The sequence below is a fragment of the Nocardia citri genome, from assembly GCF_054065835.1.
In genome coordinates, this window is the sequence record NZ_JBSUQM010000031.1 from 1 (window position 1) to 56,655 (window position 56,655).

The window sequence follows — 56,655 nt, forward strand, 5'->3', positions numbered from 1 at the left end:
GGCCCACGTCGGCTGGGGTTCGGGCAAACATGCCACCGAGGTGCACGAAGGCGCCCTGGCAAAGCAGTAGGCGGTGGCCGGACATTCGTCCGTCCAAGCGCGCATTGCGTGCACCCTCCAGTCGGGTGAGCAACCATGTCGTCCGCCAGGGCGGTACCCGGCTATGCAGTAGCGTCACCGCGACGAGTGTGCACCCACTGATCATCAGTGGGTGCACACTCATTTGTGGGAGAAGCACCAACCGCAGCGCTGCGACATCGGGGTCCAGCACAGCTGCGGCAAACAACTAACTTGGAGCACCTCAGTTGGCCGACACCACCGTCCTCGTCACCGTCACCGGACCCGACCGACCCGGTGTGACCTCCGTGCTACTCGCGGCCATGTCGCGGCATCAAGTGAGTCTGCTGGATGTGGAGCAGGTCGTCATCCGCGGCCGATTGACCCTCGGCGTGCTGGTCACCTGTCCGAGCGATCCGGAGTCGCTGCAGGAAGAGCTCGAAGAGGCGATGAATACCGTCGGCATGCATGTCGACGTCGAGGTCGGCGCGCAGATCGGCAGACAGCCGATATCCACCCACGCGGTGGTCATCCTGGGCGCGCCGGTGACAGCGCGCGCATTCAGTTCGGTATCCCGTCAGCTCGCCGCGCTCGGCGCCAATATCGACACCATCCGCGGTATCGCCGACTATCCGGTGACCGGTATGGAGCTGCTGGTCACCGCGACCGACACCGGACCCGACTCCGATGCCCGGTTGCGCACCGCGCTGGCCGAGGTCGCGGTCGCCGAACGGGTTGACGTCGCGGTGGAGCGGGCCGGACTGGCCCGCCGCGCGAAGCGTCTCATCGTCTTCGACGTCGATTCGACCCTGATCCAAGGCGAGGTCATCGAGATGCTCGCCGCACACGCGGGGGTGGAGGATCAGGTCCGCGAGGTCACCGAGGCGGCCATGCGCGGTGAAATAGATTTCGCCGAATCGCTGCGTCAGCGGGTCGCGACCCTCGAGGGTCTGGATGCAGCGGTGATCGCGGAGGTCGCCGACCGGATCGAGCTGACCCCGGGCGCGCGCACCACCATCCGGACCTTGCGCCGCATCGGATTCCGCTGCGGTGTGGTGTCGGGCGGCTTCCGTCAGGTGATCGAACCGCTCGCGCACGAACTGGAATTGGACTTCGTCGAGGCCAATACGCTCGAGGTCGTCGACGGCAAGCTGACCGGGCGGGTCGTCGGGGAAATCGTCGACCGGGCTTTCAAGGCCACCGCGCTCCGCAAATTCGCGGCGGAGGCGGAGGTGCCGATGGAGCAGACCGTGGCCGTCGGCGACGGCGCCAACGATATCGACATGCTCAATGCGGCCGGGCTCGGCGTCGCCTTCAATGCCAAGCCCGCTCTGCGCGAGGTCGCCGATGCGGCCCTCTCACACCCCTACCTGGACGCTGTCCTGTTCATCCTCGGCGTGACCCGCGACGAGGTGGAGGCCGCCGATGCCCGCGACGGCGGAATCCGCCGCGTCCCGCTCCTCGGCAGCTGACGTCGGCAGGGTCGGTAGGCTCGCTGGGGGTGTCGCGCGTGCGCGGCGGTTTTCGTTGACGAGCGAGGTGGCGTGATGTCGAGTATCCCGGAGTCCGAATTGGCAACGGGCGTCGAGGGATTCCGCATTCGCCATGCGGAGCTGGCGCGCGGCTACGGCGGTCTGGGCGACCCCGAGGATCCCGCCTTGGTGCAGGCCATGCAGATGGTGCTGCATATTCCGAAGCTCGACCCGCCCCGGCGCAGTGCGTTGCTGGAGGCCGCGGCGGTCGCCACGGTGGCGCTGTGCCTGGATGCGCGGGTCGGACCCGAGGGCGAGTGGCAGCAGCGATTCCTGGCCTGGAAACGGTCGCGGATCCGCAAGGTGGCGCGGCGGGCGCGCGGCGCGCAATGGCTCGCCGCCAACGAGGTCGAGGGGGTGAGCGTCGAGGTGGACGGTGCGCTGGCGCGGGCATTCGTGCCGGGGCCGGTCGGGGAGGTCGATCCGCGGATCAGGCGACTGCAGATCAACGGCACCGACCTCGAACACGACGATCCCGGACCCGCGGATCCCGACCTTCCGGTGCTGTGGGTGAATGCGAAACTCGGCATGACGCTCGGCAAGGCCGCGGCCCAAGTCGGTCATGCCAGTATGTTGCTCGCCGGTGCGCTCACCGTGGACGAGGCGCTGCGGTGGTCGCAGCGCGAGTTCCGATGCGCGGTGCGTGAATCCGGACCGCAGCGGTGGGCGGCGCTGTGCGAGCGGGTATCGCGCGGATCCGCCGTCGCGGTGCGCGACGCCGGTTTCACCGAGGTCGCGCCTGGATCGATCACCGTGATCGCGGAACCCGGACAATCCGAATGGCCATGTCGTGGCCACCGGCATGGGCCGGTCGTACGAACACAGCGCATTTGAGCCAAGATGGAGCCCGTGCCGCAACCGGATCCCGATCTGCTCATTGATTTCACCGACGTGACCATCCGACGCTCGGGTCACACCCTCGTCGGCCCGGTCACCTGGCAGGTCGAGCTCGACGAACGCTGGGTGGTCCTCGGACCCAACGGCGCGGGCAAGACCTCGCTGCTCCGCATGGCCGCCGCCGAAGTACATCCGACCTCGGGCATCGCCCATCTGCTCGGTGAAGTGATCGGCAGAACCGACGTCAGCGAGCTACGACCGCGCATCGGCTGGTCCTCGGCCGCGGTGGCCAGCCGAATTCCGCGCGATGAGAAGGTCAGCGATCTGGTGGTCTCCGCCGGTTACGCGGTCCTCGGTCGCTGGCGTGAGCGTTACGACGATGTCGATACCGATCGCGCCATCGATATGCTCGAAAGCCTCGGCGCCGAACATCTTTCCGATCGCACCTACGGGACGCTGTCCGAGGGTGAGCGCAAACGGGTGCTGATCGCCCGCGCGATGATGACCGATCCGGAGCTGCTGTTGCTCGACGAGCCCGCCGCCGGTCTGGATCTGGGTGGCCGTGAGGAGCTGGTGGAACGTCTCGGCGATCTGGCCTCCGATCCCGATTCGCCTGCCATGGTGCTGGTGACCCATCATGTCGAGGAGATTCCGCCGGGCTTCACCCATGGTCTGCTGCTGAACGAGGGTGCGGTCGTCGCACAGGGTTTGCTGTCGGATGTGTTGACCGCCGAGAACCTGAGCGAGGCCTTCCGGCAGTCGATCGCGCTGGATCGTGTCGATGGGCGGTACTTCGCACGTCGGGCACGGCGCCTGGGGCGGCACCGTTCGCGCTGACATCGGCCCAGAGATCTGGATTACACCGTAAACCCAGTGCGCGCTAGGGTGCAGGAGTGAGCGAGCGTCAGCGAGTGAGCCATCGACACAGTGTGCGATCGCGCACGACGGAGCCGAGCGTCAGCGAGGCGCGGTCGTGAGTGAGACGAACGACGCACCGCAGCAGATTCCGTCGCCCAAGGATGCGTCGACGGTGATGCTCGTACGTGACGGTGTCGCGGGGCCGGAGGTATTCCTGCAGCGCCGGGTCGGGGCGATGGCCTTCGCCGCCGGTATGACCGTTTTCCCGGGCGGCGGTGTCGATCCGTCCGACGGGATCGCCGATATCGAATGGGCTGGACCCGAACCCGCCTGGTGGGCTGCCGAATTCGGCACCACCGAGCCGAGGGCCAAGGCGCTGGTCGCCGCCGCCGTGCGCGAAACCTTCGAGGAATGCGGTGTGCTGCTGGCTGGGCCGACCGCCGAAACCGTCGTCGCCGATAGCACCGGCTACCACGATGCTCGAGGTCGGCTGGAACGGCGTGAGGTATCGCTGGCGACCTTTCTCGCTGAGGAGAAGCTGGTGCTGCGCGCGGATCTGCTGCGGCCGTGGGCGAATTGGATCACCCCGGTGATCGAACGGCGGCGTTACGACACCCGATTCTTCGTCGCGGTGCTGCCACCGGGACAGCTCGCCGATGGCGCCACCTCCGAGGCCGCCGAGGTGCAATGGTGCACCGCGGCGGAGGAACTCGAGCGCTGGCGCGCGGGTACCGATGTGCTGCTGCCGCCGACCTGGGCGCAGCTGGATGCCATTGCCGGATACGCCTCAACCGCGGAGATTCTGGCCGTCGACAAGGTGATCGAACCGATCATGCCGGTGCTCACCGGTGACAACGGACGCCAGGTGCTCGTGTTCCCGGACAGCCAGCGGTACTTCGCCGGACTGCCGGATACCAGCAGGCTCAGGGGATCCGCGCGTCCGTGAGGCAGTAGGTTTGCCGGCATGGCCGAATTCGTGACCCTGGAGTTGCCCGAGGATCCCACCGTCCGTGGCGTTGCCGTCCTCCGGATCGACCGCCCGCCACTGAACCTGCTGAACGCGCAGCTGGTGCGCGAGGTGGCCGAGGCCGCGGCGATTGTTGCCGCAGAACCCGGGGTCGCGGCACTGGTCGTCTACGGTGACGAGCGGGTCTTCTGCGCGGGCGACGACCTCGCCGAATTCGCCGGGTTAGGCCCGGATCAGGCCGCCGCCATGGCCGCCGATCTGCAGGTCGCACTCGGCTGCCTGGCCGAGATGCCCCAGCCCACCGTCGCCGCGATCAGCGGCTACTGCCTCGGCGGCGGCCTGGAACTAGCCCTCGCCGCCGATCGGCGCATTATCGGCGACAACGTCGAACTCGGCCTGCCGCAAATCAAAGCGGGGCTCATCCCGCTCGCGGGCATTCGTCGCCTGTCACTGTTGATCGGTCCCGGCCCCGCCAAGGATCTCGTCTACACCGGCCGTTTCGTCGAGGCCGATGAGGCCCGCACCGTCGGCCTGGTCGACGAGGTCGTCGCCCCCGACGATGTCTATACCGCCGCCATGCGCTGGGCCCAACAGTTCGCCGACGGCCCCACCCGCGCCCTCGCCGCCGCCAAATCCGTCTTCGAAGCAGGCCCCCACGGCCTAGACCGTGCCCGCACCGAATGGACCACCCTTTTCACCACCGAAGACCGTCACATCGGCACGGAGTCCTATCTGGCCGATGGTCCGGGCTCGGCCTCTTTCGTCGGGCGCTGACCTGGCGGACCGACTCGATCGCGCCCGGCTGGGGTATTGGATACGGCATGAGCACCGCGTTCGTGGAGTCGCATCGATTTATCCAGCTGACGGTTCGGGCTCGCCGCCGCGTCGATTACCGGGCGGTAGAACAAGTCATGCGACGCCGCGCCCGGCCCGGCGCGGCTCGGGGTGTGCCAGCGCGGATCGGAACCATAAACAGCAACGCGTTCTTGGATGGCGGGTGGCGTGACTTCTGCGGCGTTCGATGATGGTGTGTTCGGCTCGAGCCCAGCTTGCCGGCCGCATCCAGTCAGCACGGCGATGCGCGGGGAGATCATCGGGTAGGTCCAGAACCAGAACGAGTCTCGGGAAATAGGGAGGTGGGGCGAAATCAGTTCCTACGCACCGGACCACTGCACAGGTGCGGTGGAGGGTTGGCTAGGCTTGCCCACCATGACGGTCCATCCCGATGACCCGGCGCCGAACCCGCATGCCACCGAGGCAGAGGTCGAAGCAGCGCTGAACGATACGAAGCTCGCTCAGGTGCTCTATCACGACTGGGAAGCCGAGACCTACGACGACAAATGGTCGATTTCCTATGACGAGCGCTGCATCGACTACGCCCGTGGCCGGTTCGATGCCGCGGTCGGCTCCGCGCCGCTGCCGTACGAGCGTGCGCTGGAACTGGGCTGTGGCACCGGCTTCTTCCTACTGAACCTCATGCAGGCTGGGGTCGCGAAGTCCGGTTCGGTCACCGACCTGTCGCCGGGCATGGTGAAGGTCGCACTGCGCAATGCCGAGAATCTCGGACTCGATGTCGACGGCCGCGTCGCCGACGCCGAGACCATTCCCTACGAGGATGACACCTTCGACCTCGTCGTCGGCCACGCGGTGCTGCACCACATCCCGGATGTGGAATTGGCGCTGAAGGAGTGCCTGCGCGTGCTGAAGCCGGGCGGGCGTTTCGTCTTCGCCGGTGAACCGACCACCGTCGGCAACTTCTACGCCCGTTGGCTCGGCCGCATCACCTGGAAGGCCACCACCACCGTGACCAAGCTGCCCGCACTGTCGGGTTGGCGGCGTCCGCAGGCCGAACTGGACGAGTCCTCGCGCGCCGCAGCGCTGGAGGCGGTCGTCGACCTGCACACCTTCGATCCGAGCGACCTCGAGGCCATGGCCCGGCGCGCCGGTGCCGCCGAGGTCGAGGCGAGTACCGAGGAGTTCGCGGCGGCACTGTGGGGCTGGCCGGTGCGCACCTTCGAGGCGGCCGTGCCGGACGAGAAGTTGACCATGGGCTACCGGATGGCCATGTACCGCGCGTGGCTGCGGCTGAGCTGGTTGGACGAGAACGTCATGCGACGGGTGGTGCCGCGCCAGTTCTTTTATAACGCCATGATCACCGGCGTGAAGCCGGGCGCTGCCGCCAGGTAGTGGGCTACCGCTTCGGCCGCGAGGATGTCGTCTTCCTCGGCAGCGCGGCGGGTAGTGCTGCGCTGGCCGAGGTGGACCGGCTGGAATTGACTCCCGCGACGCATCTGCGCGATGCGGAGCGGGTGCGTCGCGAATTCGGCGAGCGTTCCGGCGCACTCGTGGAAACGGTGCGCCTGCGCCGCCGCGCCGCGGCCAAACTCGTCGACACCGAGCACTGGCTGTTCACCGATGACGCACTTCAACAGGCGACACCGACGCTGGTGGCCCGTCACCGCGCCGCGCGCCTGTCCGGACGCGCCGTGCACGATGTGACCTGCTCGATCGGCGCCGAACTCGCCGAGCTGGCCCGCACCTGCCCGTCGGTACTCGGCAGCGACCTCGACGACGTGCGTCTGTCCATGGCCGCGCACAACCTCGGCGCGACCCGAAATGTCCTGCTGGCCAAGGCCGATGCTCTCGTCCCCTGTAGCACCGGCACAGTTGTCATCGCCGATCCGGCTCGCCGCGCGGACGGTCGCCGCACCCACGACCCGGCGAAACTGCAACCCCCGCTGCCGGATCTGCTCGCCGCCTACCCCGGCCGCGACCTGGCCGTAAAGTGCGCTCCCGGACTGGATTTCGACCGCCTGAACTGGCCCGGCGAAATCGAGGTCGTCTCCCTCGACGGCGCGGTCCGCGAGGCCTGCCTCTGGTCGCCGGGCCTGTCCGCCACCGGCGTCACCCGGCGCGCAACGGTTCTCACCGCTCGCGGCGAATCCGTCACTTATACCGACGCCGCCCCCGAGCAGATCCCGGAACAGCCCCCCGGCGAGTGGATTATCGACCCTGACGGCGCCATCGTCCGCGCCGGTCTCGTGCGCCACTATGCCGCCGAACACGGCCTCTGGCAACTGGATCCGCAGATCGCCTACCTGACCGGCAACACCGTCCCCCCTGGCGTCCGCGCCTTCCGTATCCTCGACCGCCTCGAATTCCGCGAAAAGACCCTCCGCCAAGAACTGACCCGCCGCGACTGCGGCCCCCTGGAAATCCTTATCCGCGGCCTGGATATAGACCCCGACACCCTCCGCAAACGCCTGAAACCCCGCGGCACCCACCCCTACACTCTTATCCTCACCCGGCTATCCCGGACCGCCGCCGTCTTCCTCTGCACCACCCCACCCACCCCCTGAACTCGAGCATGCGATAGCGCGCACCCCTGCCGATATCTCCTGCCACAGATACATGGTCATCAAGAACCCAGGATTGCGCTGCGGCCCAGCCGCTCCTGATGCCGTGGCTCGACGCCTGCTGCGCCCTGCCCAAGACCTCGCGCTGCTCCCGATCTGCCGCCGACGCGGCCAACTATCTACTCGGGTTTGAATGTGAAGACTTCGCCGATGCGGGTGGCGAGAACTACTTCGCCCTCCGGGCCGACGGAAGTGCCGGTGGTGGTGCCCTTCGCGTCCGGGAGGACATCGGAGTCGACGGTTGCCCCGGTCTTGGTGTCGAAGGTGATCAGGTTGATGCCGTCGCCGATGGCGGCGGCGGTGTAGCCGGTATCGCCCGCGGTCTGGACCGGAGTGCCACGCAGGGTGAGATCCTTACGCTCCCAAACGATTTTGGCGGCATCGCCGTTATCGCGCAGGGCGAGTAGGTGGCCGTCGTCACCGGCCGGGATGATCAGTCCGTCGCTGCCGACCGAAATACCACCGCGCGGCGCCCAATCCAGCGGTTGCACCCATTTGGTCCGGCCGTCGGCGGCGTCGACCGCGATGAGTCGCTTGGAGTTGTCGCCGACGTAGACGGTGCGGCCGTCGGCGGACAGCGTCGGACTGGTCGCGCTGCCGTCGGTGAGCAGCTCCGCGCTCCATTCCTGCTGAATTCTATGGTCGGCGTAGCGCAAGGCGACCAGGGCGGCGATCGACTTGCCCGGCTTCCACAGCGTGACGAAGAAACGCCCGCTGGACACCTCGATCGGCGAGATGTTGGCGACCGGGCACTGCGGTCCGCCGATCGTGCAGTCGTCGAGACCTTGACCGGACGCGGGTCGGGTGAGATCCGGGTACTCGAGGAAATCGGGGTCGCCCAGCAGTTGAGTGGTGCTGACAACGCGCTCACCGGTCTGGCGGCTCAGCACATCCATCTGACCGGATTGGGTGACGGTCAGGATGTTCCCGTCGCCGGTGAACTGCGCCGAAACCGGTACGCCGGCAACGGGAGTCCGCCAGCGCGGCTGCCCGATGGAGTTGAACGCGCTGACCCCGCTGTCGTCCCCGACGTAGACATTGGTGCCGCTGTCGACCACCGATGGCGCGGAGATCGCATTCGGTCCCAGCGGGTTGCAGAAGCGCTTGCGGCCGGTCGGCATCTGCAGCGAGAGGATGGCGCAGTTGTTCGGGGCCGAGGTGGTGAGGAACATTTGCCCGTCCGGGCCGATCGTCAAGGGTTCCTCGATCGGCCCACCGACCGGTCGCGACCAACTCAGTGAGAGTTTGCGTGAGCCGGTGACCGTGCTGAAGCCACTGTTTCGGCCGTCGTGGTGCGCGGTGGTCCAGCCCTTGCCGGATCCGACGGTGATGTCGTCGACGTCGGTACCGCAACCCGTCAATACCAGTGCGCCGATCGCCGCCACCGCGCCCAGTCGGAACAGGGGCAGCCCGCGCGCCGGATTGGCCAGTACGCCGCCGCTTCGCACCTGCTGCACTCCTGTCGTCGTTGCCCGTTCGGGACGTGACCGAAAGCGTGTCGACCCCGGTACGCGCACCACCCAAGTCGGGTTGCCCGCGTGGAGGTTCGCCGCCGCCGTCGGCGGCGCAGCAGTCACTGTACGGGAGGGTTGTTCGACGTTGTACGGGTCCCGGCGGTGTTTTCCAACGGGATAAGCTCTAGCCGTCGCGACCAGGACGGTCGCCATCGAAGGACCACGACAGGAGATGACTTCGTGACGAGCATGTGGGGCGCACCGTTGCGCTCGCGGTGGCGCGGCTCGCGCCGCCGGGATCCGCAGCAGGCGCGATTTCTGACGCTGGCGTCGCTGCGCTGGGTCCTCGCGAACAAGGCGTACACGCCTTGGTACCTGGTGCGGTACTACCGGCTGTTCAAATTCAAGGTGGCCAATCCGCATATCGTGCTCCGCGGCATGGTCTTCCTCGGCAAGCGCGTCGAGATCCACGCGACCCCGGAACTGGGCCGGATGGAGATCGGCCGCTGGGTGCATATCGGCGACGGAAATGCCATTCGCTGCCACGAGGGGTCGCTGCGCATCGGCGACAAGGTCGTCTTCGGCAAGGACAATGTGGTCAACACCTACCTCGATATCGAGATCGGTGAGTCCACGCTGGTCGCGGACTGGTGCTACATCTGCGACTTCGATCACCGGATGGACGACATCACTATGCCGATCAAGGATCAGGGCATCGTCAAGAGCCCGGTCCGCATCGGTCCGGACACCTGGATCGCCGCCAAGGTGACCGTGCTACGCGAAACTCGCATCGGCCGCGGCTGCGTCCTCGGTGCGCACGCGGTGGTCAAGGGTGAGATCCCGGACTACAGCATCGCCGTCGGCGCGCCCGCCAAGGTCGTCAAGAATCGCAAGGCGACCTGGGAGGCCGGCGCCGAGGAGCGCGCCGAATACATTGCCGCGCTGGAAGATATCGAGCGCAAGAAGAACGGCGCCACCCAGTCGGTGTGAGCGCTGTCGAGCCCTGGGATCCGGAATGGACTCGGGGCTCGTGCTCTTTCGGACGTCGAGCGTCGGTGCGAGTGGGTACGGTCACGGCATGAACAGGTACGCGGCGCTGTTGCGCGGGATCATGCCGACGAACCCCAATATGAAGGGGGAGAAGCTGCGCGCGGTGTTCGACGGGCTCGGATTCGAGAAGGTCGCCACGGTATTGGCCAGTGGCAATGTGGTCTTCCGTACCGCGGTCACCGATATCGCGAAGTTGGAAGCCCGCATCCAGGACGCGCTGAACAGCGAACTCGGCATTCCGGGCGGCACCATCGTGCGCACCTACGACGAACTGCGCGATCTGCTCGACACCGATCCGTTTCCGGGTCTCACCCATGGTCGCGGCACCTACCTCACCGCGACCTTCCTCAAACAGGCTCCGCCGAACGTCGCGAAAGAGCTGCGCAAGCACACCGAACCCGGGGTACAGATCGTCGGCTACGACACCGCCGCCCGCGTGGTCCTCGCGGTCATCGATAACACCGAACCGCGTACGCCGAACTTCATGGCCTGGATGGAGAAGACCTACAGCAAGGAGATCACCACCCGCACCTGGCTCACCATCCAGAAGATCGTCAAGAAGATGGAGAGTTAGGCGCTACTTCGGATCGCGCTCGGGGAGGGGGCGTTCCACGATGGTGGGCCGGCCGAGCGGGTTGCGGACACGGCGTTTGGCCGCGGAGTAGACGAGGGCGGTTTCGGCGGCCACGACATCCCAGGCGAAGTCGGCGGTGAGGCGTTCACGCGCGGCGTAGGCGCGGTCCTGGGCGGCGGCCGGATCGTCGAGGGTGGCGCGCACGGCTTCGACGATGCCATCCACATCGGCCGGTTCGAACGATGCGCCGGTGACGCCGTCGATGACGGCCTCGCCGAGACCACCCGCGGTAGAGGTGATCAGCGGGGTACCCGCGGCGGCGGCTTCGAGCGCGACGATGCCGAAGGGTTCGTAGCGGCTCGGCAGCACGATGGCGTCGGCGCCGTGCAGCCAGCCGAGCAGTACCTCGTGATCGAGCTGACCGGCGAAGGTCACCGCCCGCGCGACCCGATGCACGCGGGCGCGCTCCCGCAGCCATTCGAACTGGGTGCCGATTCCGGCGATGGTCAGCGTGGTGCCAGGGTGGGCGCGGCGAATGCGCGGCAGCGCGGCGATCGCGTCCTGCACGCCCTTCTCGTATTCCAGCCGACCCACATAGAGCAGGCGCGGCGGACCGGTGCGCGGGGCGCGGGGCCGAAAGGTCCAAGCGCCCACATCGATTCCGTTGCGGATTACCGTCATCGGTATCCGCTCGGGCCCGTAGAGCCGTTCCACCTCGTCCTGCATGGAGGTCGAGCAGGTGATCAAGGCATCGGATTCATTGGTCAGCCACCACTCGACCGAATGCACCTGCTTGTTGACCCGACCCGAGACCCAGCCGCTGTGCCGCCCGGCCTCGGTGGCGTGGATGGTCGATACCAGGGGCACGTCGTAGTACTCGGCCAGCGCGATCGACGGATGCGCGACCAGCCAATCGTGGGCGTGCACGACATCCGGGACCCAGCCGTCGCCGATGCCGGGCTTGCCGAGCGCGACACCGGCGCGGACCATCGCGTGGCCCATGGCCAGCGTCCAGGCGAGCATGTCCTCGCCGAAGTCGAAGCACGGCGGATCCTCCGCGACCGCGACCACCAGCACGCCCTCGGCGATGAACGAGTGGGTGGGGTGGGTCGTGGAATCGGTGCCGGAGGGCCGGCGGGCGAGCACGACCACTTCGTGACCGGCCGCGGCCAATTCGACCGCCAAGTGATGCACATGACGGCCCAACCCACCTACCACCACCGGTGGGTACTCCCACGACACCATCAAGATCTTCATGAATGTCCTTATCAGGCGGAGTCTCGGTCCGCGATCGCCAGCCGCCGGGCGTCCACACTCGGGAAGAGCCCGTCGGCCGCCCCCCATCCTGTCGCCAACTGGTGTGCTTTGGCGACTTGCCCCGCGCCCACCGCGCCCGCGATTTCCCGCACGGCGTGGGCGTGTCGGTGCGCGCGGTCGCGTGCGTAGCCGGCCGCGGAGTCCTTGCTGACCATGAATGCCCAGTCGCTGGAGACGGTGAGGATAGCCTCCCGCAGCAGCTGATCGGCAACCGGGTCGCGCAGCGCGAGGTCGCCGCCCTCGGCCCGCATTTTGTCGACGGTGTCGAGGGTGAGCCGGACAATCTCGTCGTTCAGTTCTACCAGGTCGTTGACCTGGTCACCGGCCCACACTCGCCAATCCTTACCCGAACCCCAGGACGAATCGGCCAGCGGCACCGGTTCCCCGACGAATCCGCGCGCCCTGGCGTCGGCGAGGGTGCCGACCGTGACGCCCACCTCGGGCAATGCCCGCAACACCTGGGCGAGCCACTGCGGACCCTCGTGCCACCAGTGCCCGAACAATTCGGTATCGAATGCCGCGACGACCAGCGCCGGACGTCCGATACGCGCCGATTCGTCGATCAGCCGCTGCCGCACGGTATGCACGAAATCGTCGACATCGCGGACCACCGCCGCGGCCGCCAGCTCCGGGTCGTACGGGGCCTTATCCGGTCCGGCGACCGTTTTGCCGGTGACGCGGGCGGACTTGAGACCCGTCGCGTGGTCGTAGTGATGGAAGTCCCGGTATGTGCTCTGGCCTGGATAGCCGGACTTGGGCGACCAAACCCGGTAGCTCACTTGCAGATCCCGCCCGAAGGCCACCACATCCGACTCCCGGACCGGGTGGCCCAGGGTGGTATCGCCACGCAGCGCGGGCCCGTCGACCATGAAATGCGTCACACCCGAAGCCGCGTATCCGGTCTCCATACCGGGGGTGTAACCGCATTCGGGCGCCCAGATGCCGGTTGGGGTGTGGCCCCACCGCTGGCGGGCGTCGACGAGGCCCTCGCTGAGTTGGAAGGCGCGCAGTCGTGGGTGCAGCAGCGGCTGGAACGGGTGCGCGAGCGGGCCGCCGAGTAGTTCGATGGCCTCGGCATCGATGAGCTGCCGCCACACCGCGGCCGCGCCATGACGCCAGTTCTGTTCGAATTCCGCCAATGCCGCGGCGGCCAGTCGATGCTCATACCTGCCGAGCGCGATATTGCCCGCCATCGCGGCCTGGTCGGCGCGCAGCTGCCAGTTGCCGAGCCAATGATGCATGCCCGCAAGGCAATGCGGATCGTCCAGCTGGGCGGCGAGCACCGGTGTGATGCCGAGGCTGAGCAGATGTGAACGGCCCTCCGCGGCAAGGGTTCTCAATACATCGACGACCGGAAGGTAAGAGGCGGACCAGGATTGGTAGAGCCATTCCTCGCCGACCGGCCAGCGGCCGTGGTGGGCCAGCCAGGGCAGATGGGAATGCAGGACCAGGGTGAACTGGCCGGGAACCGCTTGTTTGCTCAAGGCTTCACCGCGATGGCGACCAGATCGAGGCTCGCATCGATGTCCTCGGTGCGCAGTGCGAAATCGTCGATGGCGACCGCGGCGACATCGGCGGTCAGTTCGGCGGGCCACGGTTCCCCGGCCAGCGCGCGTTCGATCTGCGCATCGATGAACGAACCACCGTGCTTGGCGTCCAACGCTTTCAGTGTCGGGCCGTGGTGCACACCGGTCATCAGCGTGACCCGGAAACCGGCGTCGACCAGCAGTCCGGTGAGTTCGTCGGCATTGAGTTCGCGGGTGTGGAACGGGTTGAGCGGAGTATCGCGGCCGGGGGAGAAGGTAATCCGGTTGGGCGTGCTGATCAACAGCTCGCCACCCGGACGCAGCACCCGCAGGCATTCTCGGATGAACTGGCTCTGGTCCCAAAGGTGTTCGATCACTTGGAAATTCACCACGACATCGACCGAATCGTCCGCCAGCGGCAGCGCGGCGAGGTTGCCCTGGATGATCTCCACGCGCGGGTAACGGGTGCGCACATGCTCGACCGCGTTGGCGTCGTAGTCCAAACCGATCACTTCGATGGCCACATCGGCGATCATGTTCGCGCCGTAACCCTCGCCGGATCCGGCCTCCAGCACCGTCTTTCCCGCGCAACGTTCGAGCAGGCGTGCGTAGACGATCTCGTGCCGACGGAACCAGTAGTTCTCCTCGGTGATGCCGGGTACGGTCCGCTCGCCGGTCAGCGGCAACGGCTGCACCGCCGACTCGGGAGTAATGCCCGGGGTCGGGCCCACTGCGGCAGGGATCACAGCCTCGCTCATCGCTCCGACGTTACTGGTACGGCGGCCGCACATTATCGCCAGGACCACCGTTGTGAGAGAGAAGCAACTAAGTTACCCGTGGGTAACTTAACGTAGGGTAGTGTCACGCCCTGAGCTACAAACAAGGACGTACGGCCGAGTTCGTGCGACCACCACACACGTGTAACCAGAACAGGAGGTCGACGAATACCGATGCCGAACATCGTCGTACTCATCAAGCAGGTTCCCGACACTTGGTCCGAGCGCAAGCTGACCGACGGTGATTTCACCCTCGATCGCGAGGCCGCCGACGCCGTCCTCGACGAGATCAACGAGCGTGCCGTCGAAGAAGCGCTGCTGATCAAGGAGGCCCAGGGCGGTGAGGTCACCGTGCTGGCCGCCGGTCCGGACCGGGCCACCGAGGCCATCCGCAAGGCGCTGTCCATGGGTGCCGACAAGGCCATCCACATCAACGATCCCGCGATCCACGGCTCCGACGCCGTGCAGACCGCCTGGGTGTTGGCCAGTGCGCTGGGCCAGGTCGAGGGTGTCGAGCTGGTCATCGCGGGCAATGAGGCCACCGACGGTCGTTCCGGTGCCGTCCCCGCGATCATCGCCGAATACCTCGGCCTGCCGCAGCTGACACACCTGCGCAAGCTGACCGTCGACGGCAACAAGATCACCGGCGAGCGGGAGACCGACGAGGGCGTGTTCAAGCTGGAGGCCACCCTCCCGGCCATCGTCAGCGTCACCGAGAAGATCAACGAGCCGCGCTTCCCGTCCTTCAAGGGCATCATGGCCGCGAAGAAGAAGGAAGTGCAGACCTTCACACTGGCCGACCTGGGTGTCGACCCGTCGACCGTCGGTGTCGCCAACGCGGGCAGCGCCGTCACCGCGGCCACCCCGAAGCCCCCGCGCACGGCGGGCGAGAAGATCGCGGACGAGGGCGACGGCGGCACCAAGATCGCCGCGTACCTGGTCGGTCAGAAGATCATCTGATCCCGCCCGAGACTGCGCCCGCGGTGTGAGCTCAGCGCCCGGAGGAGGTAGCCATGGGGGTCGGTCTGCCGACGAAGTCGGCGGGGTGGGTGCACACAGCGTGACCACGCAGGGCGTAGCGAACACCGCAATTAGACAGGGAGAGAACACAAATGGCAGAAGTACTTGTGCTCGTCGAGCACGCCGACGGTGCGGTCAAGAAGGTCAGCACCGAACTGCTCACCGCCGCGAGCGTGCTGGGTGAGCCCACGGCCGTCGTGATCGGTTCGGCCGGGACCGGCGAGAAGCTGGCCGGCGCGCTGGCCGCCGCGGGTGCCGCGAAGATCTACATCGCCGAATCCGACGACGTGGAGAACTTCCTGGTTACGCCGAAGGTCGATGTGCTCGCCGGTCTGGTCGAGTCGGTTTCCCCGGCCGCCGTGATCGTCGCCGCTACCGCCGAGGGCAAGGAGGTGTCGGGCCGCCTCGCCGCGCGCATCGGCTCCGGCCTGCTCGTCGATGTCATCGACATCAAGTCCGACGGTTTGGTCGTGCACTCCATCTTCGGTGGCGCATTCACTGTCGACGCCAAGGCCACCGGCGACGTGCCGGTGATCTCGGTGCGTCCGGGTGCCGTCGAGGCGACCGCCGCGGCCGGTGCGGGCGAGAAGGTGACCGTCGAGGTGCCCGCGCAGGAAGAGGGCGTCGTGAAGGTGATCTCCCGCGCACCGGTCGCCGGTGGCGACCGTCCGGAGCTCACCGAGGCGAGCATCGTCGTCTCCGGTGGCCGCGGTGTCGGTTCCGCCGATAACTTCGCGGTCGTCGAGGCGCTGGCCGACTCGCTCGGTGCCGCCGTCGGCGCCTCGCGTGCCGCGGTCGACTCGGGCTACTACCCGGGCCAGTTCCAGGTCGGTCAGACCGGTAAGACGGTCTCCCCGCAGCTGTACATCGCCCTCGGCATCTCCGGCGCCATCCAGCACCGTGCCGGTATGCAGACCTCGAAGACCATCGTCGCGGTCAACAAGGACGAAGAGGCCCCGATCTTCGAGATCGCGGACTACGGCATCGTCGGGGACCTGTTCAACGTCGCCCCGCAGCTGACCGAAGCGGTCAAGGCGCACAAGGGCTGAGCGCTCGCGTACTGACGCCGACTCGTGGCCCGGCCGGAAACGGCGGGGCCACGAGCATTTCCGGGCCTATCATTGCGGCATGTCTCTGCCCCGTATCGAGCGTCCTGACCTGCCTGAGCATATGACTTGGGCGGAACTGGAGCGACTCCCAGCGGAGATCGCGGAACAGATCGAGCTCTGGGAGGGCCGTGTGGTGTGGGTGCGTCGCGGTCCCGGTGAACATCAGATATTCATGCGCCGATTGACCCATGAGCTCGAACGGTGCGCACGCAACGATATGGCGGTAGACGCTGAACGCTGCTGGGTGGCCAACCTCGAAACCAATGTCTTTCTCGGGAGCAGCGGGAAGTCCGACTTCCTGACCCCCGATTTCTTGGTGCACCGCTGTCTTGGCGGCGCTTACCGGGACGTCCGCGCGGCCGACACCGTGCTGGTAGGCGAAGTGCTGTCACCGTCCAATATCCCGTCCGATATCGAGGCGAAGAAGAGTCGGTATGCGAAGGCCGGGATTCCGTGGTATTGGGAAGTGACGCTGAAAGCGGATGTCAGTGCCATCGCATTCATCCGTGCATACGGCTTGGAGATCGGGTACGCGCAGCTACCCGACGGGATCGGCCCGCTGCACCCAGCCGCGTATCGGATTGTCGGTGAATGGGTGAACGACGGCGAGGAGCGAGTATCGTTCACGCATCCGTTCCGGATCGATATCCCGTGGACCGCGCTCGTCTACTGACGGGGAAGGTCTTTGTTCCGGTCGATCAGGTCGGTCAAACGTGGTCCGAATGATGTTGTGCAGCAATACCTACTCCCGTCTGGGGAAGCGGCAGGGGACCGGGCTCATACGGCCGTCGCGCGGTGGTCGGTGCACGCGGTTTCGCTCGCGACCACGCCTGGCACCGAGATCCGCTCGATGGCAGCAGATCTCAGCGGCGATGTAAGCCGGACAACAGTGTGGTGAGGATCGCGGAGCGGCGCGCATCGCTGCGCAGGACCGCGGAGACCGGAATTCGTAGTCGATGCTCGGCGAGACGCAGAACCACCAGGCCCTCGGTGGGGCTGTCGGCGTAGAGCACGGTCCAGGCGTCCGGGCGATTGATCAGTTCCATGGTTGCGGTGTGATCCGGTGGAATCGGCGGGCCGAAGGTGGGGCCCGCGGCCAGATCGGCGAAGGCCGCCCGAATCACATTGTGCAGCAAGACCTGTTCCTGCTCGGGTGGGAGCAGCAGCGGATACTGGCTCAGCTCCGCCAGCGTCACCTGCGCGCGCGTGGCCAGCGGATGGGCGGCGGAGGTGGCGATGACGAGGTCCTCGATCCACAGTTGCTCGACTGCGAGACCGGGCTCTTCGACACTGCCGCGGATGAGTGCGAGATCGCAGTCGCCGTCGGCCACCGCGGTGATCCGCTGCCGGAACGGTTTGATGACGAATTCGATCTCGGCATCCGGATGTGCGGCGCGCGCGCCGGCGATCGCGGAGAGGGACCGGGTCGCGAAGGACATGTTGGCGGCAAGCCGGATGCGGTGACCGGAGGTGCGCACGGTGGCGCGGATGGCCGACTCCAGGCTGAGCATCTGTTTAGCCAGGGGAAGTAGCCGCATGGTCGCGTCGGTGGGTACAACGGCCCTGGTAGAGCGCTCGAACAAGAGCACGCCTAGGTCACGCTCCAGCCGGGCGATCTGATGGCTGATCGCCGATTGGGAGATGTAACAGCGGGCCGCAGCCCGGCTGAAACTCAGCTCTTCGCACACCGCGACGAAGTAGGTGAGCTGGCGAAGCTCCACGCGATCTCCAATTCATGAGCGATCTAGATAAGAGTCATATCTATTATGCGCCTGAACACCTGAAATATCTGCAGTTCGAATGACGGTTGGTAATGAGAGAAGGAGGCTGTCATGGAACATGCAGATGTTGTCATCGTTGGATCGGGATTCGGGGGGCTTGCCGCCGCTAAGCAGTTGGCCAAATCAGGCATTAATTACGTTCTCATCTCGAGTACTCCGGAGCATCTCTTCCAGCCGTTGCTGTACCAGGTCGCGACGGGTGTGCTGGCCTCGCACGAGATCGCGCCGCCGATCGCCTCGGTGTTGCGCAGGCATCGAGAGGCCGACGTCCGGCTCGGCAAGGTCGTCGCCATCGACGCCGATAACGCGGTGCTCACCTACGAGCACGACGGCGCGCACACCCAGATCCGCTACGGCTCGCTGATCGCCGCCACCGGCGCCTCGCAGTCGTATTTCGGCCGGGACGATTTCGCCGATAAGACGTTCTCGCTCAAGACCATCGACGATGCGAAGCTGCTGCGCGCACAGATCGAGCGCGTCTTCACCGAGGCCAAGGACGCGGATGCGCACACCCGCCAGCGATTGCTGAGCTTCGTGGTGGTCGGCGCGGGCGCGACCGGTGTCGAGGTTGCCGGTCAACTGAAGGAACTCGCGAAACGGTATTATCACCAAGAGGTTTCGGTAACCCTGGTCGAGGGCGCGGGCGAGGTACTGCCGCCCTTCGGTGGCGGACTGTCGGAATATGCGAAGGCATCGCTGACCAATAGCGGCGTCGAGGTGCTGCTGGGCACGTTCGTAACCGATATCGACTTCGGCAAGGTGACCGTCAAGGACAAGCAGGGTATCGAGCGCCGGATCGCGGCCGAGACGGTGGTCTGGTCGGCGGGTGTGCAGGCGGGCGGGTTCGCGCAGATCCTGGCCGAGGCCACCGGCTGCGAAACCGACCGGGCCGGAAGGCTTTTGATCAATCCGGATCTGACCGTCGGCGGACACGCCGATATCTACGCCATCGGTGATATGACCTCGCTCAACGGCTATCCGGGTCAGTCGCCGGTCGCGATGCAGGAGGGCAGGCACGCCGCCGACATCATTCGCCGCAAGAAGCTCCCCGGCACTGCCTTCACCTACTGGGACAAGGGCAGCATGGCGGTGATCAGCCGGTTCAGCGCGGTGGTGAAACTCAACGAGCACGTCACCTTCCGCGGCATCATCGCCTGGACCGTGTGGCTCGCGGTGCACCTGCTGTACCTGGTCGGGTTCCGCAATAGGTTCGCCGCCGTCGCCTCGTGGCTCATCGCCTTTATCGGCACGGGTCGTCCCGGTTTCGACGAGGTGGACGCGGTACGGGATCCGGTGCGGATGTCGGAGCGCGACGCCGCCTGAGCTATTCCGGAAAGGTTGCGGCGCAGGCAAAAAACGGCGGTAGCGGTGCGGGAGACGGAACGCGACACGACAGCTCGGTGAACGCTCGGTGTGATAATCATCTCGTTCACCGAACCGGCATCGACGCGACACTTCGAGGTTGCTCCGGCGCAGTTTCGGACTGGCTTCATCACGGATATGACTATTTCGTCCGTGTTGACAGCCCCGGCTCGACCAACGGACTCCGGGGTGGAACGGTCTCGGTATTCGCTGGTCGTCTCGTCCGATTCGGCGCACCGGCTGGCCGCGCAGCGCCTGCGCTACGGCGTGTTCGCCAGTGAGCCCGGCTTCCGCATTCCCGACAACGGAACGGGTCTGGACGCGGACCACTTCGACGAGCACTGCGATCATCTGCTGGTCCGCGACGACCGGACCGAGGAATTCGTCGGCTGCTACCGAATGCTGCCGCCGGACCGAGTGACCGCCGCCGGCGGCTACTACACGGCCACCGAATTCGATCTGACCCAACTGGATCCGGCGGGCAACCGGATCGTGGAAATGGGTCGTGCGTGTGTGGTGCCCGACCACCGCAACGGCTCGGTGCTGACCCTCATGTGGGCGGGCATTCTGCACTACATCCAGCTCACCGGATACGAGTGGGTGATGGGCTGCGCCTCGGTGCCCATGCAGGACACCCCCGCCGATCCGGCCGGTGTCAATGTGCGCGGCGTGCGGGACATGCTGCTCGGCAGGCACGGATCCGATCCCGAGCGGCGGGTGCACCCGCACCGCCCCGTGGTGGTCGACGGGCTGACCCTGGACGAACTGACCCCGCCCGCACGACCGAAGCTGCCCCCGCTGCTGCGCGGGTACCTGCGCCTCGGCGCGGAGATCTGCGGTGAACCCGCGCACGATCCGGATTTCGCGGTCGCCGATTTCGTCGTGCTGCTCGGTCTGGACACGATCAACACCCGTTACCTCAACCGATTACAAGACGCCGCCAATGCGCTCGACGGGGGACGGTGAGTCCGATGGTGTTCGACGCACCGCCCGCCCAGCGCACCGCGCACTCCTGGATGCCGTCGAGCCCCTGTGGGTCCGGCTGTATCGATCCGGTCGATGAGATCGGCACCGCGCGGGTGATCGGCCGACTATTCGCGGTGGCCGGATTGTTGATCAGTTTTCCCGTCGTCAATCTCGTGACACCGCGCGCACGCCGCGAGCAGCTGCAGCGGCGGTATGCGCGAACGATTCTGGGCTGTCTCGGGATTCGGTTACGCATTGTCGACAACCGAGCCGATGCGGGGGCCCCGGCCGATGCGCGCTTCGGCGATTCGGGTACCGGGCTGCTGATCGTGGCCGGACATATCGGCTGGACCGATGTGGTCGTCATGGCGGCGGTGCAGCCGCTGGGCTTCGTGGCCCGCGCCGATATGGTCGATTGGCCACTGCTCGGCGGGCTGGCCAAATTGCTGCGGGTCATTCCGATCGAGCGCGAACGGCTGCGCGAATTGCCCGGTGTGGTGGCACGTCTCGGCGAACGGCTGGCGGCAGGTGACCGGGTCGCGGTCTTCCCCGAGGGGACCACCTGGTGTGGCCGCGCCTACGGCACCATGCGGCCCGCCCTCTTCCAGGCGGCGGTGGACACCGGAACCTCGGTGCAGCCGGTACGCGTGCGGTACCTGGACGTACATGGCACCCAGACGACCGTTCCCGGATTCGTCGGTGACGACGGCTTCGGCACCTCGGCGAAGCGCATCCTGCGCTCGCGCGGCATGGTGGCCGAGGTGGCGCTCGAGCCGGTGGAGCACCCCGGGCTCGATCGCCGCGATCTGGCCCGCCGCTGCGAGCAGGCGGTGCGCGGCACCGATCTGCCGCGCCACGGCGTTATCGAGACATCGGATTGGATCGAGGCGACCGCCACCCGGGTAAAGGATCCGGAATCGGCCGAACCGCAGCCGCAACGGCCGTCGCGGCGGCTGCGACCGTTCCGCCGCCGCCGCTCCGGCCACCAGGTTGCCGAGAGCGCGGTGTCGACCGACTGATCGAAGGGCGCACTCTCGCGGGGCCCGCAGTTCAACGCTATGGTGCGAATTCCCGGTGGGGAATGTTCTCCTCTGCACCAGAATTCGCTGACTGAACAGCGCGGATATCCGCCGATTGTGATCGGCGGCGCAACGTGGCGCGGGAGCCGGGGTGCGGCACGGCTCGCGAACGAGTCGAGCCGTAGCTGTGGGATTGCTGGCCGGGGTCTAGGCGGGTCGGGTACCTTGACCCCAGGCGAGTGCGTGCACAGCGATGCCCGGAATGGGCGGCTTCGTTGCGTGATCGAACTCGGCGGGCGATCGGCGGCACGGCACCTTCGCAGAGGGGAGCGGCGCTATGGATCTCGATACGATCACCGATGTCGTTCGGCGACCTTCCGGCCGACCGGGTACGGCTTGGCGTGACGGCGATGCGTGGCCGGCCGCAGGTACGTGGTTGTTTTCGACCGAACAGCCGGATCTGGGTCGTCTGATCGAGCGCACCGCACTCGCCTGGGACAGCCCGGTGCCGAGCGCCGCGGGTCTGGCGATCGGCGCGACGTGCGCCATCCGCGAGCCGCCGGTTTCGGCGCGACCCGAGCGGTGAGGCACTGCGATGGGAACCGCCGACGATGCGGCGACGGTCATCATCGGCCAGCAGGTGCGCCCTGGTTTCGAGCAGGCCTTCAAGTCGTGGCAGGAAGACCTGAACGCCGCGGCATCGGGCTACCCCGGATTCCTCGGCGCCGAGATCGCCGCCCCCACGGCAGTGCAGCCCGAATGGGTTGTCGTGTACCGCTTCGACTCCGTCGGTCATCTACAGGACTGGATAAACAGCGCTACCCGTCAGGAGTTCCTGGACAGCGGGCAGCGATACTTCGACGGTCCGGCCACCCAGCAGGTCATCAGCGGTGGCACGCGTCCGGTAGATCCCCTCGTGACGGTCGTGGTCACCCATCGGGTGGCTGCGGACAGCGTCGCGGATTTCCTTGCGTGGCAAGCGGATCTGAGCCGGGAGGAGGCGAAATTCGACGGCTTCCGCGGCACCGAGCTCTTCCGCCCCATCGAGGGTGTTCAGGACGAGTGGACGGCGCTCTACCGCTTCGATACCGCGGCGAACCTCGCCACCTGGCTCACCTCGAAGCGGCGCGGAGAGCTGCTGGCCGAGGGCGAGAAGTTCGGCGACTTCGAGTTGCGCACCATCGATAACTCATTCGGCAGCTGGTTCGCCTTCGACGAGAACGGCAACGAGACTTCGGCACCGTCGAATACCAAGACCGCCGTCGCGGTGTGGGTGGGCCTCTACCCGACCGTTGTACTGCTCACTCTTGCCCTGTCCCCCTTGAAGATGCCGCTGTGGCTCGGATTGCTGATCGGCAACCTGCTGTCCAGTTTCGTGATGAGCTTCGTCACGATGCCGCACTACGTGCACCGGTTGCTGCGGCGGTGGCTGCGCCCGCCCCCCGATACCCCGGCGACGAAGACGAACCTCCAGGGCATCGCGATCGTCGCTGCCGTGATGCTGGCCTGGGTCGTCATCTTCTACGTGGCCACGACCAAGCTCTGGACGTTGCCTTGACCACCGGCCACCGAGCGATGCGGGTCCCGATGGCGCGGGAATCGTGTTCAACAGCGTCGGTGTCAGGGTTGTGGTCGGTCACCGCCACGATATATCGCGCGTGGTGACCATTCGGCTCGCCGGTGCGATCTGAGGGGAGCAGCTGAGGGCCGGATTTCCCCTCCGAGTCCGGCCCTCAGCTCATGGTGCGGTCGGCCCGCGATGGTCTCTGTGGTGGTTGGTTTCCGTCATGACCGCGGCAGACATGCGTTCCGGTCTGGACACAGCAGCGCCAGGGTGATGGTTTTCTTCAGGCGCACATTGCTGGTGTCAGCGTCGTAGACCCTCGCCGACTCGTCATACGGCTTGCGCTGTTCGCGAAATTCATAACGCCGCGGTGGGGCGTACCGGCGCACGTGCGCCGAAGCACCACAGTCCTTTGACCTCGGTTTCCCGAACCGTGTTGCGCACTGGTGCGGTATTCGATGCTCATTTGTCGCCTCACCTACTGGTCGTATTGCTCGGCTCGGCAAAACAGACAGGTACAGATGTACAGCGGTTCCGTGCGAGCTTCTTACGTCCAGCTAGGAAAATGAGCCGCCCAGCTTGATAACAAGCTGATCACGGCGGTGCTGCGCGTCGCAAACCGTGTGTGCGGCCGGTCACGGGCGTGGCGATCCGGACGGCCCGCGTGTTTGAGTAAGACGCATGGAATCGTTCAGCGCCCCGCTGCCCGTGGAGGCGTTGCCGTATCCACCGGGTCGACTGCCGATCATCGGTGACGTGGCCAGTGTGGACCGTCACCGCCCGACGCAGCACGAGTTGAAGCTCGCCCAGGGCGGGCTGGGGCCGATCTTCCAGCGCAAACTGCTCGGCACTCAGCTCATCATCGTCGCCGGGGGCCGGTTGGCGACGCAGTGCAACGATGAAACCGCCTGGGGGCGTGTTCTTCTGGGGCCGCTGGCCAAGTTGCGACCGCTCGCTGCGCACGGGATGTTCACCGCCAGTTCGAAAGATCCGCTGTGGGGGCAGGCTCGGCGCATCCTCACACCGGGGTTCGCCCAAGCCGCGATGCGCACCTATCACGAGGCCATGGCCTCGGTTGCCGACGACCTGGTGGCCGAGTGGACTGCGGCCGGTTGCGCTAGCGTGGCCGTTCATTCGGCGATGACCCGCGCCACCCTGGAGGTGATCGCTCGCGCTGGATTCGGCCGAGACCTGCGCTTGTTCGATCCCCAGGGGCAGTGTAGTGATTCACATCGGTTCGTCCGAGTGCTGGGACGCACGCTGCAGTGGGCGTCCGAATCCACTAACGACGTTCCGGTCATCGGTGACGTACGCGGGGCGCTGCAGGCTCCGCGCGTGCGCCGCGACATCGCCTCCCTGCGGCAATACGTGGATCAGCTGATCGCCGATCGGCAACGCGAAAAAAACAGCGATGCAACGGATCTACTCGGGTTGATGTTGACCGCGGCAGATCCGGAGACCGGGGCACGGCTACCGGCGGACAACGTGCGGGACCAGACGCTCACGTTCCTGATCGCCGGGCACGAAACCACCGCTGCCCTATTGGAAGTCGCGTTGCACCATCTGGCACGCAACCCGGACCACCAGGACCGCATACGTTCCGAAATCCCCACACAGACAACCGGTCTCGGATACGAAGACGTGACCAGAATGCGGTTCACACGCCAGTTCCTCAACGAATGCCTGCGCCTGTGGCCGCCCGCGCCCGGTTATTTCCGCATCGCGCGTACCGAACAGAACCTCGGCGGCTACCGGATCCCGGCCGGGCGGGCGGTGTTCGTGCTCGCGCTGGCCGCGCAGCGCGACCCGGACGTGTGGGGCCCGGCCGCCGAAGAATTCGACCCAGCCCGCTTCGATTCCACCGCGCTGCGTGCTTTTCCCGACCGGTTCTTCCAGCCGTGGGGCACGGGCCCGCGCTCATGCATCGGGCGCGCGTTCGCGCTGCACGAGGCGACGCTCATGCTCGGCCGGCTGGTACACGCCTTCGACCTGGGCACTACCTCCGCCACGCCGCTGACCTTGCGAGAGCGAGGAACACTGCGTCCCGAACCGTTCGAATTGACCGTCCGCGGCCGCTCGGTGGCCGCCGCCACCAGGAGTTGAACGGCGCCCCGCTCATCGCGCAGTGGATCGGGCGCGTACCCACCTGGATCGACTGGCAGCGTGAGGGCGACGCCGAACTGATCCACCGCGACGACTGGGCAGCAGTCGCCAACACAGCGGTCATGCTGCAGCCCGGACTGCCCGATATGAAGGCCGTCACCGCGGCCCGCATCCGCGCGCACACCTCGAGTGGATGGCAAAACGTCACCATCACCTCCCGCCGCTACCCCGGCGAAGTCGGCAACCGCCTGCACATCGTCAGGATCATGCGAGCCACGTGACGCCGCCCCGGCCGCTCGTTGCGGCACCGGTACGGGTCGCTGTTGGCCGCCGGGCCTAACTTGGCGGATGTGACACGGCGGATGCGTCACAAAAGCAACACCACTACCTTGGAGATCTACACGCACCTGGTGAACGGACAGCCGGCGGGGGCGTTGATGCTGGGAGAGGCGTTGGCGCGGGGGTGGCGGGAATACCGTCGCGCCCGGTTCGGCTTGCATGTGGTGGGTAAATCGGACAGATCGTCGACAGCGGCGGGATACCCCGAAGATGCGCAGGTCAACGGTGGGATAGGGTTTATAGGTCATGAAGTCGGCTTTTGCGGGTTCGGTCCATGGGGCGCCCCAGACGGTCTACCTCGATCATGCGGCGACCACTCCGATGGTGCCTGTCGCGATCGAGGCGATGACGGCTGCCCTCGGTATGACGGGCAATGCCTCGTCACTGCACGGTTCCGGACGGGCCGCCCGGCGGATGCTGGAGGAGGCACGCGAGTCGATCGCGGCCGATCTGGGCGCCCGGCCATCGGAGGTGATTTTCACCTCCGGCGGGACCGAGAGCGACAATCTGGCGATCAAAGGCATCTACTGGGCGCGCCGAGCGGCCGAACCGCGCCGGACGAGGATTATCGCGGGTTCGACCGAACATCATGCGGTCATCGATGCCGTCGACTGGCTGGAGCAGCACGAGGGCGCGCAGGTGACCTGGCTGCCGGTAGACGCCGAAGGTGTGGTGTCGCCGCAGGTGCTGCGGGCGGCGCTGGCCGAACATGTCGACGAGGTCGCGCTGGTGACCATCATGTGGGCCAATAACGAGGTCGGAACCATTGCGCCGATCGCCGAATTGGCCACGGTGGCACAGGAATTCGGCGTGCCCATGCACAGTGACGCGATTCAGGCCGCCGCGCAGCTGTCGATCGATTTCGCGGCGAGTGGGCTTTCGGCGGCGAGTTTCGCCGGTCATAAAATCGGTGGGCCGCACGGTGTCGGTGTACTGCTGCTCGGCAGGCGGGTACCGTGTGTGCCGCTCCTACACGGCGGCGGGCACGAGCGCGATCTGCGCTCCGGGACCTCCGATACCGCCGCTGCTGTCGGACTCGCCACTGCACTGAACTACACCGTGACCGAGTTGCCTACGCGCACAAAGGAATTGACCGCACTGCGGGACGAATTGATCAAGGGTGTCCGCGATGTCGTTCCGGACGCGGTGCTGAGCGGTCCGGCTGGTGAACGCCGGCTGCCGGGCAATGTGCACTTCACTTTTCCCGGCTGCGAAGGCGATTCGCTGCTGATGCTGCTGGACGCGGCTGGGATCGAATGCTCTACCGGGTCGGCCTGCAATGCGGGTGTGGCCACCCCGAGTCATGTACTGATCGCCATGGGTGTGCAGCCGTGGCAGGCCCGGGGTTCACTGCGCTTTTCGTTGGGACACACCTCGACTCGCGCCGATGTGGACGCGGTGCTGAATGTCTTGCCCCAGATCATGGAAAGGGCCAGGGCCGCGGGTCTGGCCGGTGCGAAGGGAGGTGTCTGATGCGGGTACTCGCCGCCATGAGTGGTGGTGTGGATTCGGCCGTGGCGGCGGCACGGGCCGTCGACGCTGGTCATGAGGTGGTCGGCGTACATCTGGCGCTTTCCGCGACACCGGGCACCCTGCGCACCGGATCGCGCGGTTGCTGCTCGAAGGAGGACGCGGGCGATGCCCGGCGGGCCGCCGACGTGCTCGGCATTCCCTTCTATGTCTGGGATTTCGCGGACCGCTTCAAGGAAGACGTGATCGACGATTTCGTCGCCGCCTACGCCGCGGGGCAGACCCCGAATCCGTGTCTGCGCTGTAACGAGAAGATCAAGTTCTCCGCCCTCGCCGACCGTGCGGTGGCCCTCGGCTTCGATGCCGTGGTCACCGGCCATTACGCGCGGCTCGAGGACGGTGTGCTGCGCCGTGCCGTCGATGCCGATAAGGACCAGTCCTATGTGCTCGCGGTGCTGACCGCGCAGCAGCTGTCGCGGGCCATGTTCCCGGTGGGTGACACTCCGAAGCCGCAGATCCGCGCCGAGGCCGCCGAGCGCGGGCTCGCCGTGGCGAACAAGCCCGACAGCCATGACATCTGCTTCATCCCGTCCGGTGACACCAGGGCCTTCCTCGGCGCGAAGATCGGCATCCGGCCGGGTGCGGTGGTCGATGCCGATGGGCACGTGCTCGCGAATCACGAAGGCGTGCACGGGTTCACGATCGGTCAGCGCAAGGGGCTCGGACTGCCGGGTCCGGCCGCCGACGGTAAGCCGCGCTATGTCACCGAGATCGATCCCGACTCCGGCACCGTCCGCGTCGGTTCCGCCGAGGATCTCCAGGTGTGGACCGTGCAGGCCGACCGCGCCATCTGGACCGCCGGTACCGCGCCGCGGGGACCGATCGAATGCGTGGCGCAAGTGCGCGCGCACGGCGGCATCGCGCCGGCCGTGGCCGAGGCGGTCGGCGACGAGCTGATCGTGCACCTGCGCGAGCCGCTGACCGGTGTGGCCCGCGGTCAGGCCATTGTGCTGTATCGCCCGGATGCATTGGGTGATCAGGTGATCGGCAGCGGCACCATCACCGCTGCGTTGCGTGCGGAGTCGGAATCGGTGCGCGGCGTGAGCGCCGAGCAGTGACCGAATTCGCTGCGGAATCGGGTGCGGTCGAGGCGAAGCCGCGCATTCCCGGTGGGATCGCGACCGCGGTCGGATCCTGGCCGGGTACGGATCCGCGGGAGGCCGCGGCCACCATCATCGGTGAGTTGCCTGATCTGCCGCATCTGGTCGAATTGCCCGGGCGCGGTGTGGGTTCGGACCTGATCGGCCGGGTCTCGGCGCTGCTGGTGGATATGCGGTTCGACACCACCACGCGTGGCTATCGGCTGGCGGCTAGGCCCGGCGCGGTTTCGCGGCGGGCACGCGATCTGCTCAGGTCGGATCTGGACACGCTCGAAGAGGTCTGGGCGACAGCGGGTTCGGCGGGTACGGTCAAACTGCAGGCCACCGGCCCGCTGACCCTCGCGGCCCGACTCGAGCTCCCCATCGGGCACCGTGTGCTCACCGATTCCGGTGCGGTACGCGATATTTCGGAATCCCTCGCCGAAGGTCTGGCCCAACACGTGGACGAGGTGCGCAAACGCCTCGGCGCGGAAGTCGTTCTGCAACTGGACGAACCGGCACTCACCGATGTGCTGAGCGGCTCGCTGCGCGGCGTCAGTGTGCTCGACACGGTGCGCGCGGTGCCCGAACCGGAGGCACTGGCGATCTTGGATGCGGTCATTGCCGCTCAGGCTGTGCCCGTCCTGGTCCACAGTTGCGCCGACGCACCCGCCCTGTCCTTACTGCGCGGCAGCGCGGCCACCGCCATCGGCTTCGACGCGGCCACCATCACCACCCGCACACTCGACGATATCGGCGAAACCCTGGACGCGGGAAAGCAATTGGCCCTTGGCCTAATTCCGACGACGCCGCCCGGCAAGCCCCCGACCTGGCGCGATATCGCCGAACCGGGCGTGCGCCTCATCGACCGCCTCGGCCTGCGTCGCTGCGTGCTGGGCACCCAGATCCTGGTCGCCCCCGCCTGCGGCTTGGCCGGTGCCCCGCTCGAATGGGCCCGCCAATCCCTGCGCCTGGCCACCGAAGTGGCCCGCGCCTACGCCGAAGAGCCGGAATCGCTCGACTTCTCCTGACGCTCGACGGGTGTCGCCGCCGTTCGAGTGTTGCTGTCGTGATCGGCACGGACGCGCGAAGACCACGGGCTGGTATGGGGGCAGTCCGGTCGGCTTCCGCCGCGCACCGGCGCCAGCAGATAGTCCGCCGCGACGTGCGGGAATGTGGCGCTGCGTTGTCGGTGGGCTCGACTACTGTGCGATGGGTGAGTGACAGCGACATTGCGGCGGACCCGGCTACGGCGGAGCAGCGGGTGGAATGGCAGCGGCTTGCGGACGAGGTTCGGGAGCACCAGTTCCGGTACTACGTACGGGACGCGCCCATCATCTCCGACGGTGAATTCGACAAGCTGCTGCGGCAACTGCAGGCACTCGAGGACACACATCCGGATCTGCGCACCCCCGATTCGCCGACGCAACTGGTCGGCGGCGGATTCGCGACGGATTTCACCGCCGTTGACCACCTCGAGCGCATGCTGTCACTGGACAACGTCTTCGACTTCGACGAACTGCGCGCCTGGGCGAGCCGGGTCGAGGCCGAGACCGGATCGAACCTGCATTACCTGTGTGAGGTGAAGATCGACGGTGTCGCGCTGAACCTGGTCTACGAGCACGGACGGCTGGTGCGCGGCGCGACCCGCGGCGACGGGCGCACCGGTGAGGATGTCACGCTCAATGCGCGCACCATCGAGGACATTCCCGGCGAGTTGACCGCGACCGCGGAGTTCCCGACCCCTGACCTGCTCGAGGTGCGCGGCGAGGTCTATTTCCGACTGGAGGATTTCGAGACCCTCAATGCCGCGATCGTGGCCGAGGGCAAACCGCCGTATGCCAATCCGCGCAATACCGCGGCGGGTTCGCTGCGCCAGAAGGATCCGGCGGTCACCGCCCGGCGCCGGCTGCGGATGATCTGCCACGGCTTCGGACGCATCGAGGGCTACACCCCGGCCTCGCAGCACGAGGCCTACCGCGCGCTGGCCGCATGGGGTCTGCCGGTCTCCGCGCACACCGAACTGGTGCAGGGCATCGATGCGGTGATCGAGCGCGTCAACTATTGGGGCGAACACCGTCACGATATCGAGCACGAAATCGACGGCCAGGTGATCAAGGTCGACGAGATGGCGCTGCAGCGCAGGCTCGGTTCGACCTCGCGCGCCCCGCGCTGGGCCATCGCGTACAAGTACCCGCCCGAAGAGGCCACCACCAAACTGTTGAATATCGAGGTGAATGTCGGGCGCACCGGCCGGGTCACCCCGTTCGCGGTCATGGAGCCGGTTTCCATCGCGGGCTCCACGGTCGCCATGGCCACACTGCACAATGCCTCCGAGGTCAAGCGCAAGGGCGTGCTCATCGGCGATACCGTCACCATCCGTAAGGCCGGTGACGTGATTCCCGAGGTGCTCGGTCCGGTGGTCGATGCACGCTCCGGTGACGAGCGCGAATTCGTCATGCCGACGCACTGTCCGGAATGCGGCACCGAACTGGCGCCGCAGAAGGAGGGCGACGCCGATATCCGCTGTCCCAACCAGCAGTTCTGCCCGGCGCAGCTGCGGGAGCGGGTGTTCCATGTGGCCGGCCGGGGTGCGTTCGATATCGAATCGCTGGGCTACGAGGCCGCCAATGATCTGCTGAAGTCGGGCGCGATCACCGATGAGGGCGATCTGTTCGACCTCGACGAGGCGCGGCTGCTCACCACCACGCTGTTCGCCAATAAGGACGGCGGCTTGTCCGCGAACGGTAAGCGCCTGCTCGAGAATTTGCGGACCGCCAAGAATCGGCCGCTGTGGCGGGTGCTGGTCGGGTTGTCCATCCGGCACGTCGGACCCACCGCGGCGCGGGTGCTGGCCAGGGAATTCGGCAGTCTCGATCGGATCCGGGAGGCCGCGGTCGAGGAACTGGCCGCCGCCGACGGTGTCGGCCCGACCATTGCCGCCGCCGTCGCCGAATGGTTCACCGTCGATTGGCATCGCGCGATCGTCGACAAGTGGCGCGCTGCGGGTGTGCGGATGGCGGACGAACGCGACGAGTCCATCGAGCGCACCCTCGAGGGGCTATCGATCGTGGTAACCGGGTCGCTGGAAGGGTTTTCCCGCGATGGCGCCAAGGAGGCGATCCTGGTTCGCGGCGGTAAGGCCGCGGGTTCGGTCTCGAAGAAGACGGCATTCGTGGTGATCGGTGACGCGCCGGGTTCCAAGGCCACGAAGGCGGAGGAACTCGGTGTGCCGATCCTCGACGAGGACGGATTCCGCAAGCTGCTCGACGAGGGCCCGGCGGCGGTTGCGCCGGAGACGGCCGAGCAGGACGCCGAGGCCGAGGCGTAGATATGCCGTCGGCGAACTATCCTTGACCTGAACCTGACTTCAGGTATGACGATCGACTGGTAGGTAACTATCAGGAGATTCGAAATGACTCATCGCTCTACCGCCCTCATTACCGGTGCTTCGGCGGGATTCGGTCTGGCTCTTGCGTGTTCGCTCATCGGACGCGGCTGGCGGGTAATCGGCACGGCTCGCGGCGCCGACCGGCTCGCCCGCGTGGGCTCGGAACTCGGCGAAGCATTTCTCGCGGTGTCGGGTGATGTCACCGATCCGGCGCATCGCGCCGAACTGGCCGAGACCGCGGGCGAATTCGGACATCTCGACCTGCTCGTGAACAATGCGAGCAGGCTCGGGCCCAGTCCGCTGCCGCGGCTGGCGAACTATCCGCTCGATCAGCTCGAGCTGGTGTACCGGACCAATGTCATCGCCCCGCTCGCGGTTCTACAGTTCGCCCTGCCGCTGCTCGATCCCGACGGTGTCGTGCTGAATATCAGCTCCGATGCGGGTGTCGAGCCGTATCCGGGCTGGGGCGGCTACGGCTCCTCGAAGGCCGCCCTGGATCAACTCACCGCCATATTGGCCGCCGAACATTCGGAGCTATCGATATACGCCTTCGATCCCGGCGATATGCGCACCGAAATGCATCAGGCGGCATTTCCCGGTGACGATATCTCCGATCGTCCCGAACCCGAGACCGTGGTGCCCGCGCTACTGCGGTTGATCGAGCAGCGACCCGACAACGGCCGCTATACCGTCGCCGATTTCACCGCAGGGGTCGGCAGATGACGACCGCGTTGAACGAATGGGCCGATATCCTACCTCCCGAGCGCAATGCCGCCGCTCCGCCGGAGGCGCGTGGTCTGGCCCGCGACGAGGTGCGGATGCTGGTTGCGGCGGATCGACTCACCCACAACAGCTTTCGGGAACTGCCACGGCATTTGCAGGCGGGTGACCTCGTGGTGGTGAACAATTCGACGACCCTGGCCGCGGCGGTCGACGGCACCCTCGAAGGCATGGCGGTCACGCTGCATCTGTCCACCTGGCTCGACGCACCCATCGACGGGGCGAGCGCTGCACCGGACACCTTCGGCGGTTGTGACGGACTGTGGGTGGTGGAGCTGCGCACCCGCGAACGCACCCCCTATCCACGTGAGCTGCACCCGGGCAACGAGATTCAGCTGCCGGACGGTGCCGCCGCCACCTTGCGTGAACCCTGGCTGTCGGGTGCGCGCCGACTCTGGATCGCCGAACTCAGCGCGGATCCCACCTGGCTGCTGGCGACCCACGGCTATCCGATCACCTATTCGTATGTGCCACAACGTTGGTCGCCGTCGTACTACACGACCGTCTTCGGTCGAATTCCCGGCAGCGCCGAAATGCCCAGTGCGGCACGCCCGTTCACCCAGCGACTGGTGCTCGATCTGGTCACCTCGGGCGTCGCGATCGCGCCGATCACCTTGCACACCGGGGTCTCCTCACCCGAGACGGGTGAACCCCCGAGCCCGGAGCGGTTCGCGGTACCGGCGGCGACCGCACGTCTGGTGAACGACACCAAGGCGGCGGGCGGGCGCGTCATCGCGGTCGGCACCACGGTGACGCGCGCGTTGGAGACCACCGCCGATCACCACGGCATCGTGCATTCGGCCCGTGGATGGACCGAACTGGTCCTCGGAACGCGACATCCGGCCCAGGTGGTCGATGGCATCCTTACCGGCTGGCACGCACCCGGCGCATCGCATCTCGATCTGCTGGTCGCGGTCGCGGGCGAGGCGACCGTCCACGAGGCGTATGCCACCGCCTTCGATACCGGATATCTCTGGCACGAGTTCGGCGACAGTGCGTTGCTGTTCGGGCCCGACGCTAGGCGGGGCTGATGCTCACGGTGGAGTCGAGCTGACCGGCGATGGCGATCCGTCCGCACTGACCGTTGCTGAGATCGAGATGGTCGGTCCTGGTCTTGGTCCGGCTCTTCTGGATGGTGGTGTCGACGATCACCTGAACCTTGCCCACCGAGCACACCTTCACCAGCGCGGGTGTGCCGTCGAAGCTGTAGGTGCCACCGCTCTGGCACGTGTTGGTCTCGTCGTGGAAGAAGATCCGGGCGGTACCGTCCGGACAGGGCGCAGCGGCGGCCTGCGGTGGACCGAGTACGACCAGTGGGCCGACTGCGAGCGTGGCCGCGACACAGCTGCGGGCCACTAGACGACGAATCGTCGAATCCATCGGTGAACCATCCCTCATCAATACATATCCGGCAGATGCCAGCGGATAGCCGCGGCGCCTGCATGGTATCGCGTGACGTGCGCATTTGTCCGCCGGAAGCTTCGCCGGCGGTGCCGGTCCGGCGGCTGAGGCGGGTGCGGTGTCGCGCTGCGGCGGGCAAACCGACAGGATGGCGGGATGCTGCGCAGTTTTCAGGTGACCAATCACAGATCCCTGGCCGAACGGCAGGACTTGCGTTTGAGCCGGGGAAGCGGACCGGTCGCGGTACCGGTGACGGCGGTGCACGGTGCGAGTGCCGCGGGCAAGTCGAGCCTGATCGATGGGCTGGGGCAGATGCGCGATGCGGTGCTGAATTCGGTGACCGGCTGGGATCCCTACGCGGGCCCGGTGCGCGCGCCGCACCGCGGATTCCCGGATCGCCCTTCGGAATTCGTGGCGAGTTTTGTCGCGGAGGGTGTTCCGTATACCTACGGGTTCCGCCTGGACAATTCGGATGTGACGGCCGAGTGGCTCTACACGCATCCGCGTTCGCGCAAGCGAATTGTCTTCGAGCGCAACGGCGAACAGATCAAGATCGGTCCGATGTTCGAGGCCGCGCGCTACGGTATCGCCGCATTGCTGCCGCTGGTGCGGCCGAATGCGTTGCTGCTCGGTCTCGCCGGGCAGATGTATGCCGAGGCACTGGTGCCCGCGTACCGGTGGTTCTCGGCGATGCTCGAGGTGCAGCACGGCCCGACGGATGCGGCGGCGGTCGCGCATCGCCTCGGCAGCCATCTGTCCGCGGCGCCGGACCATGCGGTGCGGCTGCTCATGCTGCTGCGCACCGCCGAACTCGGCATCACCGATCTGCTGATCGCCGAACCGGACCCGATGTACGCGGACTATCTGCGCGAACTCGACGCCGATATCGCTGGGACGGCCGAACAGGTGGAGTTGTGCGCGACCTCGCCCGGACATGCTGACCAGTTGCTGCGGGAGAACGGCAGCACCGAGGTCATGCTCGAACGCGAGTTGAGCAATCTGAAGTCGGCACGCGATGCCCTCTACACCCGGATGGTCGAGCGTCGCGGCGTCGGCCTCGGACTGGTGCACGCGGGAATCGAGTCCGCTTTCGATATCACCGACGAATCCGCCGCCACCGTCTCCATGCTGCGCTTGCTGCCCACCATGCTCGACGCGCTGGACTCCGGCCGGGTGCTCGCCATCGACGATATCGGCGCCCACCTGCCGGTCGAAGAGACCGACCGGCTGATTCAGCTGTTCCAGAATCCGGAAACCAATTCCCGCGGCGCGCAACTGATCTTCACCACGAATAGTCGCTCGCTGATCGACCGGACGAACGGTCGCTCACAGCGCACCCGCACCGCCGTCTGGCAGATCCGGCGCACCGATCACGGCACCAGCGAACTCGCCGCGCTGTAGTCGGCACGCGGCGGCCGTGCCGAGCAGCGCCGCAATAGCATGGGTGCCATGGTGCAGTTCGCGACGTTGGTGATCATGGTTGGTGCGCTGGTGGCGTTGGTCATGCTCTACCTGCGTGGGCGCAACGGAGTCCGGCTGGCGAATCCGGAAACGGGGACGCTGTCTGTCACCGGGGTGAGCCCGCGGCCCGACGCGACGGGCCAGCAGTACGTGACCATCACCGGCAATCTGACCGGTCCGTCGGTGCCCGGCACCGTGGTGTACGGCCGCCTGGTGTGGGAGGTGAACAACTGGCCTGCCATCGGGGATCTCATCCCGGTCGTCTACCCGTCCGGCGAGCCGCAACGCTGGCAGATCTCACATCCTGGCGCACGTCCGGGGCTCGGATCCTGACCGGACTCGAGGTCCGGACCGACCGACGGTGTCGCCCGCGCGTCCGCACCGAGTCGGCGGCCCTGCCCGACCGACCGGGTGTCGAGCAGCGGCCGTTCGGGCCGGTGGGAAGATGCCGGTATGGATGTGCAGGACTCCCAGGTCGTCATTCGGGACGCTCGCCCGGACGAGTACGACGCCGTCGGCGACCTGACGGTCGAGGTCTACGTCGGCGAGGGCTATGTGCGCCCCGGCAGCCCGTACGTCACCCAACTCGCCGACATCACCCATCGTGCGGGTGCGGCGCAGGTACTGGTCGCCGTGTACGACGATCGGGTGGTCGGCTCGCTGGCGGTGGCCCGGCCCGGCACGCCGTATGCCGAGATCGCCCGACCGGGGGAGTTGGAGTTCCGGATGCTCGCCGTATCGAAGTCGGCGCGCGGGCTCGGTGCGGGAACGGCATTGGTGCGCACCGTCATCGAGACCGCCCGCGCGGAATCGTTTGCCGCCGTGGTGCTCACCACGATGCCCGCCATGGTCGACGCGCGCCGCATCTATGACCGGTTCGGTTTCGTCCCTGCGCCGGAGCGGGATTGGAAGACCGAGGCGGGCGAGTGGCTGTCGGTGCTCCGGCTGGATCTGACGGCCCGATCAGCCCAATACGGTCGAGACAATCCCGGCGAGATAACCTAGTCGCGCGACCTCCGACGGCCGGAAGTCGGGTCCACCGGGTCGTCCGAGCAGCAGTACCTTACCGGTGTTGCCGAGCGGCGCGGCGGCCAGTTTGGTGTCCATATCGCGCCAGATCTGCGGCACCCAATCGCCCTCGGGATCCAGGACGGCGGGTTTCTCCAGCGGCATCCACGGTGCCGAACCCGCCTGCGTCTGCGGCGCACTCTGACTGCCGACGACGCGATAGGCACCCTGTGGCCCGATACCGATGATGGTGCTCCAGCCGACCCGCAGCACGCGCGGCACGCCGTCGACGAGCACCTGCATCCGATCGTCGCGTGCGCTGGCGACCTGATCGATCAGTTCGAGTTCACGATGGGTATCCAGCACCCCGGAATATGGACGGATGGAGTCCACGTGCACATCGCCGATCGATTCGGCGGCGGTGATCAAGGTGTCCGGTAGCGCGCCCTGTGGTACCTCGACGACGAGATCGTCGACCGCGAATCCCGCACCCCGCTCGACCACGTCGAGAGAGAGGATGTCGGCGCCGACGGAACCCAGCGCGAGCGCGAGCGCACCGAGGCTTCCCGGTCGATCCGGAAGTTGCACGCGGAGCAGATAAGACACGCGCGTTCCTTTCCTTGACGGCCGAGGCTCTGAAACGGATACCCGGGTCTCGCAATACTTACACCCCTGAGCGCCGGTTATCGACTCGGAGTGCGGCCGGTGACGGATGCCACAGCGCGAATTCGCGCGGACGCGGCGTGTCACGCTAGTCGATGGGGTGTGTCGTCGCACGCGCGGCTCGTGGAAATTGCCGCCTCAGCGACTGCTTGCAGGTCGCTCGAACGGGTCGGTGGCGAGTCGCTAGGCTGTTCGGTGGCCGTTCACCAAACTCAATCATGCCGAAAGGGGTCCGCGGTGCCCGCCATCTCCCGCGACGAGGTCGCACACCTCGCCCGGCTGTCCAGGCTCGCCCTGTCCGAAGCCGAACTCGTTCAGTTCGCCGGTCAGTTGGATTCGATCCTGAGTCACGTGCGGACCATCTCCGAGGTCGCCGCCGCCGATGTGCCGGCGACCGCGTCGCCGAATCCGGCGACCAATGTGACGCGTCCGGATCAGGTCATCCCGTGCCTCACCCCGCAGGAGGCGCTCTCGGGTGCCCCGGCGGTCGAGGACCAGCGGTTCCTGGTTCCGCAGATTTTGGGAGAGGGCGAATGAATTCAGCATCGCGCAGCGATTCCGCGGCGGGGGGCGGTCGGGCGACGGGTGGGAACGATCTGACCGCGCTGTCGGCCGCCGAGTTGGCGGCGAAGATCCACGGCCGCGAAGTGACCTCGGTGCAGGTCACCCAGGCGCATCTGGATCGGATCGCCGCCGTCGACGGCGAGTATCACGCATTCCTGCACGTGGCCGGGGACCAGGCGCTCGGCGCGGCCGCCGCGGTGGACGCCGCGCTCGCCGCGGGGGAGGCGCCCGCCTCGCCGCTGGCCGGAGTTCCGTTGGCGCTCAAGGACGTATTCACCACAACCGATATGCCGACCACCTGCGCCTCGAAGATTCTGGAGGGCTGGGTCGCGCCCTATGACGCGACGCTGACCGCGCGGTTGCGTGCCGCGGGTATCCCGATTCTCGGCAAGACCAACATGGATGAGTTCGCGATGGGCTCCTCCACCGAGAATTCGGCCTACGGTCCGACCCGGAATCCGTGGGATACCACCAGGGTTCCGGGTGGTTCGGGCGGTGGTTCGGCGGCCGCGCTGGCTTCCCATCAGGCGCCGCTGGCGATCGGCACCGACACCGGCGGCTCGATTCGGCAGCCCGCCGCGGTGACGGCGACCGTCGGCACCAAGCCGACCTACGGCACCGTCTCCCGGTTCGGTCTGGTCGCGTGCGCGTCATCGCTGGATCAGGGCGGGCCGTGCGGTCGCACTGTGCTCGATACCGCGCTGTTGCATGAGGTGGTCGCCGGATACGACCCGCGTGATTCCACCTCCCGCAATGTGCCGGTGCCGCCGGTGGTCGCCGCGGCGCGTGAGGGCGCCAAGGGTGATCTGCGCGGCGTGCGGGTCGGTGTGGTGAAGGAACTGCACTCCGACAGCTACCAGCCGGGCGTCATCGCATCCTTCGACGCGGCCGTCGGCGTGTTGAAGGATCTGGGTGCCGAGGTCGTCGAAGTGTCTTGTCCGCACTTCGAATACGCGCTCGCCTCCTACTACCTGATCCTGCCGAGCGAGGTGTCCTCGAACCTGGCGCGCTTCGACGCCATGCGCTATGGACTGCGTGTCGACGACGACGGCAACCACAGCGCGGAGCAGGTCATGGCCGCGACCCGCGCCGCCGGATTCGGCCCGGAAGTCAAGCGCCGCATCATGATCGGCACCTACGCGCTGTCGGCCGGGTACTACGACGCCTACTACGGTCAGGCGCTCAAGGTGCGCACGCTGATCGCGCGCGACTTCGACAAGGCCTATGAGCAGGCCGACGTCCTGGTCTCTCCGACCAGCCCGTTCACCCCGTGGAAGCTGGGTGAGAAGGTCGACGATCCGCTGGCGATGTACCTGTCCGACCTGTGTACCCTGCCCACGAATCTGGCGGGACATGCGGCGATGTCGGTGCCGTCGGGATTGAGCAACGATGACGGGATGCCGGTGGGTCTGCAGATCATGGCGCCCGCGCTTGCCGATGATCGGCTGTACCGCGTCGGTGCGGCGTATGAGGCCGCGCGCGGGCCGATCGCCTGAGAAGTGTTGGTCCGAGCGCCCATTCCGGTCTCGATCATGCGGGTTCGCGCGTGAATTCGAAGGGAACGGGCGCTCAGGACATTTCTCTGCGGGCCGGCTGAACTTCGGATCACCGAGGTACTGGCGCCGCAGATCCAATGCCATCGCGAGCATTCGGTGCGCACCGGATTGCTCGCGTTGCACCTGCCGAACAGCGGCAGCCTGCCGAGCGCGTCGACCGAACCGTATCCGGCATTGTGCACGATCACCTCGATGCCGCCTGCGATCGCGCATGCCTCGTGCGCCGTGGCGATCGCGCGGTCGCGAACATCCAAGGGCAGCACCGTCAATCGGTCCTCGCCGACATCGGCCAGCTATTGCGGGTAGCGAGCGGCCGTGACAACGCGCTCGCCGCAGGCCGGCGCGGCGAGCGTGAACGCCTGTCCCAGGCCGCGGTTGGCGCCGTCGGCTCGACGCCCACTGCTGTGCCGGACAGCAATTTGACGAAGCCGAGCCAACCGTGCACACTGCTCTCATTAGAGAGCGAAGCTCTCGATACTCATGGGAGCACGGACATGCAGGAAGTCTGGAAATGGGCCAACCTGACGCTGGCATTCGGGATGGAGTTGGTCGCACTCGGGGCGCTGGGGCTGTGGGGCTGGAAGACAGCCACCGCGACTCCGGTCAAGATCGTGTTGGCGGTGGGCGTGGCACTGCTCGCGGCGCTGGCCTGGGGCCTGTTCGCGGCGCCGAATGCGACGTTCGGCATCCCGCTGCTCGCGGTCGTCACCAAGGTCGTGGTTTTCGGCAGCGCCGCGGTCGGACTGTGGGCCATGGGCTACCGAGCGGCCGCGGTCGTATTCGTCGCCGTCCTGGTAACGAATCTGGTGGCGATCAGATTTGGGCACCTGGCCTTGTGAGAAGGCCTCGTGATGTGCGGAGTTCCGGAGATCTTTGGGGAAGGGGTGCGGTGACCAGCGTGGAAGCCCCAAGCCTCGCTGCGGATTGGCCGGGACACGTGGTGGGTCTGGTGTGCGGTGGTCAGTGGGCGTGCAGGGATTCGGCTTGCTTTTGGATGCCTTCGGTCATACCCGCGAATCCGCGCTGAAGGTTGTTGCCGATAACCGCTACGACCAGTGGGTGCAACCAGCCGCCGAGTTCGAAGTGGGATTCGTAGCGGGTGCGGTCGGGGTCGAGGGGGGTGACTCGGTGTGAGCGCAGGCTGTGCAGGGTGCCGAGGGGGATCGGCTCCATCGAGTAGCTGAGCTCCGTGCCCGGAGTGTGCGAGACCATCCATTCGCGCTGGCGGCGCGGCCTGGAGCCGGAGAGTGCGACCAGCATATCGATCGGTTCGCCGGGGACGAGGGTGCTGCGGCAGTCGATGCAGAAGGGGTTCCATTCCCCGTAGCGGGGGAGGTCGGTGATCACCCGCCACACCAGTTCGGCGGGGGCGTCGATCTCGACAGCGGCATCGATGACAAAGGGCATGGTTAGCAAACTAGAACATGTTCTATATCAGATCAAGCATCCCGGCGGCAAAGTCGCGGATCAGCAGGTACCCATGGCGGTGCCTTGATCGGTACCGTAGCGGTGGCCGTGGCCCGGCGGCGCAGTCAGCGCGGCGAGCAGGTCGGCACTGGTCTGCAGGAAGCTGACAACCGGAAGCCATTGCGGCACAGGGGCATCCACCCGTACGTCGCGGATTTCGGGTGCGCGCCACAGCAGCGACGGCGACCAGTGCACCACCGGATCCGAGCTGTTGGCAAGCACCGTCGCGCCCGCCCGATGTACCTGACCGGCGGGCGGACCCGCCCAGAGCGTCGCACAGGTCCGCCGGTCCTGGTCGGCATCGTCGGCGAATATCGAGCTGCCGCCGAGCGCGCCGAGGCTCTGCCCGTAGACGTAGAGCTCGGGCTTGTGGTCGAGCATGCCGATGCGCCGCTCCACGGCATCGAACAGCGCCCGTGCAGAGGCGACCGCATCGTCGCGTCCGAAGACGAACGTCACCCAGCTGGGCGCGTAGGAGTACTGCATCCCGACCAGGGCGACATCATCGCCGAAGCGTTCGTGGAAGCCGCCAACCGCATTCGCGTCGATCCATCCCGACCCGGTCGGTACTGCGAGCACGATATTCGACCGCTCGAATCCGCCGGACCGCTCCAGTTCTCGAATGGCGAGGGCCACACGGGAATCGAGGTCGGGCGCGGAATCGAGTCCGACGTACACCCGAATCGGTCCGGCGGGGCGGCCGGTGACGAACCTGCGCCCCTGCGCACCCAGTGACAGCCAGCTGATGGCGGAGTCGGCGCTGCCGGACCCGCTGTACGAAACCGGCTGCACCAGTTCGGGATCGACCCTCGCATTGGCGGCCGCATAAGTACTGCGTCGCCAGTCGACTGCCGTCGGTATCCCGACGAGGGAGAGCATCGACGCCGCCGCGATACCCACCGCAACGCCGCGCGCCGAGCCCAACTTCCGCGCGAACCACCCGGTCGCGCGGACGATTCCGGCGAGTACACCGACGATCGCCAGAGATATCAACGCCCAGCGCAGCCAATAGTCCGGGCCGATCAGCGCCGTTCCCATCGCCGTACGCAGCCGGTTCTGCCAGTGATTTGCTTGGGTGAGCATGCCGAGGACCATGATCACAGTCAGACCGAGCAACGGTACCCGGAACTGATCCAACCGTCGGTTGATATCGAAATCCCAGCGCCGCATCGCAAATCGAAGAATTCCCGCAACCGCCAGCGCAACGGCGACAAGCAACCCGGTCAACATGGCCTGGGCACCCGGTGTGCGCGGAAGCAGCCCGGGAGCGAGGGATATCAGAGTGCCGAGGCCGAAGCCGAGCGTCGTACCGATCCGTGGATGCACAGCGCGGTGAAATCTGCTGGTGGTGTCTCGATCAGAGGAGATGTTGGACGATGTTCCCGAATCGTCCCGGGTCGATACCGGCCTGCCCTTGGTCGACGCACTCATGCCCGACCAACCAGAGCGTCGATACGATTCGAAACTCCGCTCGACCGAGAACGTCGTCGATCCTGCCCAACAAGCCGCCTGATGGACAGCAGGACCCCGGCGACCCCTAGCCCGGCCACACCGCCACCGAAGACCCACCCCCGCCAACCGCCACCCGCGGAACCTGCTGCCCCGAGCATCGATTCGACAACCGGCACCCCATAGTCTTGCCGCCGCGAATTCAGATCGACGAACGTATCCGCAATGCTCGCGATCGCATTGCACCGAGCCCGCGATAACCCGTCCGCGCGCCCCGCGCACGCCTCGTGCATATGCTCGGCCAGCGTCGCATCCAGCGCTTGCCTGGCCCACCCGCTGAGCGGCTGACCCTGCGCGTTCGCATAGCGCAGCAAATCGTAGCCCAAATCGTGTGCCTTACAAGCGGTTTCGAATTCACGGGGCAATGTCACCGGCGACGAACAATCTCCGTTGGGATTGACCAACAGCCCGTCGACAATATCGGGCCGATAACCGAACCGCTCTGCGAAATCAGCGGGCATCACGGCGGCCGACGCGGGCCCACCCGAGGTCAGCTCGACCACCGCGGCGCCGGCCGAAGCATTCTCGACCAGCGGCTCGATTGCGGCATGCGCCGCGGGCGCCAGCATGATGGTGGCCGCCATGGTGGTCAGCGCTGCCGCGGTCGATGCGGCATTGCGTCCTGCGATGGATCGGGTTCGGGCGCCCGGGGCGATGGTCGGTGTGCTCATGGTGCTCGACGCTAGGAATCCACTCCACTGCGCCACCTCACGCCGCAGCGCGGTTTCCCGGCCCGTGCCACCGGGGGAGCGCGCCCGAGTCCTCCCACTCCGGTACTGCAGCGGAATTCACCCGTGGGTATGAGGACTCCGACCGCCCGGCTTCCTACTGTCGTAGCCATGCGGGAAAAACGGCGCAGCTGGATCAAGACGATGAACGCGCGGATGTGGTTCGACGCGTGCACCGTGCTGCTCGCGGTGATCTTCTACGCCGTCGCGTGGCCGACACTGCACCTCACCCACGACGTGCCGGTCGCGGTGCAGCCGTTCATCGCCGCGCTCGCCGCGTTCCCGATCCTGTTGATCCGGCTGAACCCGGCGCTGGGCTGGGCGATATCCGCGGGCTCGGCCCTGCTCATCGCCCTGGCCATCCCGAATCAGCCGAACAATGAGATCCCGATCCAGGTCGTGCACATCCTGTGCCTGTTCGCGCTGCTGTTCGCGGTGGCGCTGCGCGCGGCGGTCCCGATCGTCGCGGTTGCCTGGGGTGCGACCTCGCTGCTGCTGGCCACCACGATGACCAGCGACGGCGGTATCTCCGGCGCCGCGTGGGCCTGGCCCATCGCCTTCGCCGCCGTCGTACTGTTCGCGATGCTGCTGCGCTGGCTGGTGCAGTCGCGCAAACAGTTGCTGGCCCAGGAGGAGGAGAACGAACTGGAGCGGGCGCGGCGCGCGATTCTGGAGGAGAAGGCCCGCATTGCCCGTGACCTGCACGATGTCGTCGCCCACCACATGTCCCTCGTGGTGGTGCAGGCCCAGACCGCGCCGTATCGGGTCGAGGGCGTGACTGCGGCCGCCCGCGCGGAATTCGAATCCATCGGCGCGACCGCCCGCGATGCATTGAACGAGATCCGCGGCATGCTCGGCGTCCTGCGCAGCGATGGCCAACTGCCCGAACACGCACCGCAACCGAAGGCCGCCGATGTGCTCGGCCTGTTCGAGAGCGCCCGCCGCGCCGGGGTGCGCATCGACTGGACCGTCGAGGGACTGCTGGATCCGGTCCCGGATTCGGTCGGTCTCGCGCTGTACCGGATCGTCCAGGAGTCGCTGTCCAATGCCTCCCGGCATGCCCCGGATGCGCCGGTGCGGGTATCGATCGTGATCGGCAGCGACGCACTGCATCTCAGCGTAATCAATACCGTCGGCGCCACCGTTGGTCGTCCGGTCGCCAACGGCGGTCATGGTCTGGCAGGCATGCGGGCGCGCGCACTGGCGGTCGATGGGGAGGTGTCGGCGGGTCCCCGTGCTGACGGTGGGTTCGAGGTCGTGGCCCGACTGCCGATCGCTTCGACCGCGGAACCGGGACTCGGTCAGGCGAAAACCGCAGCAATCGGTACTGGTGACGACGTATGACCAACAGGACACGGTGGAGTGCCGACATCTGCGCGAGTGTCTGTATTGTGACTATTTGCCTACCGGGCAACTGATTTCGTCAGCACATGGGTAACTCGCCGGGTACGTCCATAGCTGGAAACGCACCTGACGTAGGACCTGAACGCTACTGATGACGTGCCTGACTGGTATGGCCTGAATACGCGGAGAGGCGGATGAGCTGGCAATTACTGTTCTGATCGCCGACGACCAGGCCATGGTGCGTCAGGGTTTCGGCGCCCTGCTCGCCGCCCAATCCGATATCAGCGTGGTCGGTGACGCACCGGACGGAAAGGTCGCCGTCGCCGAGGCCAAGCGGCTGCGCCCGGATGTGGTGCTGATGGATGTGCGGATGCCGGAGATGAATGGACTCGACGCCGCGCGCGCCATTATCGCCGCCGGCTTCGATCCGCCGGTGCGGGTGCTCATGCTGACCACCTTCGATATCGACGATTACGTCTACGAGGCACTGAGCATCGGTGCCAGCGGATTCCTGCTCAAGGACGCGCCCGCCGAGGAACTGGTACGCGCGGTGCGGGTCGTCGCCGATGGCCAGGCACTGCTCGCCCCGACGGTCACCCGTCGCCTGATCGCCGATGTCACCCGTCGCCGCACCGCGAGCCGCCTCAAACCGACACCGGCGCTGGCCGCACTGACTCCGCGCGAACGCGAGGTACTGGAGTTGATCGCCAAGGGCATGTCCAACACCGAGATCGCCACCGCGTTGTTCGTCGCCGAGCAGACCGTGAAAACCCATGTGTCCAAGGTATTTTCGAAGCTGAATCTGCGCGATCGCGCACAGGCGGTGGTGCTCGCCTACGAATCCGGTCTGGTCACCCCGGGTTAGCGCGGCTGCTGCGGGCACTTCCCGCCGTTGAGATCGTCGAGGTGTCGCGACAGCAGCCGGGCCAGCCGGTCGAGCAGGGCGGTCGAATCCTCGAATGTGCCCGAATCCGCTTGTGCCGCAAGCGCGACCGCGACACCGCCGGATCGGGTTGGCACGATGCCGAACTGGCGGACCGTGTAGACACCGGTCTCGTCGTCGGGGCCCCAGCCGCCCTTGAATTCGGTGCCCTCGATATTGCCCAGACCCCAGCGCTGTTCCGGCGTGATCTGCTCCATCAACTCGACCACGGTGCCGGACTCGGGCAGGCACGGTAACTGCGAGGCGAAGCGCACCTGATTGGCCAGCGTCCATTCGGTCGCGCCGAAGGCGATGTAGTCCATGCTGGTCTTGGGTCCGTACACATTGGTCAGCGCGTCACCGGCCTCGTCGAGGACCTCCTGAACAGCCCGCGCGGCCGCTTCACCGTCACCGAGCGACTGCCAGAGTGCTTCGGCCGCATCGTTATCCGACACCGTGATCGCCTCGCGCGCGTCTTCGGCGATACCGACACCGGTCGGGTCGTGCCGCAGTGCCGCGATGGCCAGCGGCACCTTGATGGTGGACCAGGCGATGCCACTGGTCCAGTCGCCGAAGATGGTCATCCGGCCGCCGCCGACCGGCATGACGGCCATCCCGACTTGTCCGGACAGATTCGGCTGCAGTTGGGTGAAATCGGCGGCCAGCGAATCGGGCCGCGAGATCGACCAGCCGGGATGCCATGATCCGGGCCGTTCGACGGGTAGCGTCGGTTCGGCAGGGGTGTGGTGGGTGCTTGGTAAGAGCGAGCAGGAGGTGAGAGTGACCAAAACCGTAAGTGCTGCGCCGCGCAGCGCCACCCGATAATTCACCATCGTTCTTGTAGACCTCACCGCCGTGTTCTCTCCACCACCACAACCTGACACCCGTTGTCCCATCGGCGGCGCGAAAAACATCTTCGTCACACCCGCCCGGTCGGTGACCGGACGTCGCGCCGTCAGCACCGGATCATGCCAGGAGCTGACCAGGTGCTGACGCCCTGCTGATAGTTTCGCCGATTTTCCCGGAGAATTCGAAACAGCGTGGACAATGGGCTACCCGGTAGGCTCACAACTCTGTTTACCCGCTCGGATGACCGATGTCCGAGGGCCGCAGTCACCTGAAGGGGGTCGCGTTGCTGAACAGCGGTGAGGTGTTCGCCGGGTTCACCGTGGAGCGGCTGCTCGGCCAGGGGGGTATGGGATCGGTGTATCTGGCCAGACACCCCCGCCTCGGCAAGCAGACGGCGCTGAAGCTGCTGAACCGGGAGCTGTTCACCGACGCCGAAGTGCGTGCGCGGTTCGAGCGCGAGGCCGATCTGGCCGCGCATCTGGACCATCCGAATATCGTCGCCGTCTACGACCGCGGCTCCGAGGACAATCAGCTCTGGATTTCCATGCAGTACATCGACGGCGTCGACGCGGCGACCGTCGACCCGATGACGCTGCCGCCGGAGCGGGCCGTGCAGATCATCGAGGGTGTCGCGGCGGCACTGGATTACGCGCACGGCATGGGCGTGCTGCATCGAGATGTGAAGCCCGCCAACTTCCTGCTCGCGCGCTCCAGTGGCGGTCAGGGCGAGCGGGTCTTCCTGACCGACTTCGGCATCGCCCGGCTGCGCGAGGACTCCACCCATCTGACCCAGACCGGGATGTTCAGCGCGACCCTGTCCTATGCCTCGCCAGAGCAGATGACCGGCGCCAAGCTGGACAATCGCACCGATCAGTATTCGCTGGCGTGCGCGCTGTACTGGCTGTTCACAGGCATGGCGCCGTTCGACGCGCCCGATCCGAACGACATCATCCGCGGGCATCTCCAGCATGTCGCCGCACCATTGGCGACTCGACGGCAGGGGCTGAATCCCGCGCTGGACGGGGTATTGGCCAAGGCGATAGCGAAACATCCCGGGCATCGGTATGCGACATGTGTCGAATTCGCCGCGGCGGCCCGCAAGGCATTGACCGCGCCACCGGTTGCCACCGTGCAGCTGAATCCCGGCTTCCCTCCGGTGTATCCGGGACAGGCGGTCGGATCGGTGCCGCCCGCACCGGGATTCGGTGCGCCCGCGGATCTGGCTGTCTTCGCGCAGTCCACGCAGACGGTCGGGTCGAGTGGATATGCCGCTCCGCCGCAAGCGTATTCACCGGGACAGCAGCCGCGGCCGGTACCGCCGCAGGTTGCGGGTTATCCGGCCCAACCCGGTGCACCGGCATCGCAGGCTGTGGCCTATCCGGCCGCACCGCAGCAGCCAGTGCCGCCGCCGGGGATGCAGGGGGCGCCGCAGGGTGTGCAGGTATCGGGCCAACCGGCGCAGGTCCCATCGGCGCACGGTGCACCGATTCCCCAGCCGACTCAGGGGCCACCGATACAAGGCCAGCCGACGCCCGCGATGCCGCCCGGTGCCGCGCCGCCCCTATTCGGGCCGAATGCCGTTGCCTCGCAATCGACGCCGGACCAGGGGCGCAGTACAGCGGTGCTGGTCGGCTGGATCGCCGTCGGCATCGTGGTCGCGGTGATCGCCGTGATGGGCACGTTCGTGATCGTCGGCTGGGACTCGGCAGGCCAGCCCGATTCCGCGGTGCCGCCACCCGTCACATCCACAGCGGCGGCCGCTCCCTCCGATGCCCTGGCCAAGAGCCGCAGGCTGTTTCCGAATCTGGTGCCGCAGGGCAAGGAAGACTTCGGCGAGGCCTATCAAGACGCGCGCTGCATGGCGTCGAAAGCCGGGGAGCCGCTGAGGATCGAGGACGAACTCTTGAAGTCCAGCCCCTGGATCACCGCATGGGAATGCCATCGTGAAACCCAGGCCAGCACGCAGATGAGCTATACCATCCTCGAATACCCCTCCGTCGCCGACGCTCGCGCCGTCGTCCAGGCGCTACCCGCCAATGTCGCAACGGCTGGTAAGAAAAGCGGAATCCCGGTGAATACCCACCGCTGGGTCGTAGAAGACCCACCCGGCCCCCTCCAGCCCTTCTACCACACCGCCAAACTGGTGGTGAGCTTCGAATCCGACCCCGCCCGCTCGAATTTCCTGGTGTACGTGAGCAACCACGGCACTGCCGGAGGCGTCCAAACCGTCCCCCCGACTGCGTCCGCTCAGGACGCACTTACTGCGTGGTGGGACGCTGCCCCGCTGTAATCATCTGCCGGACAGCCGAGTTGGTTCCACCATCCGGCGCGGTCAGTCGCAAAGCCGACAAACCCGACGGTCCTGCGGGTGAGTCGAGTCGATCGCCCGGCACGGTTTGGGTCGCACCGCAGCGTCGCACCGGCGCGTTACCGCACCATCACCTCGGCGGCCCGGCCTTGCCGACGAGATTGCGCGTCGAGTACGGCGCGCAGCACCGGCTGTTCGGCGGCGAGTTCGAGATAGGCCTCGACCGCGGATTGGCCCTGCACCAGCGCCTGGTCCAATTTCGCATCGAGATGGATATTCCATCGATAGCGCAACGCGAGCAAGAGGCCCTCCGGACCGCCGAACAGCCGGTCCAGGTCCGGGATCTGCGCGAACAGGTCGGGACTGGCCGGATCGGTGGCCGCGCGGGTGAGCACGGTACGCACGATCTCGGTCCGTCGGTGGTGATCTTCCCAGCCGTTGTGACTGCTGTGTCGCTTTAATTGATCGGACATGACATATGCCCTTCCGTAATTTGGTGGATCTCACGCTACGGACGGGAAAATGCGGTGTCTTCCTGCCAGGGACGCGAATCGGTCTCCTACTCCGGTAGGAGCCGCACCCCGCTCCGAGCACGATGCACCAGCCTCGACCTGGCGGTTAGCCTTACAGAATGGATGTGACCCACGCCATCGCATCGTCGGCGGACGCCCACCCGGCGATACCGCTGCGCGAGCGTGGGCGTGTCCGGGACCGGTTCATGGCCTTTGTGCACAATCCGGTCGCGGTCCTGCGCCGCAATCTCGAACAGCTGCCGTTCGACTACCCGCCCTCGGTGATGATCAGTGCGGATGCGGCTCTGCTCGTGGTCGGTATCGGCGCGGTCATCCAGCGCCACGAATATTTTCCGACTGTGCTGCCGATTCTGGCGCTCGTCCTGGTCTTCGTGTCGGTGCCGCTGTTTTGCTTATTCGGTATTGCGCCGAGCCCGATTCTGCTCGCGGTCTCGAGTCTGGTCGCGACGGCGATCATGCTGACCCAGCCGCTCTCGTCGGACCTCTCCCCGTTCATCCTGGTCGTGATGGTCGGCGAGGTCGCCGCCATCGTGCGAAAACGCCTCAGCGCATTGTTCGCGGTGGTCGCGGTGGCCGAGTTGATGGCGTTCGACGCGGCCGGTCACCTGATGTGGAGCGCGACGGATCAGCGGCTGGCCGGCCTGCAGACATACATCGTCGGGATCGCGCTCGGCTGGCTGGTCGGCGTGATGTTGCAGTACCAGCGCAAATTCCTGTATCAGGAACGCCAGAGCCAGCAGATCCGGGCCGAACGCGCCGCCGACGCGGAGCGCAGCCGGATCGCGCGCGAGGTGCACGATGTCATCGCGCATTCGCTGAGCATCACCCTGCTGCATCTGACCGCCGCCCGGCACGCATTGCAGACCGACCGCGATGTGGACGAAGCGGTAGACGCGCTGGTCGATGCCGAACGACTCGGCAGGCAGGCCATGGCCGATATCCGCCGCACCATCGGCCTGCTCGATGCCCGGCCGTCCAAACTCGTGCCGGAACCGGGTATCCGCGATTTCGATGATCTGGTCGGTGATTTCGCCGGGGCCGGATTGGACGTCCGCTACACCCGCACCGAGGATCTGTCCGCGGTATCCGCCGCGGTCGGACTCGCGCTCTATCGGATCGGCCAGGAATCCCTGGCCAATGTGATCAAACATGCGCCCGGCGCGACCGCGACCGTGCTCTTGGAGGTGGACTCGTCGGTGGCCCGGCTGATCGTGAACAATTCGCTGCCCAGGGGATTGCCCCCGGATCTGGGCGGTGGGATGGGACTGTCCGGTATGCGCCAGCGCGCCGAACTGCTCGGGGGCCGCCTCGAGACCGGCCCGCACGACGACGGCTGGACGGTGCGAGTCGAATTCCCATTGAGTGGCGCGCGGGCCTGGTCGATGTCGTGCGGTCTGCCCGATGTGATCCATGGCGCCGCGAAGGCGATGCGTGATACGCGGCGCGACGGCGTGGCGGGGGAGGGCGTGTGACGGCAGGGTCTGCGGCCGGTGGCGAGGAATCCGTCGCCGTCCTGGTGGTCGACGATCAGGAACTCGTCCGCGGCGGGTTGCGGCGCATTCTGCGACGCCGTGACCATTTCGTACTCACCGAATGCGCCGACGGCGACGAGGTGCCCGCCGCGATCGCGGCGAACCGTCCCGATGTCGTGCTGATGGATCTGCGCATGAAGCGCGTCGGCGGCATCGACGCGACCCGCATGCTGCGTGCGCGCGACGACGCGCCGCCTGTGCTCGTGCTCACCACTTTCGACGACGACCAGCTGCTTTCCGGCGCGCTGCGGGCCGGGGCGGCCGGATTCATCCTGAAGGATTCACCCGCCGAGGATCTCATCCGGGCGGTCCGCACGGTCGCCGTCGGCGGTGCCTGGCTGGACCCGTCGGTCACCGGCCGGGTGCTCTCGGCATATCGGACGGTTCGCCCCGTCGTCACCCGAGAGGACAGCCGACTCGCCGAACTCACGGCGCGCGAGTACGAGGTGCTCGAATTGATCGGGCGCGGGCGCGTCAATGCCGAGATCGCACGTGATCTCGGTATCTCGGAAGTCACCGTCAAGAGCCATGTCGGACATATATTCGGCAAACTGGAGTTGCGGGACCGGGCCGCCGCGATCGTGTTTGCGTTTGACCACGGGGTGGTCACACCAGGACAATCCACGGGTTGACGGGCGGCCGGATCGCGCATACCGGAGCTGGTGATGGGCGATCTTGCCCGGAATGTGGAGGAATGACGGGGTGGATGGACCTGGATGGAGAGTTGGTAGCCGGTTCGGGCCGTATGAGCTCAGATCGTTGCTCGGCAAAGGGGGGATGGGCGAAGTCTACGAGGCGTACGACACGGTGAAGGACCGCGTGGTCGCGGTCAAACTGCTATCAGAGGAACTCGTCAGGGATCCCGCCTACCAAGTGCGCTTCCGTCGCGAATCGCAGGCGGCCGCCCGGCTGGCCGAACCACACATCATCCCGATCCACGACTGGGGCGTGATCGACAGTGTGCTGTTCATCGATATGCGGCTGGTGCCGGGCACCGATCTGCGCGAGATCCTGCGCGATCAGGGACCGATGAGCGCCGAGCGCGCGATCGGCATCATCGAGCAGATCGCCGCCGCGCTGGACGCCGCGCATACCGACGGTCTCGTGCACCGCGATGTGAAACCGGCCAATATCCTGGTCACCGAAGCGGATTTCGCCTATCTGGTCGACTTCGGCATCGCCCACACCGAGGGCGACACCGCGATGACCCAGGCGGGTACGGCCATCGGCTCCCACACCTATATGGCGCCGGAGAGATTCGATTCCGGACCGGTCACGGGTCGCGCCGATGTCTACTCACTCGCCTGTGTACTACACGAATGCCTCACCGGAGCGACACCGTTCCCGGCCGGGAGCATGAGTGCGCTGATCAGGTCGCATCTCAGTGAGCCGCCGCCGCGACCGAGCGTGCAGCGACCGGGAATTCCCGCATCCCTGGACGAGGTGATCGCCCGCGGTATGGCCAAAGAGGCCGCCGATCGCTTCCCGACCGCGAGCGATCTGGCGCGCGCGGCGCGAGCCGCGCTCGGCGCCGCGCCCGCCGCGAATTATCCGACATTGATCGTGCGACCGCCCGATCCATCGCGTGGGCCGTCGGATCAGGCCGTGGTGCACCGCAGCGCGGCAGCGCCCGCGGAGGCGACGGGATCTATTCCCGCGGTGATCCATCCGACCGCGCCGACAGTGGTCTCGGCCGCCGATCTGCAGTTCACGCCGTTGCCGCCCCAGCAGCACGCCGGTCCGGCCTCCGGGACGCCTCGGGCGGTACGACCGTTCCCGGACGCGCATCTGTACGAGGAGTCGCCGCCGGAGCTTCCGCAGCACCTGCCGTCATCGCGGCACCCGGGTGATCCGGCGGCCCTGCCCACTGGTCGGTATCCGCAACAGCAGCAGCATCCCGGCGCGGCTGTTCCGAAACCGTCGCAAGCCGAGCAGACCCGGCGGTATCCCGAGTCGTACTACCCCGAAACCCGGTATCCGGAACAGTCCGGCGCGCAACAGGATTCACCCGCTCCGCAGACACGCCGCATCCCGTTACCGCAACCCTTCTCCGACGCACCGCCGTTCGAGCCACCACGCGGCCCCGCCCATGCGGCGCCCAACCCCTACCGGCCATCGCCCCAACCGGCCGAATACGCGCCGCAGCCCTATGCCGAACCCGGCTACGAAGACCATTACTACGCGCCCCAACCCGATCCGGATGGGCGGGATCGAACGGGCCTGTTGCCGATCATGGTCACCATCTTCGTCATTGTGGTGCTGGCGGTCGGCGGCGCCATCGGCTGGCAGGTGCTCAGCTCCAGCAAATCCGGGGACTCGAACGTTCAGGCGGGCACGCAACCGACCACGACTGCCGCCACCGGCGGCGCGACCACACCACCGTCGATCTCGACCACCAAGGCCGCCCCCACCTCGGTCGTCCTGCCCGCAGGCGCAACGAATTGCACCACCGGCCAACCGGTTTCAGGCAGCTACACCCAATCGGCCACCGGATCCGCGGTCACCAGTTGCGGTTTCGCGGAAGCCGTGCGCAAGGCCTACGCCGAATCCGCCGCCACAAATGTCTCCCGCTCATCCCGCTCGGTAGTAGCAACCAGCCCAGTCACCGGCCGAACCTACACAATGAACTGCGTCCCGGACGGACAACTGGTTACCTGCACCGGCGGGGAAAACGCGGTGGTCTATGTCTACTGACACAGCAACTGCGGCGAACACGCATGAATTTGTGTCCATAGGTGTGACTCGCAGCGGTAGATGGCGGTGTTATCGCAGCGGCAGGTGGCGCGTCAGCGAGCGATTTGGGATTCCGGCCGATGCGCCAGGTTCGAGGTACTAGACCAATCTGAGGGCTTGCCCCGTCCAGGCGAGATTGTCATCCACGCGCTGCTGATCGATGCCCACCGGTGCTGTCATAGCCGGCACTATCTTGTGGAACATCGGCTCCCACCGGGTTTTCTCGTGCGGGAAGCATCGTGTGAGAAGGTCGAGCATGATCGCTGGGGCCGTCGATGCACCGGGAGAAGCGCCGAGCAGTCCCGCGATCGTGCCGTCGGCCCCGGTCACCAGTTCGGTGCCGAAGGTGAGGACGCCGACGCGATCGGGGTCGGGCTTGACCAGCTGAGCGCGTTGTCCGGCCTGGACCAGGTACCAGTCGGCGGGGTCAGCGGCCGGGTAGAACCGTTGCAGTTGCGCGAATTTGTGGCGGCGTGTGGAGAGCAGTTGCCCGATCAGGTAACCGACCAGTGCCAGGTTCTGGAGACCGGCCGCGAGCAGGACCGCGATGTTTCGCAGTCGCAGCGTGGTGAACAGGTCGGTGAGTCGGCCGTGTTTGAGCAGCCGCGTGCTGAAGGTGGCGTAGGGACCGAACAACAGCGATTGCCGACCATCGACCACGCGTTTGTCCATGTGCGGCACCGACATTGGCGGTGCGCCGACTGACGCCTGGCTGTAGACCTTCGCGTCATGGCGGTTGACCACGTCGGGATTGTCGGTCCGCAGGAATTGGGCGCCGAAGGGAAAGACCGCATAGCCACGGACTTCGGGGATGCGGGCCTTCTGCAGCAGTCTGAGGGCGTAGCCGCCCGCACCGACGAACACGAACCTGGCTCGAACGGTGAACCGCCGCCGGGTAGTGCGGTCTTGACCTGTGATCGCCCAGACGCCGTCGGAGTCGCGGCGCAGCCCGGTCACCTCGTGTCTGACCTTCACCTGCGCCCCGGCCTGTGCCATGACATCGACCAACGCCGCTGTCAGAGCACCGAAGTCGACATCGGTGCCGAAGTCGTAGCGGGTGGCGGCCGTCGGCTCAGTGCGGTCGCGCCCGGCCATCAGCAGCGGCGCCCACGTGGCGATCACCTCGGGGTCGTCGCTGTACTGCATCGCCGAGAACAGCGGCAGCGACCGCAGCGTCTCGAACCGCCGGCGTAGGAATGCCACGTCACGGTCGCCGAACACGACGTCCATATGCGGGGCGGGATTGATGAACGTTGCGGGATCGCTGAGGTCGCCGTCGTCGACCAGCGCGGCCCAGAACTGTCGAGACAGGTGAAACAGTCCACCGATCTGCTCGGCCTTCGCCGGGTCGTCCGGGTCGGGCATGTAGTTCAATTCGCACAATCCCGAATGTCCGGTCCCCGCGTTGTTCCATGCATTCGAGCTCTCCGCGGCGATCTGCGCGAGGCGTTCGAACATGACCATGTTCCAGTCCGGTTGAACCTTGGCGATCATCGCGCCCAGCGTCGCGGACATGATGCCGCCGCCGATCAGCACAACGTCGAGAATCTCCTCCGATGCAACCAGATTCGTGGTTGCAGTGTGCATTGCTTGCATGTCGATGCCTCCCTGCTGTGGTCTCGAGGAAATCGTCACGTCCGACGGATTCATCCGTCTACAGCCAAGATTGGACGGTTAGCATGCAATTATGGATGAATCGCTGTCAGCTGAGGTCGAAGCGCTGGTGCCCCTGCTGGCGGCATTCGATGTCGCTGCCGGTGAGGGACACATCACACGCGCCGCGCATCTGCTGAGAGTGCCGCAGTCCTCGCTGAGCCGACGGTTGAAAGCCGTCGAGAAGACCCTCGGAGTACAGCTGTTCCAACCGATGGGGCGGGGGATCGCGCTCACTGCGGCGGGACGCGAGCTGTTCCAACGCACCCGGGGCCTCGTGCGCTCGCTCGACGATGCCGTCAGCGTGGTGCGCAGTAACGCCGACCCCGACAGCGGATTTGTCCGTTTCGGGTTTCCACTCACTCTCGGACCCATCAGTATGCCTTCGCTGCTGGCCGACTTCCACGCCACCGCACCCCGAATCCGGCTCCACCTGGTCCAGGCCCACGGCGAAGCACTCGCCGAGTTGATCCGGGACGGCCGTCTCGACCTCGCCGTGATGATCCCCTCGCCCACCGACCTCCCCGCAATAGTGCTGGGGCACCAGCGCATCCACCTCTACGTCGCGCGCCACCACCACCTCGCCGCCCACGCCACCATCGACCTCGCCGACTTGTCCGGCGAAACCTTCATCGCCAACCCCCCGACCTACCATTTGCGCCAGCTGTTCGATTCCTGGTGCGCGGAGGCCGGATTCACACCCAACGTCGCGTTCGAGATCACCGAATTCGAGACCCTGCGCTCGCTCGTCGCCCACGGCCTCGGCGTCGCGCTACTCCCCGGACCCGAAACACCACATCCCGACCTGAGTCGTATCGCCCTCACCAACCCCCGTGACCGCACGATCGGGCTCGTCTCCGGAAACCATCGACCCACTCCAGCAGTCGCCCGCCTTCACAGCTATATCGCCCAGCATGCGCTGACACGCATCGAAAGATCGCACGCACACCTACCCCAGTGATTCGGTAACGATCGTTCACGAGACACCCACGGCGGCCGGGGGGCAAAGATAGTGCGCGATGGGAGGGCCTGTGCCCACCGTCGTCGTGGTGGTTGTTTGGGCAAGGATGGCACTGTGCGCGATGACTGGACCGAGATCCTCGAACAGATGCCGTATTTTCTCGAACCCGACACCACCGATGATGGCGACATCATCTACGAGTGGGCGTTCTACCAGCTGCAAGACACTGATACCGGTTTCTTCGTCAACTTCACCTCCGAGGACAAGGGTCTGGCGATCACGGTTCCCGTTCCCCGGCACCCCGTCGTTACCGAGCGAACGCTCGCTGTCCTTCATGCCCAGCCGGAGAACCTGGGATGGACTCAACCAGCGCGGGACTGGCCTGATGCGGCTGCGGAATGGCAGACCGGATGGCGCTACTTCCACGGCGACCCGGCCATCGCCACCTCGGTCGTGGCCGTCATGCGCGACGGGCTGGGTATGAACCCTGCCCGGCTTCGATGCCGCGCCTGGGATAACAAAGGCCCCAATACATTTCACACTCACCTGGTGACCCACGACCAGCCGACGGATCGAGGTCTGCCAAACCAATGCGCCGACTGGCACGAGTTCGCCGACCGTCTCGACTGGGTCCTGCACACCCTTCCGCGTCACTCGACAGTTGTGCTCGGTGAACACGATCGTGAGCAGGGGTGTTTCATTGAGCAGGGAAGTTTCATTCAGTTCACGCTCAGCGGATATACGCTGTTCTCCGGGGCTCGTGATCTGGACCGCGCGGGGCTCGGCACTGTGGAATTCCGTTGCCGGATGGCTGAGCTGGGTTGGGGATATGACACCTCCACGATGTCTGGTATCTCGATCTGGTCGGGCCCTGAAGCGCGGTCATGCTACAAGCCCTGGCTACGCGATGCTCCCCGGCGGACGGTAGATACTTTCCGGACGGTGTTCGGGCTTGACAGTCCACATGAGTTGGCCGTGCATGCCTTCTGCGATCGCGCCGAGGTCTCTATGTCCTACGTGGCCAGACAACTCGGCATCACACGGCATGTGCCCGAA

Annotated in this window: 52 protein-coding genes (1 of these 52 only partly in view); 39 read left to right on the forward strand and 13 right to left on the reverse strand. The window is 66.5% G+C overall.

The window, feature by feature from the left end; translation table 11 throughout:
- The first annotated feature begins 305 nt into the window (after positions 1-305).
- The 7 genes from serB to ACW2Q0_RS27640 all read left to right on the forward strand — a co-directional run bounded on the left by serB (position 306) and on the right by ACW2Q0_RS27640 (position 7,610).
- The gene (serB, locus tag ACW2Q0_RS27610; protein WP_457193840.1) at positions 306-1,529 is read left to right on the forward strand and encodes a phosphoserine phosphatase SerB; all 1,224 of its coding nucleotides are present in this window, start codon (positions 306-308) and stop codon (positions 1,527-1,529) included.
- 75 nt (positions 1,530-1,604) lie between these two features.
- Positions 1,605-2,423, forward strand: a complete 819-nt coding sequence (locus tag ACW2Q0_RS27615) for a peptidyl-tRNA hydrolase (RefSeq protein ID WP_457193841.1) — start codon at positions 1,605-1,607, stop codon at positions 2,421-2,423.
- 6 nt (positions 2,424-2,429) lie between these two features.
- Complete coding sequence (locus ACW2Q0_RS27620) at positions 2,430-3,263, forward strand: ABC transporter ATP-binding protein (RefSeq protein WP_457193842.1); 834 nt, start codon at positions 2,430-2,432, stop codon at positions 3,261-3,263.
- A gap of 136 nt (positions 3,264-3,399) precedes the next feature.
- Complete coding sequence (locus ACW2Q0_RS27625; RefSeq protein WP_457193843.1) at positions 3,400-4,230, forward strand: NUDIX hydrolase; 831 nt, start codon at positions 3,400-3,402, stop codon at positions 4,228-4,230.
- 18 nt (positions 4,231-4,248) lie between these two features.
- The gene (locus ACW2Q0_RS27630) at positions 4,249-5,025 is read left to right on the forward strand and encodes an enoyl-CoA hydratase-related protein (RefSeq protein ID WP_457193844.1); all 777 of its coding nucleotides are present in this window, start codon (positions 4,249-4,251) and stop codon (positions 5,023-5,025) included.
- Between the two features lie 435 nt (positions 5,026-5,460).
- Positions 5,461-6,438, forward strand: coding sequence for a methyltransferase domain-containing protein (locus tag ACW2Q0_RS27635; RefSeq protein ID WP_457193845.1), 978 nt, complete (start codon positions 5,461-5,463; stop codon positions 6,436-6,438).
- Positions 6,438-7,610 carry a THUMP-like domain-containing protein gene (locus ACW2Q0_RS27640; protein ID WP_457193846.1) on the forward strand — a complete coding sequence of 391 codons (1,173 nt, stop codon included), beginning with the start codon at positions 6,438-6,440 and terminating at the stop codon, positions 7,608-7,610. The genes ACW2Q0_RS27635 and ACW2Q0_RS27640 overlap by 1 nt, the downstream gene beginning before the upstream one ends.
- A gap of 176 nt (positions 7,611-7,786) precedes the next feature.
- On the opposite strand, the gene ACW2Q0_RS27645 is transcribed toward ACW2Q0_RS27640, so the two are convergent.
- Positions 7,787-9,124: an outer membrane protein assembly factor BamB family protein gene (locus ACW2Q0_RS27645; protein WP_457193847.1), complete on the reverse strand. Its 1,338-nt coding sequence runs from the start codon at positions 9,122-9,124 to the stop codon at positions 7,787-7,789.
- A gap of 237 nt (positions 9,125-9,361) precedes the next feature.
- Between ACW2Q0_RS27645 and ACW2Q0_RS27650 the strand changes: the two genes are divergently transcribed.
- A complete protein-coding gene (locus tag ACW2Q0_RS27650; RefSeq protein ID WP_457193848.1) occupies positions 9,362-10,111 on the forward strand; it encodes an acyltransferase in 750 nt (249 codons plus the stop codon).
- 88 nt (positions 10,112-10,199) lie between these two features.
- The gene (locus tag ACW2Q0_RS27655; RefSeq protein ID WP_457193849.1) at positions 10,200-10,745 is read left to right on the forward strand and encodes a DUF1697 domain-containing protein; all 546 of its coding nucleotides are present in this window, start codon (positions 10,200-10,202) and stop codon (positions 10,743-10,745) included.
- Positions 10,746-10,748: 3 nt separating this feature from the next.
- Here the strand turns inward: ACW2Q0_RS27655 and ACW2Q0_RS27660 are convergent, their stop codons facing one another.
- The 3 genes from ACW2Q0_RS27660 to ACW2Q0_RS27670 are packed head-to-tail and all read right to left on the reverse strand — an operon-like array spanning position 10,749 to position 14,346.
- Complete coding sequence (locus tag ACW2Q0_RS27660) at positions 10,749-12,002, reverse strand: glycosyltransferase family 4 protein (protein WP_457193850.1); 1,254 nt, start codon at positions 12,000-12,002, stop codon at positions 10,749-10,751.
- A gap of 11 nt (positions 12,003-12,013) precedes the next feature.
- Positions 12,014-13,546, reverse strand: coding sequence for a 1,4-alpha-glucan branching protein domain-containing protein (locus ACW2Q0_RS27665; protein ID WP_457193851.1), 1,533 nt, complete (start codon positions 13,544-13,546; stop codon positions 12,014-12,016).
- Positions 13,543-14,346, reverse strand: coding sequence for a class I SAM-dependent methyltransferase (locus ACW2Q0_RS27670; protein ID WP_457193852.1), 804 nt, complete (start codon positions 14,344-14,346; stop codon positions 13,543-13,545). Before ACW2Q0_RS27670 ends, ACW2Q0_RS27665 begins: the two co-directional genes overlap by 4 nt.
- Positions 14,347-14,538: 192 nt before the next feature.
- On the opposite strand from ACW2Q0_RS27670, the gene ACW2Q0_RS27675 reads away from it, so the two are divergent.
- From ACW2Q0_RS27675 to ACW2Q0_RS27685, 3 genes are all read left to right on the forward strand, one after another.
- Positions 14,539-15,324: an electron transfer flavoprotein subunit beta/FixA family protein gene (locus ACW2Q0_RS27675; protein ID WP_457193853.1), complete on the forward strand. Its 786-nt coding sequence runs from the start codon at positions 14,539-14,541 to the stop codon at positions 15,322-15,324.
- A 152-nt stretch (positions 15,325-15,476) separates the two neighbouring features.
- The gene (locus ACW2Q0_RS27680) at positions 15,477-16,433 is read left to right on the forward strand and encodes an electron transfer flavoprotein subunit alpha/FixB family protein (RefSeq protein WP_457193854.1); all 957 of its coding nucleotides are present in this window, start codon (positions 15,477-15,479) and stop codon (positions 16,431-16,433) included.
- Positions 16,434-16,512: 79 nt separating this feature from the next.
- On the forward strand, positions 16,513-17,166 hold the full coding sequence (locus tag ACW2Q0_RS27685) for a Uma2 family endonuclease (RefSeq protein ID WP_457193855.1): 654 nt from the start codon (positions 16,513-16,515) through the stop codon (positions 17,164-17,166).
- A 190-nt stretch (positions 17,167-17,356) separates the two neighbouring features.
- Here ACW2Q0_RS27685 and ACW2Q0_RS27690 read toward each other — a convergent pair whose 3' ends face one another.
- Positions 17,357-18,214 carry a LysR family transcriptional regulator gene (locus ACW2Q0_RS27690; RefSeq protein ID WP_457193856.1) on the reverse strand — a complete coding sequence of 286 codons (858 nt, stop codon included), beginning with the start codon at positions 18,212-18,214 and terminating at the stop codon, positions 17,357-17,359.
- Between the two features lie 111 nt (positions 18,215-18,325).
- Here ACW2Q0_RS27690 and ACW2Q0_RS27695 point away from each other — a divergent pair, with 111 nt between their 5' ends.
- The 13 genes from ACW2Q0_RS27695 to ACW2Q0_RS27755 all read left to right on the forward strand — a co-directional run bounded on the left by ACW2Q0_RS27695 (position 18,326) and on the right by ACW2Q0_RS27755 (position 33,438).
- Positions 18,326-19,597, forward strand: coding sequence for an NAD(P)/FAD-dependent oxidoreductase (locus tag ACW2Q0_RS27695; protein WP_457193857.1), 1,272 nt, complete (start codon positions 18,326-18,328; stop codon positions 19,595-19,597).
- 177 nt (positions 19,598-19,774) lie between these two features.
- On the forward strand, positions 19,775-20,602 hold the full coding sequence (locus tag ACW2Q0_RS27700) for a GNAT family N-acetyltransferase (RefSeq protein ID WP_457193858.1): 828 nt from the start codon (positions 19,775-19,777) through the stop codon (positions 20,600-20,602).
- Positions 20,599-21,621, forward strand: a complete 1,023-nt coding sequence (locus ACW2Q0_RS27705; protein WP_457193859.1) for a lysophospholipid acyltransferase family protein — start codon at positions 20,599-20,601, stop codon at positions 21,619-21,621. Before ACW2Q0_RS27700 ends, ACW2Q0_RS27705 begins: the two co-directional genes overlap by 4 nt.
- 337 nt (positions 21,622-21,958) lie before the next feature.
- Entirely contained in the window at positions 21,959-22,207 is a 249-nt protein-coding gene (locus tag ACW2Q0_RS27710; RefSeq protein WP_457193860.1) for a hypothetical protein, read from the forward strand.
- A 9-nt stretch (positions 22,208-22,216) separates the two neighbouring features.
- Positions 22,217-23,179 carry an antibiotic biosynthesis monooxygenase gene (locus ACW2Q0_RS27715; protein ID WP_457193861.1) on the forward strand — a complete coding sequence of 321 codons (963 nt, stop codon included), beginning with the start codon at positions 22,217-22,219 and terminating at the stop codon, positions 23,177-23,179.
- 687 nt (positions 23,180-23,866) lie between these two features.
- A complete protein-coding gene (locus tag ACW2Q0_RS27720) occupies positions 23,867-25,288 on the forward strand; it encodes a cytochrome P450 (RefSeq protein WP_457193862.1) in 1,422 nt (473 codons plus the stop codon).
- Entirely contained in the window at positions 25,285-25,569 is a 285-nt protein-coding gene (locus ACW2Q0_RS27725) for a hypothetical protein (protein WP_457193863.1), read from the forward strand. The genes ACW2Q0_RS27720 and ACW2Q0_RS27725 overlap by 4 nt, the downstream gene beginning before the upstream one ends.
- A 304-nt stretch (positions 25,570-25,873) precedes the next feature.
- Positions 25,874-27,100, forward strand: coding sequence for a cysteine desulfurase family protein (locus ACW2Q0_RS27730; protein WP_457193864.1), 1,227 nt, complete (start codon positions 25,874-25,876; stop codon positions 27,098-27,100).
- Positions 27,100-28,215, forward strand: coding sequence for a tRNA 2-thiouridine(34) synthase MnmA (mnmA, locus tag ACW2Q0_RS27735; RefSeq protein ID WP_457193865.1), 1,116 nt, complete (start codon positions 27,100-27,102; stop codon positions 28,213-28,215). Before ACW2Q0_RS27730 ends, mnmA begins: the two co-directional genes overlap by 1 nt.
- Entirely contained in the window at positions 28,212-29,267 is a 1,056-nt protein-coding gene (locus ACW2Q0_RS27740; protein WP_457193866.1) for a methionine synthase, read from the forward strand. Before mnmA ends, ACW2Q0_RS27740 begins: the two co-directional genes overlap by 4 nt.
- Positions 29,268-29,452: 185 nt before the next feature.
- Complete coding sequence (gene ligA, locus ACW2Q0_RS27745) at positions 29,453-31,567, forward strand: NAD-dependent DNA ligase LigA (RefSeq protein WP_457193867.1); 2,115 nt, start codon at positions 29,453-29,455, stop codon at positions 31,565-31,567.
- 84 nt (positions 31,568-31,651) lie between these two features.
- Positions 31,652-32,350 (forward strand): SDR family oxidoreductase, encoded by a 699-nt coding sequence (locus tag ACW2Q0_RS27750; protein WP_457193868.1) that lies wholly within the window; start codon positions 31,652-31,654, stop codon positions 32,348-32,350.
- Positions 32,347-33,438: an S-adenosylmethionine:tRNA ribosyltransferase-isomerase gene (locus tag ACW2Q0_RS27755; RefSeq protein ID WP_457193869.1), complete on the forward strand. Its 1,092-nt coding sequence runs from the start codon at positions 32,347-32,349 to the stop codon at positions 33,436-33,438. The genes ACW2Q0_RS27750 and ACW2Q0_RS27755 overlap by 4 nt, the downstream gene beginning before the upstream one ends.
- Here ACW2Q0_RS27755 and ACW2Q0_RS27760 read toward each other — a convergent pair.
- Positions 33,425-33,787, reverse strand: coding sequence for a hypothetical protein (locus ACW2Q0_RS27760; RefSeq protein ID WP_457193870.1), 363 nt, complete (start codon positions 33,785-33,787; stop codon positions 33,425-33,427). The genes ACW2Q0_RS27755 and ACW2Q0_RS27760 overlap by 14 nt on opposite strands.
- A 177-nt stretch (positions 33,788-33,964) precedes the next feature.
- On the opposite strand from ACW2Q0_RS27760, the gene ACW2Q0_RS27765 reads away from it, so the two are divergent.
- The 3 genes from ACW2Q0_RS27765 (at position 33,965) to ACW2Q0_RS27775 (ending at position 36,274) form a co-directional block, all read left to right on the forward strand.
- Entirely contained in the window at positions 33,965-35,209 is a 1,245-nt protein-coding gene (locus tag ACW2Q0_RS27765; protein ID WP_457193871.1) for an AAA family ATPase, read from the forward strand.
- A gap of 48 nt (positions 35,210-35,257) precedes the next feature.
- Positions 35,258-35,602 (forward strand): hypothetical protein, encoded by a 345-nt coding sequence (locus tag ACW2Q0_RS27770; RefSeq protein ID WP_457193872.1) that lies wholly within the window; start codon positions 35,258-35,260, stop codon positions 35,600-35,602.
- Positions 35,603-35,722: 120 nt separating this feature from the next.
- Entirely contained in the window at positions 35,723-36,274 is a 552-nt protein-coding gene (locus tag ACW2Q0_RS27775; protein WP_457193873.1) for a GNAT family N-acetyltransferase, read from the forward strand.
- Here ACW2Q0_RS27775 and ACW2Q0_RS27780 read toward each other — a convergent pair.
- A complete protein-coding gene (locus ACW2Q0_RS27780) occupies positions 36,233-36,883 on the reverse strand; it encodes an amino acid-binding protein (RefSeq protein ID WP_457193874.1) in 651 nt (216 codons plus the stop codon). The genes ACW2Q0_RS27775 and ACW2Q0_RS27780 overlap by 42 nt on opposite strands.
- A 294-nt stretch (positions 36,884-37,177) precedes the next feature.
- Between ACW2Q0_RS27780 and gatC the strand changes: the two genes are divergently transcribed.
- The 3 genes from gatC to ACW2Q0_RS27795 all read left to right on the forward strand — a co-directional run bounded on the left by gatC (position 37,178) and on the right by ACW2Q0_RS27795 (position 39,899).
- A complete protein-coding gene (gene gatC / locus ACW2Q0_RS27785) occupies positions 37,178-37,477 on the forward strand; it encodes an Asp-tRNA(Asn)/Glu-tRNA(Gln) amidotransferase subunit GatC (protein ID WP_457193875.1) in 300 nt (99 codons plus the stop codon).
- Positions 37,474-39,000, forward strand: coding sequence for an Asp-tRNA(Asn)/Glu-tRNA(Gln) amidotransferase subunit GatA (gene gatA / locus ACW2Q0_RS27790; RefSeq protein WP_457193876.1), 1,527 nt, complete (start codon positions 37,474-37,476; stop codon positions 38,998-39,000). Before gatC ends, gatA begins: the two co-directional genes overlap by 4 nt.
- Before the next feature lie 554 nt (positions 39,001-39,554).
- On the forward strand, positions 39,555-39,899 hold the full coding sequence (locus ACW2Q0_RS27795; RefSeq protein ID WP_457193877.1) for a DUF2568 domain-containing protein: 345 nt from the start codon (positions 39,555-39,557) through the stop codon (positions 39,897-39,899).
- A 121-nt stretch (positions 39,900-40,020) separates the two neighbouring features.
- On the opposite strand, the gene ACW2Q0_RS27800 is transcribed toward ACW2Q0_RS27795, so the two are convergent.
- The 3 genes from ACW2Q0_RS27800 to ACW2Q0_RS27810 are packed head-to-tail and all read right to left on the reverse strand — an operon-like array spanning position 40,021 to position 42,707.
- The gene (locus tag ACW2Q0_RS27800) at positions 40,021-40,467 is read right to left on the reverse strand and encodes an SRPBCC family protein (RefSeq protein ID WP_457193878.1); all 447 of its coding nucleotides are present in this window, start codon (positions 40,465-40,467) and stop codon (positions 40,021-40,023) included.
- Between the two features lie 60 nt (positions 40,468-40,527).
- Positions 40,528-41,958, reverse strand: a complete 1,431-nt coding sequence (locus ACW2Q0_RS27805) for an alpha/beta-hydrolase family protein (RefSeq protein WP_457193879.1) — start codon at positions 41,956-41,958, stop codon at positions 40,528-40,530.
- Entirely contained in the window at positions 41,955-42,707 is a 753-nt protein-coding gene (locus ACW2Q0_RS27810) for a hypothetical protein (RefSeq protein ID WP_457193880.1), read from the reverse strand. Before ACW2Q0_RS27810 ends, ACW2Q0_RS27805 begins: the two co-directional genes overlap by 4 nt.
- 168 nt (positions 42,708-42,875) lie before the next feature.
- On the opposite strand from ACW2Q0_RS27810, the gene ACW2Q0_RS27815 reads away from it, so the two are divergent.
- Positions 42,876-44,108 (forward strand): sensor histidine kinase, encoded by a 1,233-nt coding sequence (locus ACW2Q0_RS27815; protein WP_457193881.1) that lies wholly within the window; start codon positions 42,876-42,878, stop codon positions 44,106-44,108.
- 199 nt (positions 44,109-44,307) lie between these two features.
- Positions 44,308-44,973 (forward strand): response regulator, encoded by a 666-nt coding sequence (locus tag ACW2Q0_RS27820; protein WP_457193891.1) that lies wholly within the window; start codon positions 44,308-44,310, stop codon positions 44,971-44,973.
- On the opposite strand, the gene ACW2Q0_RS27825 is transcribed toward ACW2Q0_RS27820, so the two are convergent.
- Positions 44,970-45,863, reverse strand: a complete 894-nt coding sequence (locus tag ACW2Q0_RS27825) for a hypothetical protein (protein WP_457193882.1) — start codon at positions 45,861-45,863, stop codon at positions 44,970-44,972. The two genes, ACW2Q0_RS27820 and ACW2Q0_RS27825, sit on opposite strands and share 4 nt — an antisense overlap.
- Positions 45,864-46,126: 263 nt before the next feature.
- Here ACW2Q0_RS27825 and ACW2Q0_RS27830 point away from each other — a divergent pair, with 263 nt between their 5' ends.
- On the forward strand, positions 46,127-48,169 hold the full coding sequence (locus ACW2Q0_RS27830) for a protein kinase domain-containing protein (protein ID WP_457193883.1): 2,043 nt from the start codon (positions 46,127-46,129) through the stop codon (positions 48,167-48,169).
- 137 nt (positions 48,170-48,306) lie between these two features.
- Here the strand turns inward: ACW2Q0_RS27830 and ACW2Q0_RS27835 are convergent, their stop codons facing one another.
- Positions 48,307-48,660 carry a hypothetical protein gene (locus ACW2Q0_RS27835; protein WP_457193884.1) on the reverse strand — a complete coding sequence of 118 codons (354 nt, stop codon included), beginning with the start codon at positions 48,658-48,660 and terminating at the stop codon, positions 48,307-48,309.
- Positions 48,661-48,818: 158 nt separating this feature from the next.
- Between ACW2Q0_RS27835 and ACW2Q0_RS27840 the strand changes: the two genes are divergently transcribed.
- From ACW2Q0_RS27840 to ACW2Q0_RS27850, 3 genes are read left to right on the forward strand one after another with little or no spacing between them, the layout of a single operon-like run.
- On the forward strand, positions 48,819-50,192 hold the full coding sequence (locus tag ACW2Q0_RS27840; RefSeq protein ID WP_457193885.1) for a sensor histidine kinase: 1,374 nt from the start codon (positions 48,819-48,821) through the stop codon (positions 50,190-50,192).
- Positions 50,189-50,884 (forward strand): response regulator, encoded by a 696-nt coding sequence (locus tag ACW2Q0_RS27845; RefSeq protein WP_457193886.1) that lies wholly within the window; start codon positions 50,189-50,191, stop codon positions 50,882-50,884. Before ACW2Q0_RS27840 ends, ACW2Q0_RS27845 begins: the two co-directional genes overlap by 4 nt.
- A gap of 52 nt (positions 50,885-50,936) precedes the next feature.
- Positions 50,937-52,946, forward strand: coding sequence for a protein kinase domain-containing protein (locus ACW2Q0_RS27850; protein WP_457193887.1), 2,010 nt, complete (start codon positions 50,937-50,939; stop codon positions 52,944-52,946).
- 138 nt (positions 52,947-53,084) lie between these two features.
- Here the strand turns inward: ACW2Q0_RS27850 and mqo are convergent, their stop codons facing one another.
- Positions 53,085-54,572: a malate dehydrogenase (quinone) gene (mqo, locus tag ACW2Q0_RS27855; protein ID WP_457193888.1), complete on the reverse strand. Its 1,488-nt coding sequence runs from the start codon at positions 54,570-54,572 to the stop codon at positions 53,085-53,087.
- Positions 54,573-54,672: 100 nt separating this feature from the next.
- On the opposite strand from mqo, the gene ACW2Q0_RS27860 reads away from it, so the two are divergent.
- Positions 54,673-55,599 (forward strand): LysR substrate-binding domain-containing protein, encoded by a 927-nt coding sequence (locus ACW2Q0_RS27860; protein ID WP_457193889.1) that lies wholly within the window; start codon positions 54,673-54,675, stop codon positions 55,597-55,599.
- 114 nt (positions 55,600-55,713) lie between these two features.
- On the forward strand, positions 55,714-56,655 hold the 5' portion of the coding sequence (locus ACW2Q0_RS27865; RefSeq protein WP_457193890.1) for a TY-Chap domain-containing protein. Its footprint extends 21 nt past the window's final position; 942 of the gene's 963 nt are visible here — the first part of the coding sequence; the start codon lies at positions 55,714-55,716; its stop codon lies off the right edge, out of view.

What these genes read in the sequence shown, in the direction of transcription:
- ACW2Q0_RS27615 (WP_457193841.1), top strand. Translation starts at nt 1,605, where the DNA reads ATGTCGAGTATCCCGGAGTCCGAATTGGCAACGGGCGTCGAGGGATTC.
- ACW2Q0_RS27620 (WP_457193842.1), top strand. Translation starts at nt 2,430, where the DNA reads ATGGAGCCCGTGCCGCAACCGGATCCCGATCTGCTCATTGATTTCACC.
- ACW2Q0_RS27630 (WP_457193844.1), top strand. Translation starts at nt 4,249, where the DNA reads ATGGCCGAATTCGTGACCCTGGAGTTGCCCGAGGATCCCACCGTCCGT.
- ACW2Q0_RS27635 (WP_457193845.1), top strand. Translation starts at nt 5,461, where the DNA reads ATGACGGTCCATCCCGATGACCCGGCGCCGAACCCGCATGCCACCGAG.
- ACW2Q0_RS27655 (WP_457193849.1), top strand. Translation starts at nt 10,200, where the DNA reads ATGAACAGGTACGCGGCGCTGTTGCGCGGGATCATGCCGACGAACCCC.
- ACW2Q0_RS27660 (WP_457193850.1), bottom strand. Translation starts at nt 12,002, where the DNA reads ATGAAGATCTTGATGGTGTCGTGGGAGTACCCACCGGTGGTGGTAGGT.
- ACW2Q0_RS27670 (WP_457193852.1), bottom strand. Translation starts at nt 14,346, where the DNA reads ATGAGCGAGGCTGTGATCCCTGCCGCAGTGGGCCCGACCCCGGGCATT.
- ACW2Q0_RS27675 (WP_457193853.1), top strand. Translation starts at nt 14,539, where the DNA reads ATGCCGAACATCGTCGTACTCATCAAGCAGGTTCCCGACACTTGGTCC.
- ACW2Q0_RS27680 (WP_457193854.1), top strand. Translation starts at nt 15,477, where the DNA reads ATGGCAGAAGTACTTGTGCTCGTCGAGCACGCCGACGGTGCGGTCAAG.
- ACW2Q0_RS27685 (WP_457193855.1), top strand. Translation starts at nt 16,513, where the DNA reads ATGTCTCTGCCCCGTATCGAGCGTCCTGACCTGCCTGAGCATATGACT.
- ACW2Q0_RS27695 (WP_457193857.1), top strand. Translation starts at nt 18,326, where the DNA reads ATGGAACATGCAGATGTTGTCATCGTTGGATCGGGATTCGGGGGGCTT.
- ACW2Q0_RS27700 (WP_457193858.1), top strand. Translation starts at nt 19,775, where the DNA reads ATGACTATTTCGTCCGTGTTGACAGCCCCGGCTCGACCAACGGACTCC.
- ACW2Q0_RS27710 (WP_457193860.1), top strand. Translation starts at nt 21,959, where the DNA reads ATGGATCTCGATACGATCACCGATGTCGTTCGGCGACCTTCCGGCCGA.
- ACW2Q0_RS27715 (WP_457193861.1), top strand. Translation starts at nt 22,217, where the DNA reads ATGGGAACCGCCGACGATGCGGCGACGGTCATCATCGGCCAGCAGGTG.
- ACW2Q0_RS27720 (WP_457193862.1), top strand. Translation starts at nt 23,867, where the DNA reads ATGGAATCGTTCAGCGCCCCGCTGCCCGTGGAGGCGTTGCCGTATCCA.
- ACW2Q0_RS27730 (WP_457193864.1), top strand. Translation starts at nt 25,874, where the DNA reads ATGAAGTCGGCTTTTGCGGGTTCGGTCCATGGGGCGCCCCAGACGGTC.
- mnmA (WP_457193865.1), top strand. Translation starts at nt 27,100, where the DNA reads ATGCGGGTACTCGCCGCCATGAGTGGTGGTGTGGATTCGGCCGTGGCG.
- ACW2Q0_RS27750 (WP_457193868.1), top strand. Translation starts at nt 31,652, where the DNA reads ATGACTCATCGCTCTACCGCCCTCATTACCGGTGCTTCGGCGGGATTC.
- ACW2Q0_RS27755 (WP_457193869.1), top strand. Translation starts at nt 32,347, where the DNA reads ATGACGACCGCGTTGAACGAATGGGCCGATATCCTACCTCCCGAGCGC.
- ACW2Q0_RS27760 (WP_457193870.1), bottom strand. Translation starts at nt 33,787, where the DNA reads ATGGATTCGACGATTCGTCGTCTAGTGGCCCGCAGCTGTGTCGCGGCC.
- ACW2Q0_RS27765 (WP_457193871.1), top strand. Translation starts at nt 33,965, where the DNA reads ATGCTGCGCAGTTTTCAGGTGACCAATCACAGATCCCTGGCCGAACGG.
- ACW2Q0_RS27770 (WP_457193872.1), top strand. Translation starts at nt 35,258, where the DNA reads ATGGTGCAGTTCGCGACGTTGGTGATCATGGTTGGTGCGCTGGTGGCG.
- ACW2Q0_RS27775 (WP_457193873.1), top strand. Translation starts at nt 35,723, where the DNA reads ATGGATGTGCAGGACTCCCAGGTCGTCATTCGGGACGCTCGCCCGGAC.
- gatA (WP_457193876.1), top strand. Translation starts at nt 37,474, where the DNA reads ATGAATTCAGCATCGCGCAGCGATTCCGCGGCGGGGGGCGGTCGGGCG.
- ACW2Q0_RS27795 (WP_457193877.1), top strand. Translation starts at nt 39,555, where the DNA reads ATGCAGGAAGTCTGGAAATGGGCCAACCTGACGCTGGCATTCGGGATG.
- ACW2Q0_RS27800 (WP_457193878.1), bottom strand. Translation starts at nt 40,467, where the DNA reads ATGCCCTTTGTCATCGATGCCGCTGTCGAGATCGACGCCCCCGCCGAA.
- ACW2Q0_RS27805 (WP_457193879.1), bottom strand. Translation starts at nt 41,958, where the DNA reads ATGAGTGCGTCGACCAAGGGCAGGCCGGTATCGACCCGGGACGATTCG.
- ACW2Q0_RS27810 (WP_457193880.1), bottom strand. Translation starts at nt 42,707, where the DNA reads ATGAGCACACCGACCATCGCCCCGGGCGCCCGAACCCGATCCATCGCA.
- ACW2Q0_RS27815 (WP_457193881.1), top strand. Translation starts at nt 42,876, where the DNA reads ATGCGGGAAAAACGGCGCAGCTGGATCAAGACGATGAACGCGCGGATG.
- ACW2Q0_RS27825 (WP_457193882.1), bottom strand. Translation starts at nt 45,863, where the DNA reads ATGGTGAATTATCGGGTGGCGCTGCGCGGCGCAGCACTTACGGTTTTG.
- ACW2Q0_RS27830 (WP_457193883.1), top strand. Translation starts at nt 46,127, where the DNA reads ATGTCCGAGGGCCGCAGTCACCTGAAGGGGGTCGCGTTGCTGAACAGC.
- ACW2Q0_RS27835 (WP_457193884.1), bottom strand. Translation starts at nt 48,660, where the DNA reads ATGTCCGATCAATTAAAGCGACACAGCAGTCACAACGGCTGGGAAGAT.
- ACW2Q0_RS27840 (WP_457193885.1), top strand. Translation starts at nt 48,819, where the DNA reads ATGGATGTGACCCACGCCATCGCATCGTCGGCGGACGCCCACCCGGCG.
- ACW2Q0_RS27850 (WP_457193887.1), top strand. Translation starts at nt 50,937, where the DNA reads ATGTGGAGGAATGACGGGGTGGATGGACCTGGATGGAGAGTTGGTAGC.
- mqo (WP_457193888.1), bottom strand. Translation starts at nt 54,572, where the DNA reads ATGCACACTGCAACCACGAATCTGGTTGCATCGGAGGAGATTCTCGAC.
- ACW2Q0_RS27860 (WP_457193889.1), top strand. Translation starts at nt 54,673, where the DNA reads ATGGATGAATCGCTGTCAGCTGAGGTCGAAGCGCTGGTGCCCCTGCTG.